This is a genomic window from Streptomyces sp. 2-1, assembly GCF_048564895.1.
Lineage (GTDB): Bacteria > Actinomycetota > Actinomycetes > Streptomycetales > Streptomycetaceae > Streptomyces > Streptomyces phaeochromogenes.
The window spans coordinates 7148523-7206193 of sequence record NZ_CP183383.1; the positions used below are offsets into that span (position 1 = coordinate 7148523).

The 57671-nt window shown below is 69.5% G+C and carries 45 protein-coding genes (1 of these 45 only partly in view); 31 read left to right on the forward strand and 14 right to left on the reverse strand.

What is annotated here, in order from left to right:
- The 6 genes from ACN20J_RS31570 to ACN20J_RS31595 all read left to right on the forward strand — a co-directional run.
- Positions 1-1800 carry the 3' portion of an MMPL family transporter gene (locus tag ACN20J_RS31570; protein WP_419667340.1) on the forward strand. 417 nt of this gene lie to the left of the window's left edge, so only the last 1800 of its 2217 coding nucleotides appear in the window; the start codon falls outside the window, past its left edge; the stop codon is at positions 1798-1800.
- Between the two features lie 264 nt (positions 1801-2064).
- Positions 2065-2250, forward strand: coding sequence for a hypothetical protein (locus ACN20J_RS31575; RefSeq protein ID WP_419667341.1), 186 nt, complete (start codon positions 2065-2067; stop codon positions 2248-2250).
- Between the two features lie 562 nt (positions 2251-2812).
- The gene (locus ACN20J_RS31580; RefSeq protein WP_190229775.1) at positions 2813-3742 is read left to right on the forward strand and encodes an ABC transporter ATP-binding protein; all 930 of its coding nucleotides are present in this window, start codon (positions 2813-2815) and stop codon (positions 3740-3742) included.
- Positions 3742-4578: an ABC transporter permease gene (locus tag ACN20J_RS31585; protein WP_189838427.1), complete on the forward strand. Its 837-nt coding sequence runs from the start codon at positions 3742-3744 to the stop codon at positions 4576-4578. Before ACN20J_RS31580 ends, ACN20J_RS31585 begins: the two co-directional genes overlap by 1 nt.
- 23 nt (positions 4579-4601) lie before the next feature.
- Complete coding sequence (locus tag ACN20J_RS31590; RefSeq protein ID WP_419667342.1) at positions 4602-5951, forward strand: sensor histidine kinase; 1350 nt, start codon at positions 4602-4604, stop codon at positions 5949-5951.
- Positions 5948-6634 carry a response regulator gene (locus ACN20J_RS31595; RefSeq protein ID WP_189837433.1) on the forward strand — a complete coding sequence of 229 codons (687 nt, stop codon included), beginning with the start codon at positions 5948-5950 and terminating at the stop codon, positions 6632-6634. Before ACN20J_RS31590 ends, ACN20J_RS31595 begins: the two co-directional genes overlap by 4 nt.
- On the opposite strand, the gene ACN20J_RS31600 is transcribed toward ACN20J_RS31595, so the two are convergent.
- Positions 6631-7935, reverse strand: a complete 1305-nt coding sequence (locus ACN20J_RS31600) for a serine hydrolase domain-containing protein (protein WP_362309083.1) — start codon at positions 7933-7935, stop codon at positions 6631-6633. The genes ACN20J_RS31595 and ACN20J_RS31600 overlap by 4 nt on opposite strands.
- Before the next feature lie 164 nt (positions 7936-8099).
- Positions 8100-10586: a hypothetical protein gene (locus ACN20J_RS31605; RefSeq protein ID WP_419667343.1), complete on the reverse strand. Its 2487-nt coding sequence runs from the start codon at positions 10584-10586 to the stop codon at positions 8100-8102.
- 158 nt (positions 10587-10744) lie between these two features.
- On the opposite strand from ACN20J_RS31605, the gene ACN20J_RS31610 reads away from it, so the two are divergent.
- Positions 10745-11353 (forward strand): rhomboid family intramembrane serine protease, encoded by a 609-nt coding sequence (locus ACN20J_RS31610; protein WP_419667344.1) that lies wholly within the window; start codon positions 10745-10747, stop codon positions 11351-11353.
- 115 nt (positions 11354-11468) lie between these two features.
- Positions 11469-13721 (forward strand): DEAD/DEAH box helicase, encoded by a 2253-nt coding sequence (locus tag ACN20J_RS31615; protein ID WP_189838428.1) that lies wholly within the window; start codon positions 11469-11471, stop codon positions 13719-13721.
- A 176-nt stretch (positions 13722-13897) separates the two neighbouring features.
- Here the strand turns inward: ACN20J_RS31615 and ACN20J_RS31620 are convergent, their stop codons facing one another.
- On the reverse strand, positions 13898-15004 hold the full coding sequence (locus ACN20J_RS31620) for a threonine synthase (protein WP_419667345.1): 1107 nt from the start codon (positions 15002-15004) through the stop codon (positions 13898-13900).
- Positions 15005-15229: 225 nt separating this feature from the next.
- Here ACN20J_RS31620 and ACN20J_RS31625 point away from each other — a divergent pair, with 225 nt between their 5' ends.
- From ACN20J_RS31625 to ACN20J_RS31655, 7 genes are all read left to right on the forward strand, one after another.
- Positions 15230-16843 (forward strand): S8 family peptidase, encoded by a 1614-nt coding sequence (locus ACN20J_RS31625; RefSeq protein ID WP_419667346.1) that lies wholly within the window; start codon positions 15230-15232, stop codon positions 16841-16843.
- A gap of 591 nt (positions 16844-17434) precedes the next feature.
- A complete protein-coding gene (locus ACN20J_RS31630; RefSeq protein ID WP_419667347.1) occupies positions 17435-18718 on the forward strand; it encodes a DUF4190 domain-containing protein in 1284 nt (427 codons plus the stop codon).
- 147 nt (positions 18719-18865) lie between these two features.
- Positions 18866-19618, forward strand: coding sequence for a GntR family transcriptional regulator (locus tag ACN20J_RS31635; protein WP_055618616.1), 753 nt, complete (start codon positions 18866-18868; stop codon positions 19616-19618).
- 355 nt (positions 19619-19973) lie between these two features.
- Positions 19974-20156 (forward strand): SPOR domain-containing protein, encoded by a 183-nt coding sequence (locus tag ACN20J_RS31640; RefSeq protein ID WP_055618615.1) that lies wholly within the window; start codon positions 19974-19976, stop codon positions 20154-20156.
- Between the two features lie 42 nt (positions 20157-20198).
- Complete coding sequence (locus ACN20J_RS31645) at positions 20199-20618, forward strand: (deoxy)nucleoside triphosphate pyrophosphohydrolase (RefSeq protein WP_419667348.1); 420 nt, start codon at positions 20199-20201, stop codon at positions 20616-20618.
- Between the two features lie 450 nt (positions 20619-21068).
- Complete coding sequence (locus tag ACN20J_RS31650; protein WP_143636644.1) at positions 21069-21476, forward strand: ATP-binding protein; 408 nt, start codon at positions 21069-21071, stop codon at positions 21474-21476.
- A 451-nt stretch (positions 21477-21927) separates the two neighbouring features.
- Positions 21928-24594 carry a SpoIIE family protein phosphatase gene (locus ACN20J_RS31655; protein WP_189837441.1) on the forward strand — a complete coding sequence of 889 codons (2667 nt, stop codon included), beginning with the start codon at positions 21928-21930 and terminating at the stop codon, positions 24592-24594.
- Positions 24595-24634: 40 nt separating this feature from the next.
- Here the strand turns inward: ACN20J_RS31655 and ACN20J_RS31660 are convergent, their stop codons facing one another.
- The 4 genes from ACN20J_RS31660 to ACN20J_RS31675 are packed head-to-tail and all read right to left on the reverse strand — an operon-like array spanning position 24635 to position 28487.
- Positions 24635-25414, reverse strand: a complete 780-nt coding sequence (locus ACN20J_RS31660) for a succinate dehydrogenase/fumarate reductase iron-sulfur subunit (protein WP_189837442.1) — start codon at positions 25412-25414, stop codon at positions 24635-24637.
- The gene (locus tag ACN20J_RS31665) at positions 25411-27354 is read right to left on the reverse strand and encodes a fumarate reductase/succinate dehydrogenase flavoprotein subunit (RefSeq protein ID WP_189837443.1); all 1944 of its coding nucleotides are present in this window, start codon (positions 27352-27354) and stop codon (positions 25411-25413) included. Before ACN20J_RS31665 ends, ACN20J_RS31660 begins: the two co-directional genes overlap by 4 nt.
- On the reverse strand, positions 27354-28175 hold the full coding sequence (locus ACN20J_RS31670) for a hypothetical protein (RefSeq protein ID WP_055615712.1): 822 nt from the start codon (positions 28173-28175) through the stop codon (positions 27354-27356). Before ACN20J_RS31670 ends, ACN20J_RS31665 begins: the two co-directional genes overlap by 1 nt.
- A 21-nt stretch (positions 28176-28196) precedes the next feature.
- Entirely contained in the window at positions 28197-28487 is a 291-nt protein-coding gene (locus tag ACN20J_RS31675) for a hypothetical protein (RefSeq protein WP_055615711.1), read from the reverse strand.
- Between the two features lie 385 nt (positions 28488-28872).
- Between ACN20J_RS31675 and ACN20J_RS31680 the strand changes: the two genes are divergently transcribed.
- The 8 genes from ACN20J_RS31680 (at position 28873) to ACN20J_RS31715 (ending at position 40822) form a co-directional block, all read left to right on the forward strand.
- Positions 28873-31461: an ABC transporter substrate-binding protein gene (locus ACN20J_RS31680; RefSeq protein WP_419667349.1), complete on the forward strand. Its 2589-nt coding sequence runs from the start codon at positions 28873-28875 to the stop codon at positions 31459-31461.
- 200 nt (positions 31462-31661) lie between these two features.
- On the forward strand, positions 31662-33569 hold the full coding sequence (gene typA / locus ACN20J_RS31685; RefSeq protein ID WP_189837446.1) for a translational GTPase TypA: 1908 nt from the start codon (positions 31662-31664) through the stop codon (positions 33567-33569).
- A gap of 391 nt (positions 33570-33960) precedes the next feature.
- Positions 33961-34998, forward strand: a complete 1038-nt coding sequence (locus ACN20J_RS31690) for an ABC transporter permease (RefSeq protein WP_189837447.1) — start codon at positions 33961-33963, stop codon at positions 34996-34998.
- Positions 34999-35098: 100 nt separating this feature from the next.
- A complete protein-coding gene (locus ACN20J_RS31695) occupies positions 35099-36904 on the forward strand; it encodes an ABC transporter substrate-binding protein (protein ID WP_189837448.1) in 1806 nt (601 codons plus the stop codon).
- 105 nt (positions 36905-37009) lie between these two features.
- On the forward strand, positions 37010-37987 hold the full coding sequence (locus ACN20J_RS31700; RefSeq protein WP_189837449.1) for an ABC transporter permease: 978 nt from the start codon (positions 37010-37012) through the stop codon (positions 37985-37987).
- A gap of 10 nt (positions 37988-37997) precedes the next feature.
- Positions 37998-39059 (forward strand): ABC transporter ATP-binding protein, encoded by a 1062-nt coding sequence (locus tag ACN20J_RS31705; RefSeq protein WP_189837450.1) that lies wholly within the window; start codon positions 37998-38000, stop codon positions 39057-39059.
- Between the two features lie 12 nt (positions 39060-39071).
- Complete coding sequence (locus tag ACN20J_RS31710) at positions 39072-40190, forward strand: ABC transporter ATP-binding protein (protein ID WP_189837451.1); 1119 nt, start codon at positions 39072-39074, stop codon at positions 40188-40190.
- Between the two features lie 257 nt (positions 40191-40447).
- Positions 40448-40822, forward strand: coding sequence for a VOC family protein (locus ACN20J_RS31715; RefSeq protein ID WP_419667350.1), 375 nt, complete (start codon positions 40448-40450; stop codon positions 40820-40822).
- A 4-nt stretch (positions 40823-40826) separates the two neighbouring features.
- Here ACN20J_RS31715 and ACN20J_RS31720 read toward each other — a convergent pair whose 3' ends face one another.
- From ACN20J_RS31720 to ACN20J_RS31745, 6 genes are all read right to left on the reverse strand, one after another.
- Positions 40827-41411, reverse strand: a complete 585-nt coding sequence (locus tag ACN20J_RS31720; RefSeq protein ID WP_190229690.1) for a Uma2 family endonuclease — start codon at positions 41409-41411, stop codon at positions 40827-40829.
- A 16-nt stretch (positions 41412-41427) separates the two neighbouring features.
- Positions 41428-42486 (reverse strand): ABC transporter ATP-binding protein, encoded by a 1059-nt coding sequence (locus tag ACN20J_RS31725; protein WP_189837454.1) that lies wholly within the window; start codon positions 42484-42486, stop codon positions 41428-41430.
- Positions 42487-42529: 43 nt separating this feature from the next.
- Positions 42530-43558, reverse strand: coding sequence for an ABC transporter ATP-binding protein (locus ACN20J_RS31730; RefSeq protein WP_189837455.1), 1029 nt, complete (start codon positions 43556-43558; stop codon positions 42530-42532).
- Between the two features lie 18 nt (positions 43559-43576).
- A complete protein-coding gene (locus ACN20J_RS31735; RefSeq protein WP_189837456.1) occupies positions 43577-44560 on the reverse strand; it encodes an ABC transporter permease in 984 nt (327 codons plus the stop codon).
- A gap of 44 nt (positions 44561-44604) precedes the next feature.
- A complete protein-coding gene (locus ACN20J_RS31740; protein ID WP_189837457.1) occupies positions 44605-46389 on the reverse strand; it encodes an ABC transporter substrate-binding protein in 1785 nt (594 codons plus the stop codon).
- A gap of 144 nt (positions 46390-46533) precedes the next feature.
- A complete protein-coding gene (locus tag ACN20J_RS31745; protein ID WP_189837458.1) occupies positions 46534-47565 on the reverse strand; it encodes an ABC transporter permease in 1032 nt (343 codons plus the stop codon).
- 370 nt (positions 47566-47935) lie between these two features.
- Between ACN20J_RS31745 and ACN20J_RS31750 the strand changes: the two genes are divergently transcribed.
- The 5 genes from ACN20J_RS31750 to ACN20J_RS31770 are packed head-to-tail and all read left to right on the forward strand — an operon-like array spanning position 47936 to position 53591.
- Entirely contained in the window at positions 47936-49573 is a 1638-nt protein-coding gene (locus ACN20J_RS31750; RefSeq protein WP_189837459.1) for a peptide ABC transporter substrate-binding protein, read from the forward strand.
- A gap of 54 nt (positions 49574-49627) precedes the next feature.
- The gene (locus ACN20J_RS31755) at positions 49628-50551 is read left to right on the forward strand and encodes an ABC transporter permease (RefSeq protein WP_189837460.1); all 924 of its coding nucleotides are present in this window, start codon (positions 49628-49630) and stop codon (positions 50549-50551) included.
- Positions 50544-51557: an ABC transporter permease gene (locus tag ACN20J_RS31760; protein WP_189837461.1), complete on the forward strand. Its 1014-nt coding sequence runs from the start codon at positions 50544-50546 to the stop codon at positions 51555-51557. Before ACN20J_RS31755 ends, ACN20J_RS31760 begins: the two co-directional genes overlap by 8 nt.
- A 5-nt stretch (positions 51558-51562) precedes the next feature.
- Complete coding sequence (locus ACN20J_RS31765) at positions 51563-52546, forward strand: ABC transporter ATP-binding protein (RefSeq protein ID WP_189837462.1); 984 nt, start codon at positions 51563-51565, stop codon at positions 52544-52546.
- Entirely contained in the window at positions 52539-53591 is a 1053-nt protein-coding gene (locus ACN20J_RS31770; protein WP_189837463.1) for an ABC transporter ATP-binding protein, read from the forward strand. The genes ACN20J_RS31765 and ACN20J_RS31770 overlap by 8 nt, the downstream gene beginning before the upstream one ends.
- A 163-nt stretch (positions 53592-53754) precedes the next feature.
- Here the strand turns inward: ACN20J_RS31770 and ACN20J_RS31775 are convergent, their stop codons facing one another.
- The gene (locus tag ACN20J_RS31775) at positions 53755-55872 is read right to left on the reverse strand and encodes a prolyl oligopeptidase family serine peptidase (RefSeq protein WP_419667351.1); all 2118 of its coding nucleotides are present in this window, start codon (positions 55870-55872) and stop codon (positions 53755-53757) included.
- A 176-nt stretch (positions 55873-56048) separates the two neighbouring features.
- Here ACN20J_RS31775 and ACN20J_RS31780 point away from each other — a divergent pair, with 176 nt between their 5' ends.
- Genes ACN20J_RS31780 through ACN20J_RS31790 form a run of 3 tightly spaced genes read left to right on the forward strand, consistent with a single transcriptional unit; the run spans position 56049 to position 57652 of the window.
- Complete coding sequence (locus ACN20J_RS31780) at positions 56049-56243, forward strand: hypothetical protein (protein WP_055611106.1); 195 nt, start codon at positions 56049-56051, stop codon at positions 56241-56243.
- A 46-nt stretch (positions 56244-56289) separates the two neighbouring features.
- Positions 56290-57186: an N-acetyl-1-D-myo-inositol-2-amino-2-deoxy-alpha-D-glucopyranoside deacetylase gene (gene mshB, locus ACN20J_RS31785; protein ID WP_419667352.1), complete on the forward strand. Its 897-nt coding sequence runs from the start codon at positions 56290-56292 to the stop codon at positions 57184-57186.
- Between the two features lie 40 nt (positions 57187-57226).
- Entirely contained in the window at positions 57227-57652 is a 426-nt protein-coding gene (locus ACN20J_RS31790) for a DUF6113 family protein (protein ID WP_143636598.1), read from the forward strand.
- Positions 57653-57671 lie beyond the last annotated feature (19 nt).

A 57671-nucleotide genomic window follows, 5' to 3' on the forward strand; every position in this document is an offset into this window, starting at 1 on the left:
GACGGCACGATCGGCTACGCCACCGTCACTCTCGACGGCAAGGCCGAGGCCGTGCCCAAAGAGGAGGTCGCCAAGATCATCGATACCGCCAAGGGCGTCGAGTCGGACGATCTCCAGGTCGAACTCGGCGGCGAGGCCGTGCGCGGCGCCGAGGACAAGGGAAGCCCGACCGCGGAACTCGCCGGCATCGTCGCCGCCCTGGTCATCCTCGGACTGCTCTTCGGTTCCCTGGTGGCCGCCGCCGTGCCGCTGATCACCGCTCTCTTCGCGGTCGGCTCCGCCCTCGGCCTCATCGTCCTCGCCTCGCACGTCCTCACCGTCGCCGACTTCACCCCGCCCATCACGATGCTCGTCGGACTCGGCGTCGGTATCGACTACGCCCTGCTGATCTTCTACCGCTACCGGCAGGAACTCACCGACGGCGCCGAGCCGTCCGAGGCCGGCCGTAAGGCCCTGGACGCCGCAGGCCGTACGGTGTTCTTCGCCGGCTGCACGGTGATCATCGCCCTGCTGGGCCTGGTCGTGCTCGGTCTCGGCTCGCTGCAGGGAGTGGCCCTCGCCCTGGCACTGACCGTGCTGACCACCATGGCCGCCTCGCTGATCCTGCTGCCCGCACTCCTTGCGGTCTTCGGCAAGCGCATCCAGCGCCATGTGCTCAAGCACGCGGCCAGGACCGCCGCCAAGGGCAAGGCCGAAGGACGCCGCTGGAGGGCGCTGGCCTCGGCGGTACAGCGCCGGCCGTTGCCGGCCCTGGTGGCCGCAACCATCGCCCTGCTGGCCCTGTCCGCACCGGCGCTCGGCATGCGGCTCGGCTTCGCCGACGCGGGCAACGACCCGAAGGCGACGACCTCGAGGCAGGCGTACGACCTGCTCGCCGAAGGCTTCGGCCCGGGCTTCAACGGCCCGCTGGTCGTCCTGGCCCAGGGAGACGAAGCGGCCGGAAAGGCTGTGTCGTCCGCGCTGGCCGGGACCGAGGGCGTCGAGGCGGCAAGCCCCGCGATGTCTTCCGAGGACGGTGCCCTGTCCACCGTGATCGTCTATCCCGAGACGTCACCGCAGTCCGAGGGCACCGCCGACCTCGTACACCGTCTGCGCGAGGACGTGGCCCCGGAACTGGAGCGGACCACCGGTGCCACGGTCCTGGTCGGCGGCGCCGTCGCGGCCTCCCAGGACTTCTCGGAGATGGTCTCCAAGCGGATGCCGCTCTTCGTGGCGGTGGTCGTCGGACTGTCGTCCCTGCTGCTCATGCTGGTCTTCCGGTCCGTCCTGATCCCGCTCAAGGCGGCCCTGCTGAACCTGATCTCGATCACCGCCGCGCTCGGCGCGATGACTCTGGTGTTCCAGCACGGCCTGTTCGGAGTGGAGCCGGGTCCGGTCGAGGCGTTCCTGCCCGTGCTGATCTTCGCGATCGTGTTCGGGCTCTCCATGGACTACGAGGTGTTCCTCGTCTCGCGGATGCACGAGGAGTGGGAACGTACGAAGGACCACTCGCTCGCGGTACGGGAGGGGCTCGCCTCCACCGGCAAGGTGATCACGGCGGCCGGAGCCATCATGATCTTCGTGTTCGGCGCCTTCATGCTGAGCGCCGACCGGATGCTCCAGGAGTTCGGCCTGGGTCTCGCCGTGGCGATCCTCCTTGACGCGCTGGTCATCCGGTGCCTGATGGTCCCGGCCATCATGCAGTTGTTCGGCAAGTGGGCCTGGTGGTTGCCCGCCTGGCTCGATCGCCTGCTGCCCGAGGTGACGCTCGAAGCGCCGCGGGACGGGGCGCCTGCGGGCGGGGGACAGACCGCGTCCTGACGGGCGGATCCCACTGATCGGCGCCGTACGTCGATCAGGCGCCGCCGACTCCACGCGCCGCGCCCGGGCGGCTCCCTCCGGGCCGGCGTGTGGACCCGGGCGTACGCCCTCGGCGCCCCGGCCGTCCGGCGGGTGTCCCGACATCCCGCCCGTAGGCGACCCCTTGCCCTACGGGGCCACGTCCCGCACAGGAGGGCGGCCGCACATGACCTGGCTCGCGATCATGCCGGCGGTGCGGCCGGGGTGCTGGGGATCGCGGCGAGCGTGCTCCGGAGGCTCGGGCCGCGGAGCGGGCGGCCGGGCCGGCGCACGGTCGGTGCCCTGGCGACGATCGTGGTCGCGGCCGGTGCGTTCGCTGTGATCGCCGCCGCGCACACCGTGCCCACCCCGATCACCACCGCCGCGCGGATCCAGGCCGGGGTGGCGGTCGGGGCCGCTGCCCGGTGTTGAGCGTGGGCGCGGGCGCCGCCCACGGCCGCGCGTCGGTTCCCGGACGGGCCGGGATGGAGCACTGCGGCGAGACCGGTCCGACCCCCGACCCCCGGCCCGCTCGGCACGCTCGCCAGCCTCGCCGCGGCAGTCCTCACCGGGTTCGGGCTGCTGCAGCGCGCCTACGCCGACGGCCCGCCGGAAACCACCACGGCGAACGTCACCATCACCGATCCGATGGCCGCCGTCGTGATCGGTGTCGCACTCCTCGGGGAGGCCCCCGCGCTGACCGGCGTGATCACACTCGCCCCGCGACCTGCACGCCGCTCCCGCGCCCGTCGCGGCCTCCCGGCCCGGCAGTCCCGCGCGCGCCTTTCCCTCCGGCCTCCCGGCCGACGGCGCACCGCCGTCGCCGCGGACACCTCCGTCGGACGTGACGTCGCGGCCCACTGGTACCGCGGTACCACCGGGCCCCCGAAGAGTCGCCCGGGGTCCCAGGGAATCCGTCCTGCCCGCCCCTAGCTTCGAAAGCGGAGGTCACGACCGTCCGTGGCCGGTATCGAAGGAAAGAAGGGTGACCTCGATGATCGAAGCACGGGAGCTGACCAAGCGGTACGGCGACAAGACGGTCGTCGACAATCTGAGCTTCACCGTGAAGCCCGGTGAGGTGACGGGCTTCCTCGGGCCCAACGGCGCCGGCAAGTCCACGACCATGCGCATGGTCGTCGGACTGGACTCGCCCGACGGAGGCTCGGTCACCGTGAACGGCCGCCCCTACGCCCGGCATCCGGCGCCCCTGCACGAGATCGGCAGCCTGCTGGAGGCCAAGTCCGTCCATCCGGGGCGCACCGCGTTCAACCACCTGATGGCGCTCGCGTACACCCACGGCATCGCCCGCGGCCGGGTGGACGAGGTCATCGAGCTGGCGGGGCTGACCAGCGTGGCCGGCAAGCGGGTGGGCGCGTTCTCCCTCGGTATGGGCCAGCGGCTCGGCATCGCCGCGGCCCTGCTCGGCGACCCGGCGATCGTCATGCTCGACGAGCCCGTCAACGGGCTCGACCCCGAGGGCGTGCTGTGGGTCCGCAACCTCCTGCGGCGGCTGGCCGACGAAGGCCGCGCCGTGATGCTCTCCTCGCATCTGATGAGCGAGACCGCGCAGATCGCCGACCATCTGGTGATCATCGGACGCGGCCGGCTGCTCGTCGACACCACGGTCGACGACTTCATCAGGGACGCCGGCAGCGGAGGGGTGAAGGTCGCCACCGCCGACACCGCCGGGCTGCGCTCACTGCTGGTCGGCCCCGATGTCACGATCACGTCCTCCTCCAGGGACGAGCTCATGGTCCACGGACGTGATGCCCGGGAGATCGGCGCCATCGCCGCCGCGCACGGGCTGGCACTCCACGAACTCACCCCGCAGGCCGTCTCCCTGGAGCAGGCGTTCATGGACCTCACCCGGGACGCCGTCGAGTACCAGAGCGCCCCGGCCGACACCGCACGAAAGGCGGCATGATGACTGTCACCGACCTGTCCGCGGCCCCGCCCCGCACGATCGTGCGCAAGGTGACCGGCCCACGCGTCCTGCGCTCGGAGTGGGCCAAGTTCTGGACTCTGCGCTCCAGTTGGATCACCCTCGGCGTCGCCGTGTTCCTGCTCGTGCTCTTCGGGACGATCGCCGCCCACACCTACAGCCCCCAGGAGGCCGCGGACGGCGGCGGACCGCTCGGTCCCGACGCGGGCAGCACCGACGCCGTGAGCCTGGCCCTGACCGGCGTGACCTTCGGGTCGCTGGCCATCGGTGTGCTCGGTGTGCTGCTCTCCGCAGGCGAGTACGGCACCGGCATGATCCGCTCCACGCTCACCGCGGTCCCGCGACGGCTGCCGGTCCTGTGGGCCAAGGCCGCCGTGATCGCGCCCGTCGTCCTGGTCCTTGCCGGCCTGGGCGTCCTGGCCGCGTTCCTGCTCGGAGCACCGGGCCTGGACGGCGAGAGCATCGCTCTGTCCCTGGGCGACGACGGTGTGCTGCGCAGCCTGGCCGGTGCCGGCGTCTACCTCGCCCTGGTAGCCGTGTTCGGAGTGGCCCTGGGCATGCTGATCCGCTCCTCCGCCGGGGCCATCGCGACCCTGGTCGGCATCCTGCTGATCCTGCCCGGCCTGGCCGGGCTGCTGCCGGACTCGCTGTACGACACGCTCAGCCCGTACTTCCCCAGCACCGCGGGCCAGGCCGTCTACGCCGTCCAGCAGTCCTCCGACGCGCTCTCGCCCGGGGCAGGGCTCGCCGTCTTCGCCGGCTGGGTGGCCCTGGCCCTCGCGGGGGCGGCGTACCGGCTCGCCAGTACCGACGCCTGATCGGGTACCGGACAATGGTGGTCATGAGCCCGCACCACGCGGCAGCCGCCACGGCGACCGGCCCGGCGGCGGCGACGCCCTCCGAGCTCGACGCGGCGTGGGCCCACCCGTTCCTGGACCGGCTGCTGGGCGACCGAAGGCGCCGGCCGGGGCTGCTCGGCCGGTACCCGTGGCTGCTCGACACCGCGATCGTGCTGCTCATCCTGGCCATCTCCCTGCCCAGCCTGATCCACAACGACACGGCCCCGACGTCCCCCTTCGGCGACACCGAACCCGGACCCCAGCTGTCGACCGGCGTCCTGTGCCTCCTGGTCGCCGCGCACCTCGTTCCCCTGTTCTGGCGCCGCAGGGCCCCCATGGCCACGTTCCTCGTGATTTCGTTCGTGTCCGTCGCGCAGTGGTCGCTGGGAGTGTGGCTCCCCACCGGGATCGCCGGACTCGTCGCCCTGTACACCCTGGCCCGCTACGGATCCGTACGGGTGCTGGGCTGGGCCGTCGCGCTGGCGGCCGTCGAACTGCTGCTGGCCGCCTTCGTACTGGTCCCCGGCAAGGCCGATCACCCCATGATCGGCGGCTTCTTCCTGCTGGGCACGACGACGGCGGCCGTCGCCATCGGCCTGGCACTCCGTATCCTCCGGATGTACCTGGCGGCTCTGGAGGACCGTGCCAGACGGCTGGAGATCGAGCAGGAGCAGCGCGTCCGGCTCACCGCCGCCGCCGAGCGCTCCCGGGTCGCCCGGGAGATGCACGACATCGTCGGCCACAACCTCTCGGTCATGGTCAGCGTCGCCGACGGCGCCGCGACCCTCGCCGCCAACCGGAGCGAGCGGTCCGCCGAGGCGCTGCGCGTCCTCGGCGACACCGGCCGCCAGGCCATGAGCGAACTGCGCCGGGTGCTGGGAGTGCTGCGGGAGGAGCAGGAGGGCGAACGTCTGCTCGCCCCGCAACCCGGGATCCGTGACCTGGACCCCCTCGTCTCACGGGTGCGCACGGCCGGGCTGTCCGTGACGTACCGGACCGTGGGGGATCTCGACGCCCTGGGCAGCGGCGTACAGCTCACCGTGTACCGCGTCGTCCAGGAGTCCTTGACCAACACCCTCAAACACGCGGGGACCGGCACGTCCGCCGAGGTCACCATCGCGGTCGAGTCGGGACAGGTACGGATCAGGGTCGCCGACACGGGCGTACCGCCGGGGGCACCTGCGCGCGCGAGGCCGGGAGGAGTCGACGACAATCCCGGCCACGGCCTCGTCGGCATCCGCCAGCGGGCCGCCATGTACGGCGGGACCGTCGTCCTGGGGCCGGGCGACACCGGCCACGGCTGGACTGTGGATGTCGTGCTCGACGTACCGCCGGGAGAACAGCTGTCATGACCACCGTGCTCATCGCCGACGACCAGCCCCTCCAGCGCATGGGCGTGCGCATGCTCATCGAGGGGACGCCGGGCCTGCATGGGGTCGGCGAGGCCGAGCACGGCGCCGAGGCCGTCCGCATGGCCGCCGAACTCCGTCCGGACGTCGTCCTCATGGACATCCGCATGCCCGGCATGGACGGCCTGGAGGCCACCCGCCGCATCGTCGCCGCCGGCGGCCGCACCCGCATCCTCATCGTGACCACCTTCGACCTCGACGAGTACGCCTACGAAGGCCTGCGGGCCGGCGCCAGCGGCTTCCTGCTCAAGGACGCCCGCCCCGAGGAACTCGTCGCCGGCATCCGCGCGGTCGCCACCGGCGACGCCGTCGTGGCCCCGCGTCTGACCCGTCGGCTGCTGGATGCCTACGCCCACCAGGTCCTCGCGCCGGCCGACGCGCCGGCCCCGGACGATCCCCGGCTGCGGACCCTCAGCGACCGCGAACGAGAGGTCCTTGTCGCCGTCGCCCAGGGCTGGACGAACACGGAGATCGCCGAGCACCTCGTCCTCACCGAGTCCACGGTCAAGAAGCACGTCGGCCGCGTCCTCGCCAAGATCGGCGCCCGCGACCGCATCCAGGCCGTGATCATGGCGTACGACGCCGGGCTGGTCAGGGCCAAGCCGCAGGGACCGCCGGACCTCTAGCGCGGCGGGACCGGGCGGTCGTAGATGTTCTTCGGGGTGACGATCTCGGTGATCTTCTGGGCGAGGACCGAGGACGGCTCCTTGCCCTCGTAGGAGATGTCGGTGTTGAGGAGGACCACCAGGGTGGCCTTCTTCGACGGCAGGTAGACGGTCACGCTCTCGTAGCCGGGGATGGAGCCGTTGTGGCCGATCCAGCCGTCGGACTCGAAGATGCCGAGGCCGTAGTTCGTGCCGGGGAAGCCGGTCGGCAGGGTCTTGAGCCGCTCCTTCTGGGTCTGCGGGCTGAGCAGTGTCCCGGTGGCGACGATCTTGGCCCAGCGGCGCAGGTCGTGCAGGTTCGAGATCATCGCCCCGGCCGCCCAGGCCCAGCTGGGGTTCCAGTCCGTGGAGTCCTCGACATCGCCGCTCAGCGTCTGGTTGGTGTAGCCGCGCGGGTGCGGCTCGGGGAACTCGGCGTCCAGGGGGAACAGCGTGTGGCGCAGGTGGGCCGGGCGGAGCACCCGCTTGTCGATGAAGTCGACGAGGTTGTGCCCGCTGACCTTCTCGATCACCAGGCCGAGAAGGACGAGGTTGCTGTTGGAGTACTGGAACTGCTTGCCCGGCTTGAAGGTGTTCTTGTGCTTGAAGCCGTACGCGAGCAGTTCCCGCGGGGTGAACGAGCGGCTCGGGTCGCTCAGCAGATCGTGCTCGAAGTCCGCGTCGGCGCTGTACGGGAACAGGCCGCTGCGCATCTCGGCGAGATGGCGCAGCGTGATCCGCTTGCCGCCCGGCACGCCATGGATGTACTTGGAGATCGGGTCGTCCAGGCGGATCCGTCCGTCGTCGACGAGCTGGAGCAGCGCGGTGACCGTGAAGGTCTTGGTCTCGCTGCCGATCCGAATGTACGGGTCGGTGGTCATCGGCCGGCCGGTGGCGGTGTCGGCTACCCCGGTCGCGCGTACGTAGCTTCCCTTGCCCGGCATCCACAGTCCGACGACGACACCGGGGATGTCGGCCTTCCGGCGGACGTCCGCGATGGCCTTGTCCAGCCGGGCGGTCAGCTTGGGATCGAGACCGTTCGACGGGCACTCGTCCTTGTCGTGCCGGTCGCCGCCGCGCCCGTTGACGCCGTGCGGGCCGGCGCCATGCGGGCCGCCGCCGTGCGGGTCGGCGCAGTGCCGGTTGCCGTCGTACGGGCCGCCGCCGTGCCGGTCGACGCCCGCGGCGTTGACCGCCGTGGCCGGAATCGCTGTCATCGGCGCCAGCACCGACGCCACGAGGAGCGCCGCGGTGAACAGCCGGCGGGAGGGGGTACGTCGCATGTGGGGGCGTCTCTTCCAGGTCAGGGGTTCGGACGGCAACGTCACCATCCGGACCCCGGGCGGAGGCCCCCGGTCCGGTAATCGTTCCGGCGAGTCCACTCGTTCGGCGCCAACCGGGATTCCGGGGCGGCGGCCTCCGGCCTCGGCACGGGTCCCCGCGGGCTTCAGACGGGGCCGGTCCGATCCGGGGTCGGCTCCCTTCGTGTCGGCGCGGGTGCCGGTGCCGGATCCGGTGTGGGTGTGGGTGAGGGCGCGGGTGTGGGAGTGGGGGGAGAGGGCGTCGGCCGGCGAGGAGCCGGTGTCGTCGGGGGAGTGGGTGGCGGAGGGGCCGGCTCGGCGAGGGTGTCGAGGATCGCTCTGCGGACCGCCGCGATCCTGGGGTCCCGGCGGTATCCGTTGTGCCGCTCCAGGGGCCAGAAGACGGGCTGGGCGCGGGTGCGCGCATGCGACCGCTCGGCGTCGGGGTCCATCGGCGCCACCCCGTCCTTCCACTCCTGGTCCACACCGCCGACGCCGGTCGGGCCGGCCAGCAGGTCGGTCTCGCGGTGGATGCTGACCCACGTCCTGAGCAGGCGAGTCCTGTCCGGGGTGCCGCCGTCCTCGCCGTCGTCGCCGTCGTCGCCGTCCTCGTTGTGGACCAGGGCGTCGAGGGACTCGGCCGTGACATAGCCGGGGTAGTGGCGGGCGAACACCGCGCCGATCGGGCTTCCCGTGGTCAACAGGCCGATGCGTGGACGCAGTTCGGGCGGAATCTGCCACAGCGCGGCCACGGCGATCACCGACCCCATGGACTGTGCGTGCAGCAGTATCCGCGTACGGCTGTCGGAGTCCAGCAGATGCTCGATGCGGTGGACGAGTTCGGGAACGGTCCGTACGGTCCAGGCCGCCGGGGCGAAAGGGTGCGCGGCGCGCGGCCAGAACACGCCGAAGGCCCAGGCGATGCCCGTGTTCCTGCGCATCTCGGGACGGAGCGCGACGGCCCGTACGGCGAGCACCGCGACCGCCACGAGGGCGATCAGGGCGAGGGCGCCGAGGGTGGTGAGTTGCTTGACCGTGTCGTTCGTGGTCCGGCGGACGCTCGTCGTCAGGGAACCGTCGCCCACCCAGTTCGCCAGATACAGGGTGAGGACCAGGGCCACGATGAGGGAGGCCAGCGCGGCGAGGCCCTGGTCGTACCAGTTCAGGCCGTCCTCTCCCACGTTCCGCGCCCAGTTGATCTCGCTGCGGTGCTTCCTGTCCTCCTTCTCCTCCGCCGGATGTGCCGGGGCCGCAGGCCTGCGCCTCCACAGTTTCCACAGGGCGTTGGCCACGGCCGCGAGCCCGCCCAGCACCACCACCAGCGGGAAGGCCGCGGCGATCACCCGCACCGCCCTGGGGAGTTCGGTGGCGTACGGGTCGCCGTCCGGGGTGAGCCAGCCCTGTACCCACAGGGAGAACGCCGCCGTGTAGAGCCACCCGATGAAGCAGGCCATCACCGCGACCACGGGCCCCAACAGCCCGTAGAGGGACGTCCTTTCCGCACGGTCACGGTCCCTGAGGCACATCACCAGACAGGCGACGATCATCAGCAGCACGCCGACGCCCTGGGCGATCACGACGTCGTTGGCCTCCTCGCCCATTCCCGGCAGCATCCGTGAACTCCCGCGCGCCGCCCGCCAGTCCCGCTCGGGGAGCGCGCAGTAGAGCATGGCGGAGACCGTCACCCCGAGACACACGCCGAGGGTGGTCCGCCGGTGATTGGGCGGCCAAAGCCTCGACCACTGCACGCTTCTGAACCAGGGCCCGTCGGCGACCATCAGCGCCGCCAGCACCAGAATCAGCACGAACAGCACCAGACCGACGACCGTGCCGTCCCGGCGCAGGTCGTACTGGAGCCCCGGCACGATCACCAGCATCGCGACGGTGAGCAGACCCGCACACCGATGCTGTGAAGTGAGGCCCTCGGCGCGCCAGTTGTACTCCCAGAAGCCGCGCACCTCCAGTGGCCGCCGCACCTTGCCGGTCCCCCGCGCCTGCCGTTTGTCCTCCCGGTCCAGGCGCCGGTACTCCTCGCCCTCCACGGTCTTCAGGACCGGCCGGTACTCCTTCTTGGCGTCCCGCGCGCTGAACGCCATCACCGCTCCGACGAGCAGCGGCACCACGGCCGCGAGCGTCAGTCCGATTCCCGTGCCCACGTCCCGTGCCGCCTCGACCAACGGGTTCTCCGCACCGCAGGCGGAGTGCGCGGGCGCCCCGCACTGCCACACGACCTGGTCCATGGCGGCCTGCCCGAACACGCCCACCAGCATCACCGTCAGCGACAGTCCGAGCAGCCGGGCCCCGAAGTCGTACAGCCAGCCCGACACCCTGCTGTGCCGCGGCAGCCGGGGCTGCATCCACGTCACCAGGTTGATCAGCAGAAAGGGCAGCAGGAGCAGCCACATCGCCCGGCCCGCGCCGCCGATCGTGAGCCGGTTCCAGTCGTAGACCTGCCGTTCGACGAGCGGCTCGGTGTCGTCCTCCGCCACCGTTCCGTACCAGCCGGCGGCCTCGTCCCCGCTGATCCGGTGGACGACCGGCGGCTCCAGTGCCTCCGCGCGGTCCACCGGGCCGATACCGGGCACGACCAGCTCGACCAGGCGCGTCTCCCGGGCCTGTGATCCGTTGTCCATGGCAGATCACAGTGAGGTCATGGGCGCACGATCACAATGCGTAAAAAGTACGAGACCGAGAGTGGTCACCGTGATTCCGCTTCGGCCGGCCGCGGGGTGGGAACCGGGCGGAGCCTTCCGTGCGTTGAGGAGTACACGAGGAAAGCCAGGAGGTTCTCATGGCGTACGGGCCGTACGGCGTGGCTGTTCCCGCGCCGGCGTCGCGCGGTGAGCGGGTCAAGAACGCGGCCCTGCTGGTGGGCGGCTGGGTCGCCCTGCTCTGGGTGCTCGAAGCCATCGACGTGGCGAGCGGGCACGCCCTGGACACGTTCGGCATCACGCCGCGCGAGTTCGGCGAGCTGCGGGACATCGTGCCCGCCGCCTTCGTGCACTTCGGCTGGGACCATCTCGCCGCGAACAGCGTGCCGTTGCTCCTCCTCGGCTTCCTGGCCGCGCTGTCCGGGATCCGCCGCTTCCTCGCCGTCGTCACCGTGACGATCCTCGTCAGCGGCCTGGGCGTGTGGCTCACCGCGTCCGAACACTCCATAACCGCGGGCGCGTCCGGCGTCGTCTTCGGTCTCTTCGGCTATCTGCTGGTCCGCGGCTTCGTGGACCGCCGGATCGGTGACGTGGTCATAGGCCTCGTCGTCGGCGCGGTCTACGGCTCGATCCTGTGGGGCGTACTGCCGACGACGGCCGGAGTCAGCTGGCAGGGGCATCTCTTCGGCCTCATCGGCGGGATGGCCTCGGCGTTCGTGTTCCGCCGTCCTCGCGAGGCCCGCGCATAGCCGAGGTGCCTCGGCGGACCGGGCCGGCGCTCGGCCCGCTCCTCGTCCGGCCCGACTGTCGGTCCCCCGTGGAAGGATGTCCGCTCATCGCGGCGTACGGCACACGAGGGGCGTCATGGCGGAGGGTGAGGGGGCGGTCGACAGCCCCGTACCGGTGGGGCGGAAGACCCGTACGGTCGTCGGACGGGGCGAGCGGCTGCGCGGGCTCGCGCGAGGAGTGCTCGACGATCACGCGCGGGCCGTCGACCAGGTGCGTACGGCCCTCGCTCCGGTCCTCGCCGAGCTGGTCGCCCAGGAGCTGGAGGGCATCCCGGTCTCGCGCCTGAAGGACGTCACCGAGGGGCGGCTCAGGCTCGGGGCCCTAGAGGCGGCGGGGCTCGGCTCGGTGCGCGGCGTGTTCGACGCGAGCCGGTACGAGCTGCGGCAGATACCGGGCGTCGGAGCCCAGACCGCCGACCAGGCACTCGCCGCCGCGCGGCAGATCGCCCGCGCGGTCGAGGAGACCGTGTCCGTACGGATCGACGTCGACCACCCCGAACCGCGGACCACTGCCCTCGTCATCGCGCTGCGCCGGCTCGTCGAGGCCGGACCCGAACTGCGGCGGGCCGTGGACGCGGCCACGGAGCTCGACCGCGGCTTCAAGACGCTTCTGGAGGCGGCCCGTCCGGCCACCGGGCGGCTGCGGATGGCCCTCACGGGCAGGGCCAGGCGTGAGCGCGCCCTCGCCGCCGTCGCGGAACTCCGCGCGCTGACGGGCGACGCCGTGGCCAAGGGCGTACCGATGCTGCTCACGCAGGCATCCACCGACCTGCTGCGGGAGTCCGCGTCCGACGCCGAGGCGTGGGTGGACTTCGAGCTGCGGGCCCCGGAGTACTACAGCCAGCTCGCCGAGATCGCCGGGAGCGCGCCCGACGTCGAGGCCGCTGAGGGGTTCCTGCCTGCCGAGGTCGCGGACCGGGTGCACGCGCAGGGGCTCGACGACACCCACCGGCGGGTCTCGCTCCGCGGATACCAGTCGTTCGGTGCGCGGTTCGCGCTCGCCCAGCGCCGGGTGGTCCTCGGTGACGAGATGGGGCTCGGCAAGACCGTCCAGGCCATCGCCGTGCTCGCGCATCTCGCGGCCGACGGTCACAAGCACTTCCTGGTGGTGTGCCCGGCGAGCGTACTGATCAACTGGACGCGCGAGATCCGCTCCCGCAGCACCCTGCGCGCGGTGCCCGTGCACGGCCCCGACCGGCAGGACGCGTACGCCGAGTGGCGCGAGCGCGGCGGCGTCGCGGTTACCACCTTCGACGTGCTGCACAGCCTGCCGGATCCGGCGAAGGGGGAGAAGGGCGGGAAGGGTGCGAGGGGCCCGGCCGGGATGCCCGCCGTCCTCACCGCCCCCGCCGCGCTCGTCGTCGACGAGGCCCACTACGTCAAGAACCCCGACGCCCGTCGCTCACGGGCCGTCGCACGCTGGACCGACCGGTGCGAGCGCGTCCTGTTCCTCACGGGTACGCCGATGGAGAACCGTGTCGAGGAGTTCCGCACCCTCGTCCGCTACCTCCAGCCCGAGCTGGTGCCGAAGATCCAGGGCAGCGACGCCGTCGCGGGCCCGCACACGTTCCGCAGGTCCGTCGCCCCCGCCTATCTGCGGCGCAACCAGCAGGACGTACTCACCGAACTGCCCGCGCTCGTCCAGGTCGACGAGTGGGAGGAGTTCAGCGCCGCCGACCAGGACGCCTATCGCGAGGCGGTCGCCGCCGGGAACTTCATGGCGATGCGCAGAGCCGCGTACGTGCACGCCGAGAAGTCCGCGAAGCTCCAGCGGCTGCGCGAACTCGTCGCGGAAGCCGCCGTGAACGACCTGAAGGTGGTCGTCTTCTCCTACTTCCGGGACGTCCTCGCCACCGTCCAACAGGCCGTCGGGGAAGGGGCGTTGGGGCCACTGGCCGGCGGAGTGCCCGCCACCCGGCGGCAGCAGCTCGTCGACGAGTTCACGGCTGCACCCGGGCATGCCGTGCTGCTCTGCCAGATCGAGGCCGGCGGTGTTGGCCTCAACCTCCAGGCCGCGTCCGTCGTGATCCTCTGCGAGCCGCAGGTCAAGCCGACCCTGGAGCACCAGGCCGTCGCCCGCGCCCACCGCATGGGCCAGGTCCGCTCGGTCCAGGTGCACCGGCTGCTCGCCACGGACAGCGTGGACGACCGGCTGCTGCGGATCCTGGAGAGCAAGTCCCGCCTCTTCGACGCGTACGCCCGTCGCAGTGATGTCGCCGAGGCGACGCCGGATGCGGTCGATGTGTCGGACGGGACGATTGCCCGGCGGATTGTGGAGGAGGAGCAGGAGAGGTTGGCGGGGCGCCCCGCGGAGCGCCCCGCGGGGTGAAGAGGGGGGTCGGTGGAGGGCGTTATTCGAGTGCGGGCCGGTCGTGGTGGGAGTGCGCGGTTCCCCGCGCCCCTAGAAGATGAAAGACAGGGGTGCGGCCCCGTATTTCAGGGGCCGGGGGACTGCCCACTCAGCCACACAACACCACCCCGCACCCGAGTCACCACCCGAGGTCCCTACGAATGCGCGAGCCCCGTTTTCAGGCCCGCCCCGCACAGGGGCACGACAGCTGTGCGCGCGCCAAGCGCCCCCTCCCGTACGGCCGCCCAGCAGGCCACCCCCGTCGACTCCACGTACAGGCCCTGCGAGGCCAGGTCGCTCTGGGCGTGGCGGAGTTGGTCCTCCGTCACGGTGAGGAAGGTGCCGCCGGACTCCCGGACCGCGCGCAGGATCTGCCGGGCCCGCGGCGGCCGGGGGATCGCGATGCCCTCGGCGAACGTGGGGGCCGCCGGGGTGACTCCGGCCAGGTCGTCGGCGCCCTCGTGCCAGGCGTGGGCGAGCGGGGCGACGGCGGCGGACTGGACCGCGTACAGGGCGGGCCTGCGGTCGATCATTCCCGCCGCGTGCAGCTCGGCGATCGCGAGGGACGCGCCGAGGAGGAGCGTGCCGTTGCCGACGGGCACGACGATCACGTCGGGGAGCCGGCCGCCGAGGTCCTCCCACAGCTCGTGGACGTACGTCTTCGTGCCGTGCAGGAAGTACGGGTTGAAGACGTGCGAGGCGTAGAACGTGCCGTCCTCGTCCGCCGCCTCCCGGGCCGCCTGAGCGGCTGCCTCACGGTCGCCCGGGACGACTTCGAGGCGGGCCCCGTGCGCCCCGATCTGCTCCAGCTTCTTCGCGGACGTGCCGTCGGGTACGTAGACCGTGCAGGGCAGTTGGGCCCTGGCGCAGTAGGCGGCGACCGCCGTGCCCGCGTTGCCGCTGCTGTCCGCCACGACCCGGTCCGGTCGCAGCCGCAGGGCCAGCTCGGCGAGCAGGACGGCCCCGCGGTCCTTGAAGGAGAGCGTCGGCATCAGGAAGTCCAGCTTGGCCGAGACGCCGTCCTTGAGCGGGACCAGCGGGGTGCGGCCCTCGCCGAGCGACACCGACGGGGACGACAGGGGCAGGCACTCCGCGTACCGCCAGAGTGAATTCACCCTGCCCGCGAGGGACTTGAGGGAGGCGGGCGTGGGCGCGAAGTCCAGGTCGAGCGGGCCGCGGCAGACCGGACAGCACCACGCGAGCGAACCCGTGGGGACGCGCGTGCCGTCCACCGGGCAGAAACAATCCGGCAATGGAGTCATGTCGGCAGGTTAGATGCACCGGTTGGTGACGGAGTGTCATGACTGGCATATGGCACCTGCGTTACGTCTGTGCAGGGCTCTTGTGCAATTCCTGTGGAAGCCGCAATCTTTCGGCTGAGCGCAGGGCCGAAGTGACCAGTTCTTGACATGGCCCTGTCGTCTTCACGTGCGTACGACCGCACCACCCCCCACCACCAGCGCACCACCGATGAGGAGGATCCTCAGATGGCAGTGATGCGTCATGCCCGGCGAAGACTCGCCGGTATCACCGGATTCACCGGTATCAGCCGATTCACCGGTATCGCGGGCATCGGTACGGCGGCCCTCGTCGCCGGTCTCGTCTCCGCCCTGCCGGCGCAGGCGGCCGCAGGCCCCGAAGGCCGGATCCAGTACGCCGGCGCACCCGGCACGATCGCGAACAGCTACATCGTGACGCTCCACCCGGACGCCGCCACGTCCGGCTCGGCGGAGGGCAGGGCCCTCGCGAAGGAGTACGGCGCCACGATCGAGCGTACGTACAAGAAGGCGCTGAACGGTTACGCCGTCGAGGCCACCGAGGCCGAGGCGAAGCGGTTCGCCGCCGACCCGGCCGTCGCCTCCGTCGTCCAGAACCGCGTCTTCTCCATCGAGACGACCCAGCCCAACCCGCCCTCCTGGGGCCTCGACCGCATCGACCAGGCGGCCCTCCCGCTCAACCAGAGCTACACCTACGACGACACCGCCGGCGAGGGCGTCACCGCCTACGTCATCGACACCGGTGTCCGCATCACACACACCGACTTCGGCGGCCGGGCCTCCTACGGCTACGACGCCGTCGACAACGACAACACCGCCCAGGACGGCCACGGCCACGGCACGCATGTCGCGGGCACGGTCGCCGGCACGTCGTACGGCGTCGCCAAGAAGGCGAAGATCGTCGGCGTCCGTGTCCTCAACAACGCGGGCTCCGGCACCACCGCCCAGGTCGTCGCGGGCATCGACTGGGTGACGACCAACGCCGTCAAGCCAGCCGTCGCCAACATGAGCCTCGGCGGGACCGTCGACACCGCGATCGACACCGCCGTACGCAACTCCATAACCTCCGGCGTCACCTACGCCGTCGCGGCCGGCAACGAGACGACCAACGCCTCGACCCGCTCGCCCGCCCGTGTCACCGAGGCCATCACCGTCGGCGCCACCACCAGCTCCGACGCCAAGGCCAGCTACTCCAACTACGGCACGGTCCTCGACCTCTTCGCCCCCGGCTCCTCCATCACCTCCGCCTGGGGCACGGGCGACACCGCGACCAACACCATCTCCGGTACGTCGATGGCGACCCCGCATGTCGCCGGGGCCGCCGCGCTCTATCTGGCCGACAACCCGACCGCGACGCCCGCCGCCGTGCAGACCGCGCTGGTCAACTCCGCCACCACCGGGGTCGTCACCAGCCCCGGTACGGGTTCGCCCAACCGGCTGCTGAAGGTCGGTGGCGGCGGTACCACTCCGCCTCCGACGGGTGACCTCTTCGAGAACACCGCGGACTACGCGATCGCCGACAACTCCACCGCGAACTCGCCTGTCACGGTGACCGGCGTCACCGGCAACGCGCCCGCCGCGCTGAGCGTGCCCGTGAACATCGTCCACACCTACATCGGTGACCTCCAGGTCCAGCTGATCGCTCCCGACGGGACGGCCTACACGCTGAAGGCGTACGGGACCGGGGGCTCGACGGACAACATCAACACCACGTACACGGTGAACGCCTCGTCCGAGGCAGCCAACGGGACGTGGACCCTCCGCGTCAGCGACAACGCGTCACTGGACACCGGGTACATCAACTCTTGGGGGCTGCAGTTCTGACGGTCGGTTCTGACAATCAGTTCTGACCGTCCGTTCTGATCGTCCGCAGCCAGTCCTTCTCCTCGCCCTCGCGGCATGCCATCGGGTCCTCGACCTGGGCTGCTGCGGGGGCGGGGTGCGTTGGGGCTGGTGGCGCGGGGAGTTTTTTCGCCCCCGCCGCCCCTACCCATTCCCGTCCCTTTTCAGGGGCTCCGCCCCCAAACCCCCGCTCCTCAAACGCCGGAGGGGCTAACAGATTGCGCAGTTCCCCGCGCCCCTATTCAGGGGCGCGGGGAACTGCGCACTCAGACACAACCAACCCGCACGCATTCCACCCCGCAAGCCCCCGCCCCCCGAGCCCGTCCGGCGTTTGAGGACGAGCGCGGCAGCGCGATGCGGGGGCCTGGGGGCGCAGCCCCCAGAAAGGGACGGGAATGGGTAGGGGCGGCGGGGGCGAAGAAAAGCATGGGGATCCGGGGCCGGCCCCGGTGACCGAATCGGCGGGATCGTTCCCCGCGTTCCGTCGTCGGCCGGGGCGTGCTTACGATGCGGCCTGTCGTACGTGAGTCCGCACCACCCGGACCCAGCACTTGGACGAGGAGCACGGTACTAGTGGAGATACCCCCGCCCTCCGGGCCCCAGCCCCCGCAGGGTCAGCCTCAGGGGCAACCCCAGGGGCCGTACCAGCCGCCGGGCCAGCCGCAGGGCCCGTACGGCGCGTACCCGGGCGGGCCGCAAGGCCAGGGACCGGTCCCGGGACCGGGCCCGGGACCGGGTCCGTACGGCTATCAGCCCTGGGGGCAGGGCTACTCCCCGTACAACACCCCGGCCCCGGTCAACGGCCTGGCCATAGCCGCACTCGTGCTCGGCATCCTGTGCTTCCTCCCCCTCGTAGGCCTGATCCTCGGCTTCTTCGCGCTGGCGCAGATCAAGAGGAAGGGAGAGCGCGGCAAGGGCATGGCCATCGCCGGGATGATCCTGTCGGGCATCGGCGCAGCGATCCTCGCCCTCGCGCTCGCCACCGGCGGAGCGGCCGAGTTCTGGGACGGCTTCCAGGAGGGGGCGCGCGAGGCGAGCGAGAACGGCGCGACCTTCTCCGTGGACGAGGGGGAGTGCTTCGATACGCCGGGCGGCTCGCTGGAAGGCATGGCGTACGACGTGGACACGGTGTCCTGCGACGAGGAGCACGACGGCGAGGTCTTCGCGAACTTCAGGATGGCTAGCGGCAGTTACCCCGGTGACAGCGCGATCACCGAGGCAGCCGACGACAAGTGCTACACACTCCAGTACGCCTACGCCATGGACACCTGGGCCATCCCGGAGAACGTCGACATCTACTACTTCACACCGACCCGGGACAGCTGGAGCCTCGGCGACCGCGAGATCAGCTGCCTGTTCGGCAACGTGGACGAGAAGGGCGGCCTGACCGGCTCGCTGCGCCAGGACGAGACGACCCTCGACGCCGACCAGCTCACCTATCTGAAGGCGGCCCAGGTCCTCAACAAGGCCATGGAGTCGGCGCCAGAGGAGGAGTACGTCGAGGACGACCTGCCCGGCCACAAGGAGTGGGCGACCAGGGTCTCGGCCGCGATCACCGAGCAACTCGGAATGCTGCGCGGCCACGACTGGCCCGCCGACGCGAAGGATCCGGTCGCCGCGCTGGTCAAGGACCTGGACAAGGCGCGGGGGGAGTGGTCGGCAGCGGCGAAGGCCACCGACGCGGACGTCTTCTACGGGCACTACGACAAGGCGCTGGAACTCACCGACGCCAAGAAGGCGGTCACCACGCGCAAGGCTCTGGGCCTCGCCTCGGCGCCGCCGGAGTCGTACGAGAGCGGCGGCGGTGAGGACGGCGGTACGGGAGGCAGCTCAGGAGGCAGCGGCGCAGAGGTGTGACGGCGGCCGTAGCGGGGAGAAAGTGCCTGCGTAAAGCCTTGAGCGGCCGCAAGTCATCACATCGAGTGATTCTCTGGCCTTCGCTTGCCTGACACAACCCACGGTTGCCACCCTGTAGCTGTCTGTACAACCTGACGGGAGTGGCCAGTGACATTCGGTGAGCAGCCGGCGTATCTGCGCGTCGCAGGTGATCTTCGCAAGAAGATCGTCGACGGATCGCTGCCACCGCACACACGGCTCCCGTCACAGGCCAGAATCCGCGAGGAGTACGGCGTCTCGGACACGGTCGCGCTCGAGGCCCGCAAGGTGCTGATGGCCGAGGGTCTGGTCGAGGGGCGCTCCGGGTCCGGTACGTATGTGCGCGAGCGTCCGGTGCCGCGCCGCGTCGCCCGCTCCGGGTACCGGCCGGACAGTGGGGCGACACCGTTCCGCCAGGAGCAGGCGGACGTCTCCGCTCGCGGTACGTGGGAGTCGCACAGCGCGCAGGCCGAGGCGAGCGGCGCCATCGCCGAGCGACTCGGTCTCCAGGCCGGCGACCGGGTGATGTGCACGAAGTACGTCTTCCGGGACGCGGGCGAGGCGATGATGCTCTCCACCTCCTGGGAGCCCCTCGCCGTCACGGGCCGCACGCCCGTGATGCTCCCCGAGGAGGGCCCCTTGGGCGGCATGGGCGTCGTCGAGCGCATGGCCGCCATCGACGTGATCGTGGACAACGTCACGGAGGAGGTGGGCGCCCGTCCCGGCCTCGCCGAGGAACTGTCGGCACTGGGGGGTGTGCCCGGGCACGTGGTGGTCGTCATCCAGCGGACGTACTACGCCTCGGGGCGGCCGGTGGAGACGGCGGACGTGGTGGTGCCGGCGGACCGGTATCGCATCGCCTACCACTTGCCGGTGAAGTAGGGCGTAGCCGCCGTCCATGACTTGGGTCGGTTGCTGGTGGTCGGATGCCGGCGACCGGTGACCGGCTGCTGGTTGGCGGGCGGTGCGGTGGAATCCGGTCGTTCTCTTGAGGGGTGTTCGGCGCGGTCTCCGTGCTGTCGGCGGGAGCCCGAGGGGGATGAGGGGGCGTGTCCGTGAGGATGCGCCCCCTCAGTGCTGGCCGATTGCGTACCTCTCGGGCATCTCGCGCATACCTCTTTGTGAAAAGCCGTATTCGCTGCGTGAAGGTTAGGCGTAGGCTCGGGCATATGCGGATTGCGGTTTCCTTATGTGGCGGGGCAGGACGCGAGCCGGGGGCGGGGAGCGGAGGGGCGCGATGAACGACGGCACCATCACACTTCCCTGGCTCGTCATACGACAGGACGACAACGGCAATCGCTACCGCGTCGGCAGGTACGCGACGAGGGCCGAGGCCCAGAAGATCGCGGACAGCCTCGACGACCGTGGGCACAAGCAGCTCTACTGGGTCGAGCGGATCGGGCAGAACGGCTCGAAGTGACGCGTGTGGGTGTGTTCGTGGGGCTCCCGTAGGCTCCGGCGCATGACCGAACGGATCGTGGTGGTCGGAGCCGCCGTGCTGAGCGACGGGTGTCTCCTTGCCGCGCGTCGCAGTGCGCCCGCGGAGTTGGCCGGGCGGTGGGAGTTGCCCGGGGGGAAGGTGGAGGCCGGGGAGACTTCCGAGGGGGCGCTCGTGCGGGAGCTTCGGGAGGAGCTCGGGGTTGAGTCCGAGGTGCTTGACCGTGTTCCGGGTGAGTGGCCTTTGCGGTCGCCTTACGTTCTCCAGGTCTGGACTGTGCGGCTCCTGGCGGACTCGCCTGCGCCCAAGCCGCTCCAGGACCACGATGAGCTCCGCTGGTTGAGCCCGGATGAGCTGTGGGATGTGGAGTGGCTGGAGCAGGATGTGGCCGCCGTGATGGAGGTTGCGCGGGGGGTTTGGGGGAGTGGGGCGGCTGGGGGGTAGTGGCCTTTGTTTCGCCCCCGCCGCCCCTGCCCATTCCCGTCCCTTTTCGGGGGCCAGCCCCCGAACCCCCGCTCCTCAAACGCCGGAGGGGCTGGATTGTTCGCGGCCCGGGCCGACAACTTCAGCCCGTCCGGCGTTTGAGGACGAGGCCGTTCAGGCCGATAGCGGGGGTCTGGGGGCGCAGCCCCCAGGGGACGGGAACGGGTAGGGGCGGCGGGGGCGAAGGAAAAGGTGTGACCATCACAACTTCGCGCACTCGAGTCTGCGGGGTGCGGGACGCACACCGTACGTGGGACGCTCGGGCTCGCGAGGCGCATGTGGCGGCTGAGACGAGCGCCGAGTACGCCGTTCGCGCCACAGTGCGCCCTCGCGCACGGTACTCCGCCCGGGATATCGGGTATGTGCCCATTAACCCCATGAAACCGGACATGGTCCGCTTCTGGCCTGGGAGTGATCTGCGTGATCCACACCGAGGGCGATATCGCCGAGTGGACCTTTCCCGCGGATCCAGGCGCCGTCAGGACCGCCCGAACCGTCGTCCGGGGCCAGCTCCATGCCTGGGACCTCGACTCCCTCGGAGACGTGACCGCGCTGTTGGTCAGCGAACTGGTCACCAACTCCCTGCGGCACGCCACGGGTCCCATCGGGGTTCGCCTCGTACGCCCCTCGGAGCCGATGGACGTTCTGCTCGTCGAGGTCTCCGACCCCCTCCCGGACCCACCGCAGGAACGCGACGCGGAGCCCGAGGACGAAAGCGGCCGAGGGCTTCAGCTCGTGGCGAACTCCTCCCGCCGCTGGGGCACCAGACCAGGCGGTAAGGGCAAGACGGTGTGGTTCGAACTGGCACTCCCGAGCTGACCGGTAGCCATTCCAGCCGACCGCTGGCCGATCCGCAGCCGCTCGACAGCCAATCGCGACTCCCCGTGCAGCCGCCCCGCGCACCCGCCCAGGGGCCACCCCGCCCCCACTCCACAACCAATCCCAAGCCATTCCGCAGCCGTTCCGCAGGGCATGCGCAGCCATCGCGCAGCCGATCGGCGGCCGTTCCCCAGCCCTCCCCCGGCCGGCCCCAAGCACCCCCCGAACAACCCCCGACCCCTCGGACACACGAGCCACCCCCAAGTCCGTGGTTCGACGGGGTCCCACATGGTTAGAAGACTGGGAGTGTTTGTCGCGGCCGGTCCTAAAAGCATCGGGACCGTGCTGTGATCGTGAACACCGTGTTGTGCGGCACCGTAGTGCTGGATACTGCGGGCAGCCGCCTCCGGTGACCGGTGCCGGACGCGGTGAGCTGGAGGGGACGGTTCGCGTGAGCGAGATACCAGCGAAGGCCACGGAGTCCGAGGACCCGTCGGGCGGCGCGATGGCTGATGCGACGACAGGCGATGGCGCGTTGCCGGTGCCGGACGAGGCGCGGCGCGCGGGGCACGGCGGAATATCCGGTGTGCCCGTCGAGGCGCCGGGCGAGGTGCCCGGCGAGGTCGTGTGGCAGAGCAGTCCGCCCGGATCGATCTACGACTACATCAAGGTCGCCTCGTTCTCCATCGGCCCCGACGGCCTCGTCGACCAGTGGAGTCTGCGCGCCGAGCAGCTCTTCGGCATCCCGACCGAGCGCGCGGTCGGCATGGACCCCATCGAGGCCTTCGTCGCCGAGGACAAGCGCGAGCTGGGCCAGCGGAAGATGGCCGAAGTCCTCGACGGCAGGGAGTGGACCGGTGTGGTCCCCTTCCGGCTGCCCGACCCCGAGGGCACCGGTCTGGCCGCCGAAGGACTCGCCGAGGTCTACGTCATGCCGACGCGGACCGAGGAGGGCGAGCGGGCCGCCGTCTGCATCGTCGTGGACGTACGCATTCTGCGCCGGATCGAGACCGATCTTGCCGCCTCGCAGGCCATTTTCGGCCAATCTCCTTTCGGTTTCCTGCTGATCGACCCGGACCTGCGCATCCGCCGTGCCAACGAGCGGTTCGCCTCGGTCTTCGGCGGCACCGTCGAGGACCATCGCGGACGCACCGTCAAGGACTATCTGGCCCCGGGCGAGGCCGAGCGGGTCTCCGCGATCCTGCGGCGGGTCCTGGAGACCGGCGACATGGTCAACGAGCTGCTGGTCAGCGGCACCGTGCCCGGTTCCAGCGAGCGCCGCCACTGGTCCATCAACCTCTATCGCGTGCACAGCGGTTCGGGCCGTCCGATAGGCATCGCCTGGCTGGGCACCGACATCACCGCACGCCGCGCCGCGGCCCGCGAGGCCGCGCAGGCACGGCGCAATCTCGCCCTTCTGAACGAGGCGGGCGCACGCATAGGCAACTCGCTCGACCTGGAGACCACGGCCCGCGAACTCCTCGACGTGGCCGTCCCCGGCTTCTGCGACCTCGCCTCCGTCGACCTCTACCAGGGCCTCCTGGCCGGCGACGAGACCCCGCCAGGACTTGCCGACGGCAGCGCCGAGCTGCGCCGCGTCGCCTACGCCAGCGCCGTCTCGGACGCGCCCTACATCAGCGGTCCGGAGCCCGTGAACGTCGGCGCGGTCCACCACTACGCCTTCAACTCGCCCTTCGCGGACGCCCTGCGCACCGCCCGCCTGCAGAGCGTCGCCGCCGAGGAGGGCGGCCTGATCCAGTCCACGCTCGCGGTGCCGATGGTCGCCCACGACACGGTCGTAGGACTGGTCCAGTTCTCGCGTACGAAGGGGAGCGAGCCGTTCGGCGAACGCGACAGCTCCCTCGCGGTCGAACTGGCCTCGCGCGCCGCGGTCTGTATCGACAACGCCCGCCTCTACCGACGGGAGCACGAGCGCGCCCTGATCCTGCAGCGCTCCCTGCTCCCCCCGGGCGACCCGGAGGCATCCGGCCTGGACATCGCCTGCCGCTACCTTCCCGGGAACGCGGCCACGGAGGTCGGCGGCGACTGGTTCGACGTCATCGAACTCCCCGGCCACCGCACGGCGTTGGTCATCGGCGACGTGATGGGCCGCGGTCTGCGCGCGGCCGTCGCGATGGGTGAACTCCGCACGGCCGTACGCACCTTGGCGCTGCTCGACCTCGAACCGGCCGAGGTCCTCTCGGCGTTGGACGAGATCGCCCGCGGTCTGGGAACGCCCGGCGGAGTCCAGCAGTCTACGCGCGGTGCGCGCCAGTCCCGGGACGCCGACCTCTCCGAGGTCTACCTCGCCACCTGTGTGTACGCGGTCTACGACTCCGTCACCCGCCGCTGCACCTTCGCCAACGCGGGCCATCTCCCGCCGGTCATCGTGGAACCGGGCGAGAGCGCGCTCATGCTCGACGTACCGCCGGGGATGCCGCTCGGTGTCGGCGGCGAGCCGTTCGAGGAGGTGGAGGTGGAGCTGCCGGAGGGCGCCCTTCTGGCGCTCTACACCGACGGACTGGTCGAATCCCGCGACCACCCCCTGGACGAGGGCCTACAGGCCTTCGTGGGCGCCCTCACGGACCCCTCCAGCCCCCTGGAGGACGTCTGCGACCACATTCTCAACACGCTCGACACGCATCACGGCGAGGACGACATCGCCCTGCTCATGGCTCGTGTCCAGGGGCTGCCGTCCGAGTCCGTCGGCGACTGGACGCTGCCGCGCGAGCCGCGCAGCGTGGGCCGCGCGCGGGAGTACGCCCGGGGCCAGCTCCTCAGCTGGGACCTCGAACCCCTCGTCGACACGGCCGAGTTGCTCGTCAGCGAACTCGTCACCAACGCCCTGCGCTACGGCGAGGGCGAGATCCGCCTGCGTCTCCTCCTCGACCGCACCCTGGTCTGCGAGGTCTGGGACGCCGGCCTGGTGCAGCCCCGCCGCCGCCGCGCCCGCGACACGGACGAGGGCGGCCGGGGCCTCCAGCTCGTCGGACTCCTCAGCGACGCCTGGGGCTCCCGCCGCACACCCCGCGGCAAGACGGTCTGGTTCGAACTCCCCCTGCCCAACGGCACGACAGGCCTCACGGACCCGGCAGAGGCTCTGCTGAGCCTGTTCTGACCCCGACCGGGTCCTGCCCCGGGGCCCCCGGGTTCCGTCCCTACACCGTCCCGGACGGCCGCCTGCGGATCTTGTCGCCCAGCCACACCAGCGGATCGTACTTACGGTCAACGGCCCTTTCCTTCAAGGGAATCAGCGCGTTGTCCGTGATTTTGATGCCCTCGGGGCAGACCTCCGTGCAGCACTTGGTGATGTTGCAGTAGCCGAGGCCGTGCTCGTCCTGGGCGGTCTTCTTGCGGTCAAGGCCGTTCTCGTCGGCCGCGTCCAGGGGGTGCATGTCCAGCTCCGCCACCCGCATCAGGAAGCGTGGGCCCGCGAACGCCGTCTTGTTCTCCTCGTGGTCGCGGACGACATGGCAGGTGTCCTGGCACAGGAAGCACTCGATGCACTTGCGGAACTCCTGCGAGCGGTCCACGTCCTCCTGCATCATCCGGTACTCACCGGGACCGAGGTCCTCCGGCGGCACGAACGCGGGCACCTCCCGCGCCTTCATGTAGTTGAAGCCGACGTCCGTCACCAGGTCCCGTACGACCGGGAACGCCCGCAGCGGGGTCACGGTGATCGTCTCCTCGCGGGTGAACACCGACATCCGCGTCATGCACAACAGCCGTGGGCGTCCGTTGATCTCCGCCGAGCACGAACCGCACTTGCCCGCCTTGCAGTTCCAGCGGACGGCCAGATCGGGCGCCTGCGTCGCCTGGATGCGGTGGATGATGTCGAGCACCACCTCGCCGTCGTTGACCTCGATCCCGAAGTCCTCCAGGCCGCCGCCCTCGGCATCCCCGCGCCACACCTTGAAGCGGGCCTCATAGCTGCTCACTCGTAGAGCTCCTCTTCGGCGAGGTACTTGACCAGCTCCTCCTTGTCGAAGAGGGCCAGCAGGTCGGGGCGGATGGGTTCGGTGGTCTCGCGGACCAGGTCGATCTGCCCGCGCACGGGGTCGGTCGCCGCCAACCCGCCCGTGGGATCGACCAGTTGGCAGAGCAGGTTCACGCGCCGCCACGCCCGGTCCATCGTCGGATGGTCCTCCCGCGTGTGGCCGCCCCGCGACTCCGTCCGCTCCAGCGCGGCCCGTGCCACGCACTCGCTGACGAGCAGCATGTTCCGCAGGTCCAGCGCGAGGTGCCAGCCGGGGTTGAACTGCCGGTGCCCCTCGACCCCGGCCCGCCGGGCCCGTACACGCAGGTCGGCGAGTTTCTCCAGGGCCGCCTCCATCTCCGCCTCACGACGGATGATGCCGACGAGGTCGTTCATCGTCTGCTGGAGTTCCTGATGGAGCGTGTACGGGTTCTCCGGCGGCCGGCCGTTCTCGGCGCCGGGTTCGGGGCCCTCGGCGGAGAAGGGCCGCAGGGCCTCCGCGGCGGCGGTGTCCACCTGGACGTCGTCCACCAGGGGGCGTGCCCCGGTGAGCCCCGTGGCGTACTGGGCCGCATGCAGACCGGCCCGCCGCCCGAACACCAGCAGGTCGGAAAGCGAGTTGCCGCCGAGCCGGTTGGAGCCGTGCATGCCGCCGGCGACCTCCCCGGCCGCGAAGAGCCCGGGCACGCCACGCGCCGACGCGCTGTCCGACTCGACCGCGATCCCGCCCATCACGTAGTGACAGGTGGGCCCGACCTCCATCGCCTCGGCGGTGATGTCGACGTCCGCGAGTTCCTTGAACTGGTGGTACATGGAGGGCAGTCGGCGCCTGATGACCTCGGCGGGCATACGCGTCGACACGTCCAGGAAGACGCCTCCGTGCGGGGAGCCGCGGCCGGCCTTCACCTCGGAGTTGATGGCCCGCGCCACCTCGTCCCGGGGGAGCAGCTCAGGGGGCCGGCGGTTGTGGTCCGGGTCCTCGTACCACCGGTCGCCCTCCTCCTCCGACTGCGCGTACTTCTCCTTGAAGACGTCGGGGATGTAGTCGAACATGAACCGCTTGCCCTCGGAGTTCCTCAGAACCCCGCCGTCCCCGCGCACGGACTCCGTGACGAGGATGCCCTTCACGGACGGCGGCCAGACCATGCCCGTCGGGTGGAACTGCACGAACTCCATGTTCAGCAGCGGCGCACCCGCGAGCAGCGCCAGCGCGTGCCCGTCACCCGTGTACTCCCACGAGTTCGACGTCACCTTGAAGGACTTGCCGATGCCGCCGGTGGAGACGACCACCGAAGGGGCCTCAAGGACGAAGAAACGGCCGGACTCGCGCTCGTAGCAGAAGGCGCCGGAGACCCGGCTGCCGTCCTTGAGGATCCGGGTGACCGTGCACTCCTGGTAGACCTTCAGACGGGACTCGTAGTCACCGGTCTCCTTGAAGTCCTCCTGCTGGAGGGACACGATCTTCTGCTGGAGGGTCCGGATCAGTTCCAGGCCCGTACGGTCGCCGACGTGCGCGAGCCGTGGGTACTCGTGGCCGCCGAAGTTGCGCTGCGAGATGCGCCCGTCCTTCGTGCGGTCGAAGAGGGCGCCCCAGGTCTCCAGCTCCCAGACCCGGTCCGGGGCCTCCTGCGCGTGCAGCTCTGCCATCCGCCACTGGTTGAGGAACTTGCCGCCGCGCATGGTGTCGCGGAAGTGGACCTGCCAGTTGTCGCCGGAGTTCACGTTGCCCATGGCCGCCGCGATGCCGCCCTCGGCCATCACCGTGTGCGCCTTGCCGAACAGCGACTTGCAGATCACGGCCGTACGCGCCCCGCGCTCGCGCGCCTCGATGGCGGCCCTGAGGCCGGCGCCCCCGGCACCGACCACGACGACGTCCCACTCCTGCCGGTCGACCACGGACATCAGAAGAACCTCGGATCATCGAAAGCGCCGGAGGCGACCAGGTACACGTAGAAGTCCGCGAGCGCCACGCTGATCAACGACGCCCAGGCGAGCTGCATATGACGGTTGTTCAGCTTCCCCACGAACTTCCACGCCTTGTAGCGCACCGGGTGCTTGGAGAAGTGCTTGAGCTTGCCGCCGACGATGTGCCGGCAGGAGTGGCAGGAGAGGGTGTACGCCCAGATCAGCGTGATGTTGACCAGGAACACGAGCGTGCCGAGCCCCATGTGGCCCCACTCGTAGTGCTCGTCACGGAAGGAGAGCACGGTGTCGTACGTGAGGATCCCGGCGACCGGCACCGCCGCGTAGAAGAAGTAGCGGTGGATGTTCTGGAAGATCAGCGGGAAACGGGTCTCGCCGGTGTACTTCTTGTGCGGCTCGGCGACCGCGCAGGCCGGCGGCGAGGCCCAGAAGCCGCGGTAGTAGGCCTTGCGGTAGTAGTAGCAGGTCAGCCGGAAGCCGAGCGGGAAGATCAGGATGAGCAGCGCGGGGGACAGGCCCCACCAGCTGCCGAAGATCTCCCAGTTCGGGCCGCTCCGCATCGGCTCGCAGTTCTCCGCCAGACAGGGCGAGTAGAACGGCGAGACGTACGGGGCCGCGTAGTAGTCGCTGTTCGCGAATGCCCGCCAGGTCGAGTAGACGACGAAGGCCAGCAGCCCGGCCGCGGTGACGGCGGGCGCCAGCCACCAGCGGTCGGTCCGCAGATGCGGGGCGTCGATCGCGGCGCGCGTACGGGTCCGTACGCCGCCGCTGTTCATTTGGGGTTCCGTACCAGTGGCCAACTTCAGACTCCGGTCGGGGGATCAGGGTGCGTGGCGGTCGCGGGCGCCGAGACCCTCGTCGTCGGAGTCCGTCCACAGGGTGTTGTCGTACGGGGTGTCGGGGATGGACACGAGGTCGGGGCGCCGCGGTTTGCCGAGGCCGGGTGCGGCCTCGCGGAGCAGCGCGACGCTCTCTCGGAGGTGGTCGGCGTCGGTGCGCACTCTGCGCATCTCCAGGCCGCCGCCACCCATCTGCTGTTCCAGACGCTTCACGGACCTCACCAGGTCGTCGAGACAGCGCTGGACTGACGTCAGGTCATCGTGCACGGACATGACTTGCCCTCACTTCCGCGGACCTCCGGCCCAAGGCGGCAACGTTCATGCGCCTGCGAGTGTCGCGCGTCACATCGGCCCCTGTGAAGGGATCTGCATGGATTACCGGATCGTGTCGCTCTCCGCACGCCCTGCGTGCGCCCCCGGCCGGGAGGGGCGCGCCCGGTGTCGCGGGAGCCGTTGGGCCGCACGGGTGGGCTTCCGTGGGCCGGTCGCCGTGTCGCCGCCCGGAGGCGGCGACTCTCCCCTTCAGTGGGGCGATAGATCAGATCAACTCCATTATACCGCCAATAGTGATCTAGATCACAGCGCCTGATCTGCCCTGTCCTGCCTTGCCCTGTCCGCACTGCTCATCGTGATCAGCACCGCCCCGGAGGTACCAGTCATGTCCCACGACGGCGTCGGACCCCGCGCGGTGATGCGCTCGGTCGCGTTCCTCACGGCGGGCGTGCTCGCGGTGCCCGCCCTGGCCGGATGCAGCGAGAAGGACCCGGCGGGCAAGCCCACCGCGGGTCAGGAGATCGCCCCCGCGGAGCGCGGCCAGATCGCGGACGGCGGCACCCTGCGCTGGGCCGTGGACGCACTCCCGGAGACCCTCAACGCCTTCCAGGCCGACGCGGACGCCGCCACCTCCAAGGTCGCCGGCGCCGTGCTGCCCTCCATGTACCGGCTCGACGCGAACGGCCGGCCGCAGCGCAACCCCGACTACCTGGAGTCCGCGAAGGTCGTCGACCGCGAGCCCAGACAGGTCGTGCTCTACAAGCTCAACCAGCAGGCCGTCTGGAGCGACGGCCGGGAGATCGGCGCCGCCGACTTCGCCGCCCAGTGGCGCGCCCTGTCCGGCAAGGACACCGCGTTCTGGACGGCCCGCAACGCCGGCTACGACCGCATCGAGAAGATCGAACGCGGTGCCAACGACCTGGAGGTGCGGGTCACCTTCAGCAAGCCGTACGCCGACTGGCAGTCGCTCTTCTCGCCGCTGTACCCGAAGGACGTCATGGGCACCCCGGACGCCTTCAACGACGGCGCCCGCCGCAAGCTGAAGGTCACCGCGGGTCCCTTCGCCCTCGACACCGTCGACAAGGACTCCGGTGAGGTCAGGCTGAAGCGCAACCCGCGCTGGTGGGGCCGCCCCGCCAAGCTCTCCGAGCTGGTCCTGCGCGCCGTACCGCGGGACAAGCGCACCGCCGCGCTCGCCGAGGGCAAGGTCGACCTGGCCGAGATCGGCTCCTCCGAGGCCCACCGCATCACGCTCGCCGCCCGCGACAAGGGCAAGGGCAACGGGGCGCCGCTCGCCCACGGCCCCGGCGCCGCCCTCACGCCCGGCAAGTCGCTGCGCTCCTGGGCCATCGCGCACGGCTCCGACGAGGAGGCGGCCGACGAGGAGATCCTGGCCCGCAAGAAGCGGGGCAAGGCCGTCGCGGAGTACGCGGACGAGCAGTCGTCCCTGCGCGGCTTCGAGGTCCGCAAGTCCCTCGAACCCGCCTTCACCCAGCTCGCGTTGAACGGCGAGGAGGGGCCGCTCGCCGACGAGCGGGTCCGCCGGGCCGTGGCCCGCGCCCTCGACCGGGAGGAGCTCGCCCGGGTCGTCCTGAAGCCGCTCGGCCTGCCCGCCGAACCCGTCGGCAGCCATCTCGCGCTCTCCGGACAGCAGGCGTACGCCGACAACAGCGGAGCGCTCGGCGGCCAGGACACCAAGGAGGCGCGGGCCCTGCTGGCCGACGCCGGATGGGTGTCCGGCGGTCCCGTCAGGGAGGAGCAGAAGGAGAAGAAGGCGGCCGGCGCCGGGGCCTCCAAGGAACCGGCCGGCTCGGAGGCGTCCGAGGCGTCGCAGACCCCCGCGGGCTCGGACTCGGATGCGGACTCGGACACCGACGAAGGCTCGGGCAGCTCCGAGGACTCCGGCAGCTCGGGCAGCTCCAGCACTTCCGACGGCTCGGACGGCTCCACGACTTCTGGCAGCTCCGACAGCTCCGACAGTTCCAGCAGCTCGGACAGTTCCGACAGTTCCGACAGCTCCGGGGACGACGGTACGTACATCGTCGGTGAGGACGGGAAGCCGGGTGACGACAAGCCCGGCGAGAACCGCGCCCCTGCCCTGCTCGTGCCCGCGCCCCTGGCCGAACTGCAGCGGGTCGCGCTCCTCGACCAGGCGTACGTCCTGGGCGTGCACAGCCAGGCCGAGAAGGCGCAGAAGGCCAAGAAGCAGAAGGCCGGGAAGAAGCAGCGGATCGGCAAGAAGCAGCAGGCCGAGACGGAGAACCAGCGGAAGAAGGACGGGCCGGGCACGTCCGGCAAGGTGGAGAAGAACCTCGCCCACGAGGGCAGGACGCAGTTCCAGCACGGCGGCGCCCCCGGGGCGTACGCGCCGAAGGGCACGGCGGCCCCTGGGCGTGTCGCTGCCGGACCGCTGGCCAAGAACGGCAAGCCGCTGACGCTGCGCTTCGTGCTCCCGTCCGGCCCCGGCTCCCAGTCGCTGCGGGCGGTCGGCGAGCGGATCGCGCGGATGCTGGAAGGCATCGGCATCCGTACGGAGATCTCCAAGGTCGCCGACGAGAGCTACTTCAAGGACCACATCGCCTCGGGCCAGTACGACCTGGCGCTGTACTCCTGGCCCGCGTCCGCGTTCCCCGCGACCGACGCCCGCCCGATCTACTCCAAGCCGGTTCCGGCCGCGGACGGCTCCCTGAACGTCGAGCAGAACTACACCCGGGTCGGCACCGACCAGGTCGACCAGCTCTTCGACCAGGCCATCGCCGAACTCGACCCCGGCGAGTCCCGCTCCCTGGTCCGCAAGGCGGACGCCCGCATCTGGGCCGCCGCCGGCTCGATCCCCCTCTACCAGCGCCCCCAGCTCACCGCGGCCCGGACCAACCTCGCCAACGCGGGCGCCTTCGGCTTCCAGACCCCTCTCTACGAGGACATGGGCTTCCTGAAGAAGGGCGCAAAGCCGCAGGTGAGCCCGTCGTCCTGAGTGAGGTCGCGCCCCGGAAGGGGCGCGGGGAACCGCGCACCGGGCCCTGACGGCCCGCACTGTGAGAACCGGCCTGCCCGGCCCGCGGAGGCCCCAGCGGCAGCGTGCACGTACGATGGGGTAAGGCCGTGGCACGTTTCAGCCCGGCAGGGCCCCGCGCAGCGGAGGCCGTTCACTCACTCCGGGAGAAGCGCCTCAATATGGCCACGCGCCACGACATCCGCAACGTCGCCATCGTCGCCCACGTCGACCATGGCAAGACCACCCTGGTCGACGCCATGCTCAAGCAGGCCGGTGCCTTCGCCGCGCACGCCGCCGAGTCGCTCGACGACCGCATGATGGACAGCAACGACCTGGAGCGTGAGAAGGGCATCACGATCCTGGCCAAGAACACGGCCGTCAAGTACCACCCGAAGGATGGCAGCGATGTCATCACCATCAACATCATCGACACCCCGGGCCACGCCGACTTCGGTGGCGAGGTCGAGCGCGGTCTGTCGATGGTGGACGCGGTGGTGCTGCTCGTCGACGCGTCCGAGGGCCCGCTGCCCCAGACCCGCTTCGTGCTGCGCAAGGCGCTCCAGCAGCGTCTGCCGGTCATCCTGTGCATCAACAAGACCGACCGCCCGGACTCCCGGATCGACGAGGTCGTCAACGAGACGTACGACCTCTTCCTGGACCTGGAGGCGGACGAGGAGCAGATCGAGTTCCCCATCGTCTACGCGTGTGCGCGTGACGGTGTGGCCTCGCTGACCAAGCCCGAGGACGGCACCGTCCCGGCCGACAGCGACAGCCTGGAGCCGTTCTTCTCCACGATCCTCTCGCACGTGCCGGCTCCGCAGTACGACACGGAGGCCCCTCTCCAGGCGCACGTCACCAACCTGGACGCGGACAACTTCCTCGGCCGTATCGCGCTGCTCCGCGTCGAGCAGGGCGAGCTGCGCAAGGGCCAGACCGTCACGTGGATCAAGCGTGACGGCACGATGTCCAGCGTGCGCATCACCGAGCTGCTGATGACCGAGGCGCTCACCCGCAAGCCCGCCGAGATGGCGGGCCCCGGTGACATCTGTGCCGTCGCCGGTATCCCGGACATCATGATCGGTGAGACCCTCGCCGACCCCGAGAACCCGATCGCGCTGCCGCTCATCACGGTCGACGAGCCGGCGATCTCCATGACCATCGGCACCAACACCTCGCCGCTGGTCGGCCGTGGCGGCACCGGCAAGGGCGCCTCCGCGAAGGCCGCCGTCAAGGACCGCAAGGTCACCGCCCGCCAGGTCAAGGACCGTCTGGACCGCGAGCTGATCGGTAACGTCTCGCTGCGGGTCCTGGACACCGAGCGCCCCGACGCCTGGGAGGTCCAGGGCCGCGGTGAGCTGGCGCTGGCCATCCTGGTCGAGCAGATGCGCCGCGAGGGCTTCGAGCTGACCATCGGCAAGCCGCAGGTCGTCACGCAGGTCATCGACGGCAAGGTGCACGAGCCGGTCGAGCGCATGACGATCGACGTCCCCGAGGAGCACATGGGCGCGGTCACGCAGCTCATGGGCGTCCGCAAGGGCCGGATGGACAACATGTCCAACCACGGCTCGGGCTGGGTCCGTCTGGAGTTCGTCGTACCGTCCCGCGGCCTCATCGGCTTCCGTACGGAGTTCCTGACCGGCACGCGCGGCACCGGCATCGCGCACTCCATCCACGAGGGTCACGAGCCCTGGTTCGGCGTGCTGACGACCCGTAACAACGGCTCCCTGGTCGCCGACCGCGCCGGCGCCGTCACCGCCTTCGCGATGACGAACCTCCAGGAGCGCGGCGTACTGTTCACCGACCCCGGCACCGAGGTGTACGAGGGCATGATCGTCGGCGAGAACTCGCGCTCCGACGACATGGACGTGAACATCACCAAGGAGAAGAAGCTCACCAACATGCGGTCGGCCGCGGCCGACTCGTTCGAGGCGATCGTCCCGCCGCGCAAGCTCTCCCTGGAGCAGTCCCTGGAGTTCTGCCGCGACGACGAGTGCGTCGAGGTCACCCCGGAGTCGGTCCGCATCCGCAAGGTGAACCTGGACGCCCGCACGCGCGCCCGCTCCGCGAGCCGCGCCAAGCACGGCTGACGCCCTCTCAGGGCTTCTGAACGCCCGGTTCTCCGTACACAGTCGGGGAGCCGGGCCTTCGGCGTACCCGGGCGCCGAAACCGTGTCAGTTCGGGCAACGGTGCAGTGGAAGCGGCGGCGTTCGCATATCGGGCATTGCCCAATCAAGTTTCGGACACGTAAACGAAATTTTCGTCAATCATGTCTGATTTGCCGGACTCTCATCTCACCTGTCAAGCGCGACCAGGTGTCAATCTTTGCAATTTTTGCTCAAAATTTCGACGGTAGGGAGATCCCTATGTCTTCCGCCCTTGACGCGCGTTGACCCACTTGGTGAAAGTTCCCTGAAACCACAGAACCTGCCGGTATCTGTGCTGCGCTCAACTCTCCATCCCCCGGGGGAAGAACAAAGATGACCAGTCCAACCAAGGCCGAGGGCTCCGGGCCGTCGGCGGCCTTGGACCCCGAGCTCGCGTCGAAACCCGAGCCGGTCGAGGCGGAGAAGCTCGAGGGCCGCTCCCCCGGGCAGTTGATGTGGCATCGCTTCAAGCGAGACCGTACCGGAGTCATCTCCGCGTGCGTGGTGATTTTTTTCTTCGCGATAGCCGCACTGGCTCCGGTCATCTCGGCGCTGTACGGGAAGGATCCGTACACGCTCTACGCGCAGGAGCCCGACTACCCCTTCCTGCTCGACGACTTCGCCATGCCCACCGGCTCCTTCGGGGGAATGTCCGGTGACTTCTGGTTCGGAGTCGAGCCCAAGCTCGGGCGCGACGTGTTCACGATGCTGCTGTACGGCATGCGGACGTCGCTCTACATGGCCGTGCTGGTCACGGTGTTCAGCGTTCTGACGGGCGTTGTCATCGGCATGGTCAGCGGCTACTTCGGCGGCAAGGTCGACTACTGGCTGGGCCGGATCACCGACTTCTTCCTGGCGTTCCCGCAGCAGCTGTTCTTCATCGCCTTCATGCCCGTGGTCACGGCGCTGTTCGTCTCACCGACGGACGAGACCCCGGTCTATCTGCGGGCCGTCGCGATCATCCTGGTGATGTGGTTCCTCGGCTGGATGGGCATGGCCCGTCTGGTGCGCAGCTCCGTACTCTCCCTGCGGGAGCGGGAGTTCGTCGAGGCGGCCAAGGTCTCGGGAGCCTCTCCGGCGCGCATCGTGCGCAAGGAGATCCTGCCGAACATCGTCACGCCGATCCTCGTGCAGGGCACCTACATGCTGCCCAGCTCGATCCTCTCCATCGCCTTCCTCTCGTACGTCGGTGTGGGCTTCGTCGAGCCGACGCCGGACTGGGGCCGGATGTTCGCCATCGGCTCCGAGATCTATGAGCAGGACCCGATGTTCATGTTCTTCCCGGGCGTGGCGATGGTGGTCTTCGTGCTCGCCTTCAACCTTCTCGGCGACTCCGTCCGGGACGCTTTCGACCCCAAGACCGGACGCTAACCGTCCATTGGTGGTGGGGGGACTGCCACCCCCGTTCCGGGTGACCGGACCGTCAGGCAGTACTCGTGGACAACTATCGACAGGTAGGTGCATCGGCATCATGAAGCCCATCAGAACGCGCACCGTGCGCGCTATAGCCGTCGCCATCACAGCGGGGTCGCTGGCGCTGACCGGCTGCTCCAGTGACAGCGGCAAGGACAACTCCAAGGACAACTCCAAGTCCAAGGACGACGCCGCCGCGCAGTCGACACCTGTCGCATACGGTGACGCCCAGGCGTCGAACGGTCCGGCCGAAGCGGTGGCGGGGGCCAAGACCGGCGGCACCATCAACGTCTACCAGCAGTCCGACCTGACCCACATGGACCCGGGCCAGATCTACGTCAGCGACGCCGGCCAGTTCGCCAACCTGGTGCACCGCGGTCTGACGAACTTCCAGGAGGACGACAAGGGCAACCTGACGGTCGTCGGTGACGTCGCCACCGACTCCGGCAAGTCGTCCGAGGGCGGCAAGACCTGGACGTACACGCTCAAGGACGGCATCAAGGACGAGGACGGCAACGTCATCACGTCCGCCGACGTCCGCCACACCATCGAGCGGCAGTACGCCAAGTTCATCTTCGACGGCCCGACCTACGTCCAGAACTGGCTCTCGGGTGCCGAGTACCGCAAGGCGCTGCCGGACGGCCCGTACAAGGGCAAGCACCTGCCGGACTCCGTCCTGGAGACCCCGGACGCCAAGACCGTCGTCTTCCACTTCAAGACGGCCCAGCCCGACCTCCCGCAGGCCCTCGCCATGGCCGGCTACGCCATCGTGCCCGAGAAGCAGGACACGAAGGAGAAGTACGACAAGGCCCCGGCCTCCCTCGGCCCGTACAAGGTCGCCGAGTACAAGGCCGGCAAGTCGGTGACGCTGGTCAAGAACACCCAGTGGGACCCGAAGACGGACTCGGTGCGCCACCAGTACGTCGACGGCTACAACTTCAGCAACACCATCGACCAGGCCAGCCAGACCAAGCGTCTGATCGCCGACCAGGGCGAGGCCAAGAACGCCATCCAGTTCACGGACTCGGTGGACCCGGCCCAGCTGTCCACGGTCATCGGCAACGCGGCGGCGAAGAAGCGCACCATCCAGGGCTACCAGCCCTACGTGTGGCAGCTCTCCTTCAACCTCGACAGCGCCAAGATGAAGGACAAGAAGGTCCGCGACGCGATCACCTACGCGATCCCGAACCAGTCCATGGTCCAGGCGGACGGCGGCCGTTACGGCGGCGAGGTGGCCGGCGGTCTGATGGCGCCGACCCTGCCGGGCTTCGACCCGACGTACGACCCGTTCGGCAAGCTGAAGAAGCCCAACGGTGACCCGGCGAAGGCCAAGGCGCTGCTGAAGGAGGCGGGCTTCAAGGAGGGCACCAAGCTCAGCTACGCCTACTCCAACACCCCGCGTGGCCAGGCCCAGATGGTCATCATCAAGGACGCGCTGAACAAGCTCGGCTTCGACGTCCAGGCCAAGGAGATCGACCGCGCGACCTTCTACGAGCAGGTCGGCAAGCTCAAGAACCCGTACGACCTCTACATGACCGGCTGGGGCCAGGACTGGCCGTCGCCGGGCACGGTCATCACCCCGGTCTACGACGGCACGCAGGTCGCCGACGGTTCGCCGAACTACTCGCACATCAACGACAAGCAGGTCAACGCCCTCATCCAGAAGGCCGTGACGCAGGAGCCCGAGGAAGCCGCCAAGACCTGGGAAGAGGCTCACCACCGCATCGTGGAGGAGATCAACCCCGGTGCCCCGGTGTACTACTCGAAGCAGATCCAGCTCTACGGTTCGAACATCGGCGGTGCCCGGTACAGCACGGAGTCGAGCTACATCGACATCAACGACCTGTACCTGAAGAAGCCGTAATCCCTCAGCTCGGCTGATCCGTGGGGGTGTGCGCCAGGCGGAGCGCACCCCCACGGACGGTATCCCCCTCCTGCCGCCGCGTTTCGAAGAGAGCACCCACCCGCCATGCTTCAGTTCCTCATCCGCAGGCTGAGCGGCGCCGTCGTGATCATGTTCCTGATCGGCGCCTTCACGTTCTTCCTGTTCTATACGATCCCCCAGGACTTCGCGCAGCTGTCCTGCGGCAAGAACTGTTCCCCCGAGAACATCGCGGTCATCCGCGAGAACCTCGGCCTCGACAAGCCCATCACCACCCAGTTCTGGGAATTCATGATGGGCATCGTGTCCGGCCGGGACTTCCCGCAGGGACACTGTGCCGCCCCGTGCCTGGGTGTCTCCTTCGACAGCGGCGACTTCGTCTGGGACTCGATCATGGACCGCTTCCCGCTGACGCTCTCGCTGACCCTCGGCGGCCTGGTGATCTTCCTGCTCTTCGGCCTCGGTACGGGTCTGCTCGCAGCCTGGAAGCGCGGTACCGCCGTCGACAAGGCCGTCAGCGGCTCCTCGATGGTCCTCAGCTCGTTCCAGATCTACTTCCTGGGTCCCATCGTCCTCAGCCTCCTCGTCTACAACACCGGCTGGCTGGAGAACCCCAAGTACGTGTCGTTCACGGACGACCCGGGCGGCTGGTTCATGGGCATGCTGATCCCCTGGGCCGTGATGGCCACGATCTTCACCGCCCAGTACACGCGTATGGCGCGCTCGACCATGATCGAGCAGCTGCAGGAGGAGCACGTCCGCACCGCCCGCGCCAAGGGCATGCGGCAGCGGTACGTCTTCTTCCGCTACGCCTGGCGTGGTTCACTCATCCCGATCGTCACGATCATCGGCATGGACCTCAGCGCGCTGCTCTCGGGCGCGGTGGTCACGGAGTTCACCTTCGACCTGGCCGGGATCGGGCGTCTCGCGGTCGAGGGCTCGCTGACCAAGGACCTTCCGCTGACGATGGGCGTCATGCTGTTCGGGGCCTTCTTCATCCTGATCCTGAACATCGTCGTGGACCTCGCCTACGCCTACATCGACCCGCGCGTGCGCCTCGCCTAGGAGAAATACCGTGACCACACTGACCAAGACCGAAGGCGCGAAGGCCCCGAGCGGGCCGGAGTCCTTCCTCTCGGTCCGCGACCTGCGGGTGCGGTTCTCCACCGAGGACGGCATTGTGAAGGCGGTCGACGGGCTCTCCTTCGACGTCGAACGAGGCAAGACGCTCGGCATCGTGGGCGAGTCGGGCTCCGGCAAGTCCGTCACCAACCTGACCGTCCTCGGCCTGCACAACCCGAAGACCTCCACCGTCGAGGGCGAGATCGTCCTGGACGGCAAGGAACTGGTCACCGCGACCGAGAAGGAGATGGAGAAGCTCCGCGGCAACAAGGTCGCGATGATCTTCCAGGACCCGCTGACCGCGCTCTCGCCGTACTACACGGTGGGCCGGCAGATCGCGGAACCGTTCATGAAGCACACCGGCGCCTCCAAGAAGGAGGCGAAGGTGCGGGCCATCGAGATGCTCGACAAGGTCGGCATTCCGCAGCCCGCCACGCGCTTCAACGACTATCCGCACCAGTTCTCCGGCGGTATGCGCCAGCGCGCGATGATCGCCATGGCGCTGATCTGCGACCCCGACCTGCTGATCGCGGACGAGCCGACCACGGCCCTGGACGTGACCGTCCAGGCGCAGATCCTCGACCTGCTCAAGGACCTCCAGCAGGAGTTCGGCTCGGCGATCATCTTCATCACCCACGACCTCGGCGTCATCTCCAAGATGGCCGACGACCTGCTGGTGATGTACTCGGGGCGGGCCGTGGAACGCGGCACCGTCCGCGAGGTGCTGCGCAACCCCCAGCACCCCTACACCTGGGGCCTGCTGAGCTCCATGCCGCGACTCGGCGGCGACACCGCGCAGGCGCTCACGCCGATCCCCGGCTCCCCGCCCAGCCTGCTGAACCCGCCGTCGGGCTGCCCCTTCCACCCGCGCTGCGGCTTCACCGCCGAGGTCGGCGGGACCCGCTGCACCGACGAGCGGCCGCAGCTGCCCGAGGGCCGGGGCTCCGCCTGTCATCTCGACGCGGCGCAGAAGTCGACCTTTTTCATCGAGCAGATCAAACCCCGGCTGGGCTAGGGAGAACGAGACATGAGCGACAAACTCACCCTGCCGAAGCCGCAGGGCCCCGTCGACGGAGTCGGCGAACCGCTGCTCTCCGTCGAGGGCCTGACCAAGCACTTCCCGATCTACGGCGGATTCCCGATCAAGCGCAAGGTCGGAGCCGTGCAGGCGGTCGACGGGGTCGACCTCACCGTCGGCGTCGGCGAGAGCGTCGGCCTGGTCGGCGAGTCCGGCTGCGGCAAGTCGACGACGGGCCGGCTCATCACCCGCCTCCTGGAGCCGACCGCCGGAAAGATCACGTACGCGGGGCAGGACATCACGCACGCCTCGCGCAAGGAGATCGCGCCCGTACGGTCCGAGATCCAGATGATCTTCCAGGACCCGTACTCCTCGCTGAACCCGCGGCAGACCGTCGGCACGATCATCAAGTCGCCGATGGAGGTCAACGGGATCAACCCGAAGGGCGGCCGGGAGACGCGCGTACGGGAACTTCTGGAACTGGTCGGTCTCAACCCGGAGCACTACAACCGCTTCCCGCACGAGTTCTCCGGCGGCCAGCGTCAGCGCATCGGTGTGGCCCGTGCCCTGGCCCTGAACCCGAAGCTGATCGTCGCGGACGAGCCGGTCTCCGCGCTGGACGTGTCGATCCAGGCGCAGGTGGTGAACCTCCTCCAGAAGGTCCAGGAGGAGATGGGCATCGCCTTCCTCTTCATCGCCCACGACCTGGCGATCGTGCGGCACTTCTCGCAGCGGCTCGCGGTGATGTACCTCGGCAAGGTGGTGGAGGTCGGGGACCGGGACTCCATCTACAACCGGCCGCGGCATCCCTACACGCATGCTCTGCTGTCGGCTGTTCCGGAGGTCACGCTCGACGACGAGGTCGAGGACCGGGAGCGGATCCGGCTCTCCGGTGACGTGCCCTCGCCGATTCATCCGCCGAGTGGTTGCCGGTTCCGTACGCGTTGCTGGAAGGCGCAGGACAAGTGCGCGAGCGAGGAGCCGCCGCTGGTCCAGATCTCCGGCAACCGTGAGGGCCACCTGACGGCCTGCCACTTCCCGGAGGACCCGTCGACGGAGGCCCGCGACGAGGACATCGTCCTGGACCCGGCGTTGGCGGCGCTTGAGCAGGACGTCACGAAGGACTGAGGTTCCTCGCCCCCGCCGCCCCTACCCATTCCCGTCCCCTGGGGCTCCGCCCCAGACCCCGTGGGGTTGTGATTTCGGGTGCGGGCCGGCTGTGGCTGGACTGCGCAGTTCCCCGCGCCCCTAAAAACCTAGGGGCGCGGGGAACTGCGCAATCTTTTCGGGAGTTCGGCGGCTGGCCCTCGAAAGGGACGGGAATGGGTAGGGGCGGCGGGGGCGAAAATCAGGTCGGGAGGAGACAGTTGAGTCGGGAGAAGCAATTGGGGCCGGGGATTCACAGCATCACCTTCGACTGCACGGGAGACCCGTACGACCTCGGGCTGTTCTGGAGCGCGCTGCTCGGCCGGCCACTGGCCGACGACGACAAGCCCGGTGACCCGGAGGCCTTGATCGAGGACCCCGCCGGCGGCCCGAGGCTGCTCTTCGTCCGCGTCCCGGAAGGCAAGAAGGCCAAGAACCGCATCCACTTCGACCTCAAGCCGAAGGGCCGCACCCGCGAGGAGGAGGTCGAGCGCGCGATCGCCCTGGGCGCCCGCGTGACGAACGACCTCCGCCGCCCGGACGGCGGCGGCTGGGTCACCATGGAGGACCCGGAGGGGAACGAATTCTGCGTGGAGCGCGGGGAGTTGGGCTGACTCGTCAGCCTTCGTCGTTGCCGGCCTTGCCGTAGCGCCGGAAGGCCCCGGTCTCCACGGTCCACGGGCCGAACGGCACCGAGTCCCCGAAAATGTACGGATCCTTCTGCTGGTAGCGGTTCTTGCAGGGCTCCGAGTGCACCTCGATGGTGCCGGTGCGGGGGTCGACGATCATGTAGTGGCCAATGCCCATGGCCGGGTACTCGGTGAGCTTCACGGCGTAGTCGTTGTCCGGGTTTGAGGGGGAGACCACCTCGACAACCGCCAGCACCTGTGTGGCGTCGACAGCGAGTCCCTCTTCGTCGAATACGGCCTCAGGGATGACGAGGGCATCGGGACGCCGCATGCGACCGATTGCCGGGTGCTCGATTTCTGGGCCGGTGGCGCAGACATACCCGGGATGAGTGGCGGGGAGCTGCGCGTCGAGCTGCCTGCGGATGCGGTGGATTGCTCCCTCACGCCGCTTCGAGGGGCTCATCATCGCGAGAAACGGACCAGAAGGCCCGATCTCCACACTCCATGAGCCTTCAAGGTGCTCGGCGTACTCCGTGAGCTCCTCGGCGATCACGCGCATCTTCGCGTAGTCCATGAACCCAGGGTAGGCGTCAGGCCGCGATCCCTGGGCCCTCGGAGGGCTGGGGCCCAGGAACCGTGTCCCCGCCCTCCGGGTAATGGCAAGCAGTCAGATGCCCCACCCCGTTCCCCTCGACCCGCACCAGCGCCGGCACCTCCGCCGCGCACCTCTCCGTCGCCTTCCAGCAGCGTGTGCGGAAGCGGCAGCCCGACGGCGGGTTGAGCGGGGAGGGCACGTCCCCGGTCAGGCGGATGCGTGTCCGGGACGGGGCGTCCGATGACGTCGCCTCCGGGACCGCGGAGAGGAGCGCCCGCGTGTACGGGTGCCGCGGATTCTCGTACAGGTCGTCGCGGTCGGCCGTCTCGACGATGCGGCCGAGGTACATCACGGCGACGCGCTGCGAGAAGTGGCGGACGATCGCCAGGTCGTGGGCGATGAAGACGAACGCGATGCCCAGGTCCTTCTGCAGGGTCTGGAGGAGGTTCACCACCTGGGCCTGGATCGACACGTCCAGCGCCGACACCGGCTCGTCCGCGACGATCAGCTTCGGGTTGAGAGCCAACGCCCTCGCCACACCGATGCGCTGACGCTGGCCGCCGGAGAACTCGTGCGGGAAGCGGTTGTAGTGCTCCGGGTTGAGGCCGACGATCTCCAGGAGTTCACGGGCACGCGCCTCTCGGCCCCCCTTCGGGTCGATGCCGTTGATCTCCATGGGGCCGGAGACGATCTTCCCGACCGTGTGCCGCGGGTTCAGCGAGGCGTACGGGTCCTGGAAGATCATCTGGATCTCGGAGCGGATCGGCGCAAGTTCCCTGCGGCGGGCATGGGTTATGTCCTGGCCCGCGTACGTGATCCTTCCGGCGGTCGGCTCCAGGAGGCGGGTGATGAGCCGGCCCGTGGTCGACTTGCCGCAGCCGGACTCGCCGACCAGGCCCAGGCTCTCGCCCTCGGCCACCCGGAGGTCGAGCCCGTCCACCGCCTGCACCGCGCCCACCGTACGGCGGACGGGGAAGCCGCCCCGTACCGGGAAGTGCTTGGTGAGCCCGGTGACGTCCAGGAGGGGGGCCGGGGCCGGGTCCGTGCCGCTCATGATCGTGAAATCCCTTCTCTCGTAAGCCGGTTGGAGGTGTGCGTCAGTTGGGCTGGGGCGTCGCGTAGTCGACGAAGAACTCCCTGCGCTGATCGGCAGTCAGGTGGCAGGCCGTGCCGCGGCCGCCGCCGTTGATCTCCAGCGGTGGGCTGTCCGTGGCGCACAGCCCGCCGTGGACCTTCTCGGCGAACGCGCACCGCGGGTGGAAGCGGCAGCCGGTCGGCGGGTTGAGGAGGGACGGCGGCAGGCCGGGGATCGGCGACAGCGGCACGTCGACCGGGCCGTCGAGGCTCGGCATCGAACCCAGCAGGCCCCAGGTGTACGGGTGTTGGGGTGTCCGCAGCACCTGGTTCCGCGTGCCCCGCTCCACACAGCGTCCGCCGTACATCACCAGCACGTCGTCGGCGATGTTGGCGATGACGCCCAGGTCGTGGGTGATGAAGACGATCGCCGTGCCGAACTCCTGCTGGAGGTCCTTGAGGAGGTCCATGATCTGGGCCTGGACCGTCACGTCCAGGGCCGTGGTCGGTTCGTCCGCGATCAGCAGCTCAGGGTCGCAGACCAACGCCATGGCGATCATCGCGCGCTGGCGCATACCGCCCGAGAACTGGTGCGGATAGTCGTCCACGCGGAGGTCGGGCTGCGGGATGCCGACCCGTCGGAGCATCTCGACCGACCGGGCCCGGGCCTCGTGCCGGGACGCCCCGGTGTGTTTTCGGTACGTCTCGCCGATCTGTTTGCCGACCGTGTGGAAGGGCGAGAGCGAGGCCAGCGCGTCCTGGAAGATCATGGACATGGTGTTGCCGCGCAGCCGCTCCAGCTCCCGCTCGCTCGCGGTCAGCAGGTCCTTGCCGTCGAGCAGGATCTCGCCGTCCACGTCGGTGTGTTCGCGGTCGTGCAGGCCGAGGATCGCCAGGTTGGTGACGGACTTGCCCGAGCCGGACTCGCCCACGATGCCGAGCGTGCTGCCCTGGGCCAGGTCGAAGGAGAGCCCGTCGACGGCCCTGACGACGCCGTCCTCGGTGGAGAAGGCGACGCGCAGGTCGCGTACGGAGAGGAAGGGCGTGTTCATGAGGGGGGTCGTCCTCTCCTAGGCGAGCCGGATCCGCGGGTCGATGAGGGCGTAGACGGCGTCGACGACGATGTTGGCGACGACGATCGCGGCGGCCGCGGTGAGGACGACACCGAGCAGCAGCGGAAGGTCGTTGTCCCGTACGGCCTTGATGGACAGCGCGCCTATGCCGTGCAGTCCGAACGTCTCCTCGGTGATGATCGCGCCGCCGAGGAGATAGCCGATGTCGAGGCCGAGGATCGTGACGATCGGCCCCATCGCACCCCGCCAGGCGAACCGGAAGAAGACCGTCCGGCGGGACAGGCCCTTGGCACGGGCCGTGCGTACGTAGTCCTCGCTGAGGGTCTCCACCAGCTGGGAGCGGGTCATCCGCGTGTAGTTGGCCGTGAAGATCAGCGCGAGGACCAGCCACGGCAGCAGCAGCCCCTTGAACCACCCGCCCGGATCCTGGGTGAACCCCGCGCTGTCCTGCGGCCGGGGGAGGAGATGCCACTCGTCGGAGAGGTAGTACATCGCGACCACACCGACGATGTAGATCTGCAGCGACGAGCCGATCAGGGAGGCGGAGGACGCGATCTTGTCCAGCGCCTTGCCCTGCTTGACGGCCGCGATCATGCCCGTACCGACGCCGAAGACCACGAACACCACCGCGCTGCCGATGGAGAGCGAGAGCGTCGTCGGGAAGCGGTCGGTGATCAGGCCGAGCACCGGCTCGTGGTTGGTGAACGAGTAGCCGAGACACGGCGCGGGACAGTGCCCGAGCCCCGTGTAGTCCCGGCCGGCGAACACGCCCACGAGCCAGTGCCAGTACTGGACCGGCAGCGGATCGGAGATCCCGAGGTTGTGCCGGACCAGCGCGAGCGTCTGGGGCGTGCACAGCTTGCCGCAGGCGGCCCGGGCGGGGTCCCGCGGGGCGACGTAGAAGAGCACGAAGGTCAGGGCGCTGATGATCAACAGGATCAGCAGCGCGCCGAGCGTCCGACGGACGAGGAAGCGGAACATGGCGATGCGATTCCCTGGTGGCCGATTGCCGGTTGCCGGTGGTCTCAGGCCTTGGCGTACAGCTTGTAGAGGATGAACGCCGAGAACAGCGGGTCGAACTCGCCCCCGCCCACCTTGTCCCCGTACAGGTAGTAGCGGCGCTGGTAGGTCTCGGGGATGATCGGCGCCTCCTTCTCCATGATCTGCCGGTCCAGTGCGGCCCAGGCGGCGTTGGCCTTCGTCGGGTCGGCGATGACCGCGTCCTTCTTGATGGCCGCGTTCACCCAGGGCACGTTCAGCTGGGAGACGTTGTTGGCGCCGTTGGCGATCGTGGTGCCGTCGAAGAGGGGCTGGAGGAGGGTGTAGCCGGTGGGCCAGTCGGGGGCCCAGCCGAACCACATCACGTCGAACTGGTTGTCTATCTGCTGGACCTGGTCGTAGTAGCTGGTCGACTCGACGGGCTTCACGACCGGGTCGAAGCCCGCCTGCTTCAGCGCGTCCGCGATGACGACCTTGGTCTTGTCGTACGCGTCGCTCGCGCCCTGCGGGTAGGTGTAGACGATCTTCTGGCCGAGCTTTCCGGCCTCCTTGAGCAGGGCCTTCGCCTTCGCCGTGTCGCCCTGCGGCTTGGCCAGCTTGCCGTAGATGTCGAACTTCACGCGGCCCGCGATGTCGGGGGAGAGGACGGTGGTCGCGTACTCGCCCGCGGACGGGCCGCCGTAGATCCGGCGGATCTGCTCCAGCGGCCAGGCGTAGTTGAGCGCCTGACGCACCTTCACGTCGGTGATCCGCTTGCAGTTGATGGCGTAGTAGTAGAGGCCGGTCAGCAGGCCGTCGACGGTACGGGCCTTCAGGTCGGCCGTGCCGAGCACCTTCTGGATTCGCTCGGCCGGCACCCCGCTGTACGCCATGACCGCGAACTGGTCGTTCCCGGAGTCGGCGATCAGCCGGTCCGTGGCCTGGAGCCCCTCCGGTCCGAACTCGAAGACGAAGGAGTCCGGGTAGGCGTTGCGGATCGGGTCCGTCGCCGGGTCCCAGTGCGTGTTGCGCACCAGCGTCAGGGACTTGTCGACCGAGTGCTGCTTGATCCGGTACGGGCCGCAGGAGACCGGGTCCTTGTCGTACTTCTCCTTGGTGTCGTGCTTGACGGGCACGGCGCCGTAGGAGTGCATCGCCAGCGTCCAGTTGAGGTCCGGGCGGGCCGTCTTCAGATGGAAGGTGATGGTCTTCTTCGCGGTGTCCGTGACGACCGAGCTGAGGTGCTTGCCGCCGTACGGGCCCTTGTAGACCGAGCGGAAGTCGTTCGTGCCGGTCAGCGCGGACTGGAGGTAGGTGGCCCCCTCGGTGGTGAAGCTCGCGAAGCCGCGCTCGATGCCGTGGCGCACGTCCTCCACGGTGAGCTCGCTGCCGTCCTCCCACTTCAGCCCGTCCTTCAGGGTGAAGGTCCAGGTCTTGCCGTCGTCGGACATGGTGCCGGTGTCGGTGGCGAGGTCGCCTACCAGCTTCATGGCGCCGCCGGAGGCGATCTTGTAGCCGGTCAGACAGCGGATGTAGAGGTTGCCGACCGTGGAGTTCCACGAGTAGTAGATCCGCTGCGGGTCGAGGTGGGAGAAGTCGTCCGGCCCGATCGGGTGGATCGTCCCGCCCTTGCGTGCCCCGGTGACCTCGGGGGCGGGGCCCTTGGAGTCGTCCGCCGTGCCGATGCTGACCGCGGAGTACTTGGCGGTGCTCGTGGAGCCGCCGCCGCCCGTGCCGCCACCGCCTCCGCCGCTGCTGCAGGCCGAGAGAACCATGGAGCCGCCTGCCGCGACCGAGGTGGCGATGACGAAGTTTCTGCGCGAGATAGACATGCGTGTCCTGCCTGAATGAGGGAGAGGGGGCGCCCCTGTCGTTTGGGGGCGCGGGGCTGTGTCGATGTGCGGCTCCGCCGCGTGGGCGCGACGAGCCGCGACGAACCCGCAGGTCGAAGCCGGCCTGTCCGGCGGAGCCGTCGGCTATCGGCGGCGGGTCTTCGGATCCAGCGCGTCCCGGACGGAGTCGCCGAGCAGGTTGAAGGCGATCACGAAGATCACCATCGTCAGGCCGGGGAAGAGCATGTACGTGATGTCGTTCTGATAGACCTGCGCCCCGCGCTGGATCATCACGCCCCAGTCGGGAGTCGGGTCGCTGAGCCCCACGCCGAGGAAGGCGAGCGCCGCCTCCGTGGTGACGTACATCGGCAGCGCGAGGGTCGCCTGGATGAGGATCGGCGTCCACAGGTTCGGCAGCAGCTCCTTGAAGATGATCCGGGCCGGCGACGCACCGGTCACCTTGGACGCCTCCACGAACTCCCGCTCGCGCAGGGCCAGTACCTCGCCGCGCAGCAGCCGGGCGATCGGCGCCCAGCCGAACGCGGTCATCACCGAGATCAGGCTGACCACCGTGAGCCAGGTCGGGGTGGCGTCCTCCGGCGAGACGAGGATCGAGATCATCACGGGCCAGAAGGCGATGAAGAAGAGCGTGGAGGGGAAGGCCAGCAGGATGTCGATGACCCGGCCGACCAGGTAGTCGGTGCGGCCGCCGAGATAGCCGGCCGTGAGCCCGACGACGATGCCCAGGAAGGTGACCAGCAGGGTCGTCACCGTGGCGATCAGCAGCGAGTTGCGGATGCCGTAGAGCAGCAGCGTGAAGACGTCCCGCCCGAGCTGCGGTTCGACGCCGAACCAGAAGTCGCCGCTGATGCCGCCGTTGGGCCGGACGGGGAAACCGAAGTCGTTGAGCAGACCCGCCGTGTTCTGGCCGTAGGTCGTGTACGGATCCTTGCCGTACAGCTTGGCGATCAGCGGGGCGCCGACTCCGGCGACGAAGAAGACCAGCACCACGTAGGCCGAGACCACACCCGTACGGTCGCGCTTGAAGCGCAGCCAGGCGAGCCGGCCGGGGGAGCGGCTGTCACCGCCTCGGGGCGGGGTCTTCGGCGCCATGGGTACGGCGTCTTCGGCCACCACCATGGGTGCGGTCGTGGCAGAGGGTGTAGGCGAGGTCATCGTGCTCCTGGCCCGAACTGTCATGCGGGTCTGCAGGATGCGACCCACGGGCTAGCGCGACCATTTCAACGCCATTCAGGCAGCGTCAATGAAACGTTGACGGCTTTGATCTGGTCTTTTGCCGCTTGACCCGAGGCTGGCCGCCCGCTTGGCGTGGCTTGGTACTGCCATGACCAAAGCGAGGTCCGATATGCGGTTCGCCATGTTTCGGCATACGTGCATTCGGAGGGTGTTCCCACTCGTAAGAGTGGGATGAATGGGCGTCACGTCCTTTATGCCCCGATATTGGGCGCTGAAGGCACAGCGCTCCCGCGCCGGAGCCGCAGCGCACGGAAAGTGCACTGGAAGCGCACTGAAGAGGAGGCACTCCATGCGTGGAGCCACGCACGCCAGATGGGCCGCATGCGCGGTGGCGGTAGCTCTCGCCGCGACGGCCTGCGGGGACGACGGGGGCGGCGACAGCGGCGGCGGCGACGGCTCCGGGATCGTGAGCTCCTCGTGGGGAGACCCGCAGAACCCCCTGGAGCCGGCCAACACCAACGAGGTGCAGGGCGGCAAGGTCCTCGACATGCTCTTCCGCGGTCTCAAGCGCTACGACGCCAAGACCGGCAAGGCCAACGACATGCTCGCCGAGAAGATCGAGACCTCGGACTCGCAGAACTTCACCGTCACCGTCAAGACCGGCTGGAAGTTCAGCAACGGCGAGGCCGTCGACGCCAAGTCGTTCGTGGACGCCTGGAACTACGGCGCCAGCCTCAAGAACAACCAGAAGAACGCGTACTTCTTCGGGTACATCGACGGCTACGACAAGACGCACCCGGAGGACGGCAGCAAGCAGACGGCCGACACCCTCTCCGGCCTCAAGGTCACCGGGCCCAACACCTTCACGGTCAAGCTCAACCAGAAGTTCTCGACCTTCCCCGACACCCTTGGCTACGCGGCCTTCTCCCCGCTGCCGCAGGCGTTCTTCGACGACCACGCGGGCTGGCTGAGCAAGCCGGTCGGCAACGGCCCGTACACCATCGACTCGTACGCCAAGGGCTCGGTGATGAAGATGCGCGAGTGGGTGGACTACCCGGGCGACGACAAGGCGCAGAACGGCGGGGTGGACCTCAAGGTCTACACCGACAACAACACCGCCTACACGGACCTGATGGCCGGCAACCTCGACCTCGTCGACGACGTGCCCGCCTCCCAGCTCAAGAACGCCAAGAGCGACCTCGGCGACCGGTACATCAACACACCCGCCGGCATCATCCAGACCCTCGCCTTCCCGTTCTACGACAAGGCCTGGGACAAGGCCGGCATGGAGAAGGTCCGCACGGGCCTGTCCCGGGCCATCGACCGCGACCAGATCACCGAGACCATCTTCCAGAAGACGCGCACGCCCGCCAGTGACTGGACCTCGCCCGTCCTCGGCGAGGCCGGCGGCTTCAAGGAGGGGCTGTGCGGTGACGCCTGCGAGTACGACCCCGAAGAGGCCAAGAAGCTGATCGAGGAGGGCGGCGGGCTGCCCGGCGGCCAGGTCAAGATCTCGTACAACGCGGACACGGGCTCCCACAAGGAGTGGGTGGACGCCGTCTGCAACTCCGTCAACAACGCGCTGGACAACGACAAGGCCTGCGTCGGCAACCCGATCGGCACCTTCGCCGACTTCCGCAACCAGATCACCCAGTCCAAGATGTCGGGCCCCTTCCGGGCCGGCTGGCAGATGGACTACCCGCTGATCCAGAACTTCCTGCAGCCGCTGTACTACACCAACGCCTCGTCCAACGACGGCAAGTGGACCAACGCCGACTTCGACAAGCTCGTCAACGAGGCCAACGCGGAGACCGACCAGGCCAAGGCCGTCAGCCTCTTCCAGCAGGCCGAGGAGGTCCTGCGGGACGACATGGGCGCCATCCCGCTCTGGTACCAGAACGGCAGCGCCGGCTACTCGGAGCGGCTCTCCAACGTGGCGCTCAACCAGTTCAGCGTCCCCGTCTACAACGAGATCAAGGTCAGCTGAGCCGCGGGGGCACCCGTCGACACACGGGTGCCCCCGCCTACCTCCGGAGCCCTCATGGGACGGTATGTGATCCGGCGCCTGCTGCAGATGATCCCGGTCTTCTTCGGCGCCACCCTGTTGATCTTCCTGATGGTGAACGTGATGGGCGACCCCATCGCGGGCCTGTGCGGCGACCGGCAGTGCGACCCCGCCACGGCCACCCAGCTGCGCAAGGAGTTCGGCCTCGACAAGCCCCTGTGGCAGCAATACGTGACCTACATGGGCAACGTCTTCACCGGCGACTTCGGCACCGCGTTCAACGGTCAGGAGGTCACCGAACTGATGGCGAGCGCCTTCCCGGTCACCATCCGGCTCACGATCGTGGCGATCCTCTTCGAGATCGTCATCGGCATCGCACTCGGCGTCGTCACCGGACTGCGCCGCGGCCGTCCCGTCGACACCGGCGTCCTGCTGGCCACCCTCGTCGTCATCTCCGTGCCGACCTTCGTCACCGGTCTGCTGCTCCAGCTGCTGCTGGGCGTCGAATGGGGCTGGATCAGTCCGTCCGTCTCCCCGGAGGCCCCCTTCGACGAGCTGATCGTGCCGGGCCTGGTGCTCGCGTCCGTCTCCCTCGCGTACGTGACCCGGCTGACCCGCACCTCCATCGCGGAGAACCGGCGCGCCGACTACGTCCGTACGGCCGTCGCCAAGGGGCTGCCCCGGCGGCGGGTCATCACCCGGCATCTGCTGCGCAACTCGCTGATCCCGGTGGTCACCTTCATCGGCACCGACATCGGCGCGCTGATGGGCGGCGCGATCGTCACCGAGCGCATCTTCAACATCCACGGCGTCGGCTTCCAGCTCTACCAGGGCATCCTGCGCCAGAACACCCAGACCGTCGTCGGCTTCGTGACCGTCCTGGTCCTCGTCTTCCTGGTGGCCAACCTGCTGGTCGACCTCCTGTACGCCGTACTCGACCCGAGGATCCGCTATGCCTGAACCGATGCCGCGGGAACCTCACCTGTCGGGCGGCGGGCGTGCCCCGGAGGACGGTGCCATCGCCGCCACGGGCATGGGCGGCACCATGGACCTGGCCACGGCGGAAGGCGAGACCCTGGAGAAGACTCCGGGCGGGCCGGACGGCACGGGCCCCTCCGAGAAGCCGCGCTCCCTCTGGTCCGACGCCTGGCGCGACCTGCGCCGCAACCCCGTCTTCATCATCTCGGCGCTCATCATCCTGTTCCTGGTCTTCATCTCCCTGTGGCCGGGGGTGATCGCCACCCAGAACCCGCTCAAGTGCGACCTCGCCAAGGCCCAGGAGGGCTCCCAGCCGGGACACCCCTTCGGCTTCAACGGCCAGGGCTGCGACGTCTACACCCGCACGGTGTACGGGGCCCGGGTCTCCGTCACCGTCGGTGTGTGCGCCTCGCTCGGGGTCGCGATCCTCGGCTCGGTGCTCGGCGGGCTCGCCGGGTTCTTCGGCGGGTCGGGGGACGCGGTCCTGTCCCGGATCACCGACATCTTCTTCGCGATCCCCGTCGTCCTCGGCGGTCTGGTCCTGCTGTCCGTCGTCACCAGCTCCACGGTCTGGCCGGTGATCGGGTTCATGGTGCTGCTGGGCTGGCCGCAGATCTCCCGTATCGCCCGCGGCTCCGTCATCACCACCAAGCAGAACGACTACGTCCAGGCGGCCCGGGCGCTCGGCGCCTCCAACTCCCGGATGATGCTGCGGCACATCACGCCCAACGCCATCGCCCCGGTCATCGTCGTGGCGACCATCGCGCTCGGTACGTACATCTCGCTGGAGGCGACCCTCTCGTACCTCGGCGTCGGGCTGAAGCCGCCCACCGTGAGCTGGGGCATCGACATCTCCTCGGCGTCCCAGTACATCCGCACGGCCCCGCACGCGCTCCTGTGGCCGGCCGGGGCCCTCGCCGTCACCGTCCTCGCGTTCATCATGCTCGGCGACGCGGTGCGCGACGCCCTCGACCCGAAGCTGAGGTGACCGCCGTGCTGCTCGAAGTGCGCGATCTGCACGTGGAGTTCAGAACCAGGGACGGCGTGGCCAAGGCCGTCAACGGCGTCTCCTACAGCGTGGACGAGGGCGAGACGCTCGCCGTGCTCGGCGAGTCCGGCTCCGGCAAGTCCGTGACCGCCCAGGCGATCATGGGCATCCTCGACACCCCGCCCGGGAAGATCACCGCGGGCGAGATCCTCTTCCAGGGCGAGGACCTCCTGAAGTTCAAGGAGGAGGAGCGGCGCAAGGTCCGCGGCGCCCGGATGGCGATGATCTTCCAGGACGCGCTGTCGTCCCTGAACCCGGTGCTGAGCGTCGGCGCCCAGCTCGGCGAGATGTTCACCGTCCACCAGGGCATGTCCAGGAAGGCCGCCAAGGCCAAGGCGATCGAGCTGATGGAGCGGGTGCGCATCCCGGCCGCGGCGGCCCGCGTCGGCGACTACCCGCACCAGTTCTCCGGCGGCATGCGCCAGCGCATCATGATCGCCATGGCCCTGGCCCTCGAACCGGACCTGATCATCGCCGACGAACCCACCACCGCCCTCGACGTCACCGTCCAGGCCCAGGTCATGGACCTCCTCGCCGAGCTCCAGCGCGAACTCAACATGGGGCTCATCCTCATCACCCACGACCTCGGCGTGGTCGCGGACGTCGCCGACCGGATCGCCGTGATGTACGCGGGCCGGATCGTCGAGTCCGCCCCGGTCCACGACATCTACAAGGCCCCCGCGCACCCCTACACGAAGGGCCTCCTGGAGTCGATCCCGCGGCTCGACCAGAAGGGCAAGGAGCTGTACGCCATCAAGGGCCTGCCACCGAACCTCATGCACATCCCGCCCGGCTGCGCCTTCAACCCGCGCTGCCCGCTGGCCCAGGACGTCTGCCGGACCGACGTACCGCCGCTGTACGACGTGACCGAGGCGGGCACCGACCGCGTGAGCGCCTGCCACTTCTGGAGGGAGTGCCTCCATGGCTGAGCCGATCCTCCAGGTGCGGGGCCTGGTCAAGCACTACCCGCTCACCCAGGGCATCGTCTTCAGGAAGCAGATCGGCGCGGTGAAGGCCGTCGACGGCGTCGACTTCGAACTCGCCGCGGGCGAGACCCTCGGCATCGTCGGCGAGTCCGGCTGCGGCAAGTCCACGGTTGCCAAGATGCTGGTCAACCTGGAGAAGCCGACGGCCGGCGAGATCGCGTACAAGGGCGAGGACGTCACCAGGCTCTCCGGCCGCGCGCTGAAGGCCGTCCGCCGCAACATCCAGATGGTCTTCCAGGACCCGTACACCTCGCTCAACCCGCGCATGACCGTCGGCGACATCATCGGGGAGCCCTACGAGATCCACCCCGAGGTCGCGCCGAAGGGCGACCGGCGCCGGAAGGTCCAGGACCTGCTGGACGTGGTCGGGCTCAACCCGGAGTACATCAACCGCTATCCGCACCAGTTCTCCGGCGGCCAGCGCCAGCGCATCGGCATCGCGCGCGGTCTGGCCCTGCGCCCCGAGATCATCGTCGCGGACGAGCCGGTGTCCGCCCTGGACGTGTCGGTGCAGGCCCAGGTCATCAACCTGATGGACCGGCTCCAGACCGAGTTCGACCTGTCGTACGTGTTCATCGCGCACGACCTCTCGATCGTGCGGCACATCTCCGACCGGGTCGGGGTGATGTACCTCGGGCGGATCGTGGAGATCGGCAAGGACGCCGAGATCTACGACCACCCGACGCATCCCTATACACAGGCCCTGCTGTCCGCCGTGCCCGTCCCGGACCCCGAGGCCCGCGAGCACCGGGAGCGGATCATCCTCTTCGGCGACGTCCCCTCGCCGGCGAACATCCCCTCCGGCTGCCGCTTCCGCACCCGCTGCTGGAAGGCCAAGGAGCGCTGCGCCCTGGAGGTCCCGCTGCTCGCGGTCCCCGCGGAGTTCCGGCACGAGGCGGCCGGTCCGGCGGCCCACGACTCGGCGTGCCACTTCGCGGAGGAGAAGCAGGTGGTCCCACCGGAGGAGCCGTCGGACGACGTGAAATAGCATGACAAATGCGCATCAACTTCGTTAACACGCAGGCAACTTCGCCGACCCGATACCGATATACGGACGCGTCAGTCTGAACAGCGTACGGCCGTGCGGGTGCCGTAGACCGGCCGGGGCGCGCCATGTCTCCCCGGCCGGTCGCATGTCCGCGGCGGGGTCGCTACGGCAGGTTCAGGGACCGCTTCAGGAAGTCCACCTGGAGCAGCAGCAGATTCTCCGCGACCTGCTCCTGCGGGGTCATGTGCGTGACCCCCGACAGCGGCAGCACCTCGTGCGGACGGCCCGCGGCCAGCAGCGCGGAGGACAGCCGCAGGGAGTGCGCGACCACCACGTTGTCGTCGGCGAGACCGTGCACGATCATCATCGGCCGGGCCGGCTCGGCGGCCTCCACCAGACCGTCGTCGTCGATCAGCGAGTTCGCCGCGTACACCTCCGGCTGGGTGTTCGGGTCGCCCAGATACCGCTCGGTGTAGTGGGTGTCGTACAGCCGCTGGTCCGTCACTGGTGCGCCCACCACACCCGCGTGGAAGACGTCCGGGCGGCGCAGCACCGCGAGCCCCGCGAGATAACCGCCGAACGACCAGCCGCGGATCGCCACCCGGTCCAGGTCCAGCGGGAAGCGTTCGGCGAGCGCCCGGAGCGCGTGGATCTGGTCGTCGAGGACGACCGCCGCGAGATCGTCCTTGATCGACTTCTCCCAGGCCGGCGAACGGCCCGGCATGCCCCGCCCGTCCGCGACGATCACGGCGAACCCCTGGTCGGCGAACCACTGAGGGGCCAGATACGCGTTGTGCGCGGCCAGCACCCGCTGCCCGTGCGGTCCGCCGTACGGGTCCATCAGCACCGGCAGCGGGCCGTCGGTGTAGTCCGTGGGGAGCAGAACGGCGCACGGCACACGGCGCTCGCCCGCCTCCGTGAGCGTCACGCGCGGGCTCAGCCCGGGGTGTTCGGCGTACGAGGTCACGGTCGCCGCGGACTTGCCGTCGCGCAGCACCTGCACCTGGGCGCCCGGCCGGTTGGGCACGGCCGACACGAGCACGGTCACACCGCCCGCGCGGACCGCCGAGTGGACACCTGGTTCCTGCGAAATCCGTTCCACACCAAGGTCGTTGACGCGGTAGACGTGCACCTCGCCGATCTCGGGGGAGGCCGCCGCCGCACCGGCCGACGCGGCGACCAGTACGTCGTCGTCCGACACGTCCAGCACCGCTCGCACATGCAACTGCGGTCCCGTCAGCGGGCGTTCACCGACCGCGAGCACGCGTGCCCCGCCCTCGTCGGCGATCCGCACGAGCTGTCCGCTCGGGCTCCAGCTCGGCACCCCGGGGAAAAGATCAAGCCATTGTGGATCTTCGTCCGCGTGCACCATCCGGGTCGCCCCGGTGTCCGGGTCGACGGCCAGATAGAGCTGGCTCGCCTGGTCGCGCGCCTGGACCAGCAGCAGCGGTGCTCCGGCCGCCGACCAGTGCACCCGCGCGAGGTAGGGGTAGCGCGCCCGGTCCCATGCGACCTCCGTGCGCGCCCCCTGGAGGCCGACCACGAAGAGCCGCACCTCGGCGTTGTCCGTCCCGGCCGCCGGATACGCGACCTGCTGCGGATCCCGCTCGGGATGCGCCGGATCGGAGATCCACCAGCGGCGTACGGGGGCGTCGTCGGCCCGGGCGACCAGCAGCCGGTCCGACTCCGGCGACCACCAGAAACCACGCGAACGGCCCATCTCCTCGGCCGCGATGAACTCGGCGAGACCGTAGGTGACCGTGTCGGACTCCGGCTCCACGAGCGCCCTGTCGTCCTCCCCCTCGGCGCCGACGACCCTCAGGGCGCCCCCGGAGACGTACGCGACGAGTCGTCCGTCGGGGGAGGGGCGGGGGTCCAACACCGGCCCCGGAACCCGCAGTTCACGTGCCGTGCCCGCCCGCAGCTCCGCGGTGAACAGCCGCCCCGACAGGGCGAAGGACGCCAGCTCCACGGCCGCGTCGGTGGCATAGCCGACGATGCCCGCCCCGCCCTCGCGGCTGCGCTCGCGCCGGGCCCGCTCGGCCGCCGACAACCGCTCCGAGGAGCCTCCGAGCAGCGCCCCCGGATCCGCGGCGGGGCGTTCCTCGCCGCCCGCCAGGTCGAGGACCCACAGCTGGTTCGCCCGGTCCGTACCGGACGAGGACCGCAGGTACACGACACGGGAACCGTCGGGCGCCACGGTGAAAGCACGGGGCGCGCCGAGCGTGAAGCGCAGGGTGCGCGCCTGCCGGCGCGGGAAGGAGAGAGGCTCGGTCGTCATGCTCCGACCATATTGGCCATGCGCCCCCTTGTGCGGCCGTGCGCCGATCAATGCGCACGTACGAATAGTTATGATCACTACTGCTGCGTGGGTATCAACCTGCTGGCCGTTGTACGGATTTACTGCCCCCATCATCCGACCCCCCGCGTCCCTGGGATCCTTGGAGGTGAGCCGCCGTGGCACTCTCGATTTCGGCGGTGGTGCTGCTGGCGATCATCGTCTTCATCCTGATCAAGAAATCAGGGCTGAAGGCGCCTCACGCCATCGTGTGTGTCCTGTTCGGCTTCTACCTGGCCAGCTCGACGATCGCACCGACGATCAACGATCTGACCACGAACATCGCGGGCATGATCGGAGACATCAAGTTCTGACCCACGCCTCGTAGGGTTCTGCCCCACGCCTCGTAGGGTGGGGTCCATGACGGAACTGCCCTCCCGGCGTCTTCTCCTGGTGCACGCGCACCCGGACGACGAGGCGATCAACAACGGCGCGACCATGGCCAGGTACGCGGCCGAGGGCGCCCACGTCACGCTCGTGACCTGCACCCTCGGTCAGCGGGGCGAGGTCATCCCGCCCGGCCTCGCCCCTCTGTCGGGCGAGGCCCTCGGAGAGCACCGCCGGGCCGAGCTCGCCGCGGCGATGCGCGAACTCGGGGTGAGCGACTTCCGCTCCCTCGGCGGCCCGGGCCGCTACCACGACTCCGGGATGATGGGCCTGCCCGACAACGACGACCCGCGCTGCTTCTGGCAGGCGGACGTCGACGAGGCGGCCACGGACCTCGTCCGCGTGATCCGCGAGGTGCGCCCCCAGGTGCTCGTGACCTACGACACGAACGGCGGCTACGGCCACCCGGACCACATCCAGGCCCACCGCGTCGCCATGCGCGCCGCCGACCTGGCCGCGGAGCCCGGCTTCGGTCCGGAGCTCGGCGAACCGTGGACGATCGCAAAGATCTACTGGAACCGCGTACCGCGCCCGGTCGCCGAGGAGGGCTTCGCCCGCCTGAAGGACGTCCTCGACGAACTGCCGTTCCCCGCCTCCGCCGCCGTCGACGACGTGCCGGGCGTGGTGGACGACTCCCTGATCACCACGGAGATCGACGGCACCCCCTTCGCCGCGGCCAAGGCCGCCGCGATGCGGGCGCACGCCACCCAGATCGAGGTCGTCGAGCCCTGGTTCGCGCTCTCCAACCAGCTCGCGCAGCCGCTGTTCGTCGTGGAGTACTACGAGTTGGTGCGTGGCGAGCGCGAAGGACCGGCGCGGGAGACGGACCTGTTCGCCGGGACGGCCGAAAAGGATGAGGGTGTCCGATGAGTCGTCGTGGATGTCCGACACGTAATGAAGTGAGTGGCTGATGAGTACGGCGAACAGGCCGGGTGCGGGCAGCATGCTCGCCGAGCCCCCGCGAGCGCCCTCGGCCGGACGGATCCTCGTCCACCTGGGGCTCTTCGTGCTGGGTGCCGTGGTCGGGGCGGCCGGCGGACTGGTCCAGTCGGGCCTGTTCCCCGGCGGGCTGCTGCTCGCGCTGGCCGGCGCGGCGGGGCTCTTCGTCGGCGGGGGACGGGCGACCGGTGGCCGGGGCGGGGCCGTCGCACCCGCGGCCGGCTGGATGATCGCGGTCGTCCTGCTCACCGCGAGCAGGCCGGAGGGAGACTTCCTCTTCGCCGCGGGAGCGGGCTCCTACCTCTTCCTGCTCGGCGGAATGGCCGTGGCTGTGATGTGTGCCACCCTTGGCCCGGGGCGGCAACCAGGTGGGCCCGCCGCCCGACTTGGCAAGTGACGTACCACTTCGCCACAGT

Bases quoted from the DNA above. Each gene is read 5' to 3' on its own strand.
- ACN20J_RS31580 (WP_190229775.1), top strand. From the start codon at position 2,813: ATGATCGAAGCACGGGAGCTGACCAAGCGGTACGGCGACAAGACGGTC.
- ACN20J_RS31585 (WP_189838427.1), top strand. From the start codon at position 3,742: ATGACTGTCACCGACCTGTCCGCGGCCCCGCCCCGCACGATCGTGCGC.
- ACN20J_RS31590 (WP_419667342.1), top strand. From the start codon at position 4,602: ATGAGCCCGCACCACGCGGCAGCCGCCACGGCGACCGGCCCGGCGGCG.
- ACN20J_RS31595 (WP_189837433.1), top strand. From the start codon at position 5,948: ATGACCACCGTGCTCATCGCCGACGACCAGCCCCTCCAGCGCATGGGC.
- ACN20J_RS31600 (WP_362309083.1), bottom strand. From the start codon at position 7,935: ATGCGACGTACCCCCTCCCGCCGGCTGTTCACCGCGGCGCTCCTCGTG.
- ACN20J_RS31605 (WP_419667343.1), bottom strand. From the start codon at position 10,586: ATGGACAACGGATCACAGGCCCGGGAGACGCGCCTGGTCGAGCTGGTC.
- ACN20J_RS31610 (WP_419667344.1), top strand. From the start codon at position 10,745: ATGGCGTACGGGCCGTACGGCGTGGCTGTTCCCGCGCCGGCGTCGCGC.
- ACN20J_RS31615 (WP_189838428.1), top strand. From the start codon at position 11,469: ATGGCGGAGGGTGAGGGGGCGGTCGACAGCCCCGTACCGGTGGGGCGG.
- ACN20J_RS31620 (WP_419667345.1), bottom strand. From the start codon at position 15,004: ATGACTCCATTGCCGGATTGTTTCTGCCCGGTGGACGGCACGCGCGTC.
- ACN20J_RS31625 (WP_419667346.1), top strand. From the start codon at position 15,230: ATGGCAGTGATGCGTCATGCCCGGCGAAGACTCGCCGGTATCACCGGA.
- ACN20J_RS31640 (WP_055618615.1), top strand. From the start codon at position 19,974: ATGAACGACGGCACCATCACACTTCCCTGGCTCGTCATACGACAGGAC.
- ACN20J_RS31645 (WP_419667348.1), top strand. From the start codon at position 20,199: ATGACCGAACGGATCGTGGTGGTCGGAGCCGCCGTGCTGAGCGACGGG.
- ACN20J_RS31665 (WP_189837443.1), bottom strand. From the start codon at position 27,354: ATGTCCGTGGTCGACCGGCAGGAGTGGGACGTCGTCGTGGTCGGTGCC.
- ACN20J_RS31675 (WP_055615711.1), bottom strand. From the start codon at position 28,487: ATGTCCGTGCACGATGACCTGACGTCAGTCCAGCGCTGTCTCGACGAC.
- ACN20J_RS31680 (WP_419667349.1), top strand. From the start codon at position 28,873: ATGTCCCACGACGGCGTCGGACCCCGCGCGGTGATGCGCTCGGTCGCG.
- typA (WP_189837446.1), top strand. From the start codon at position 31,662: ATGGCCACGCGCCACGACATCCGCAACGTCGCCATCGTCGCCCACGTC.
- ACN20J_RS31690 (WP_189837447.1), top strand. From the start codon at position 33,961: ATGACCAGTCCAACCAAGGCCGAGGGCTCCGGGCCGTCGGCGGCCTTG.
- ACN20J_RS31695 (WP_189837448.1), top strand. From the start codon at position 35,099: ATGAAGCCCATCAGAACGCGCACCGTGCGCGCTATAGCCGTCGCCATC.
- ACN20J_RS31700 (WP_189837449.1), top strand. From the start codon at position 37,010: ATGCTTCAGTTCCTCATCCGCAGGCTGAGCGGCGCCGTCGTGATCATG.
- ACN20J_RS31710 (WP_189837451.1), top strand. From the start codon at position 39,072: ATGAGCGACAAACTCACCCTGCCGAAGCCGCAGGGCCCCGTCGACGGA.
- ACN20J_RS31720 (WP_190229690.1), bottom strand. From the start codon at position 41,411: ATGGACTACGCGAAGATGCGCGTGATCGCCGAGGAGCTCACGGAGTAC.
- ACN20J_RS31725 (WP_189837454.1), bottom strand. From the start codon at position 42,486: ATGAGCGGCACGGACCCGGCCCCGGCCCCCCTCCTGGACGTCACCGGG.
- ACN20J_RS31730 (WP_189837455.1), bottom strand. From the start codon at position 43,558: ATGAACACGCCCTTCCTCTCCGTACGCGACCTGCGCGTCGCCTTCTCC.
- ACN20J_RS31735 (WP_189837456.1), bottom strand. From the start codon at position 44,560: ATGTTCCGCTTCCTCGTCCGTCGGACGCTCGGCGCGCTGCTGATCCTG.
- ACN20J_RS31740 (WP_189837457.1), bottom strand. From the start codon at position 46,389: ATGTCTATCTCGCGCAGAAACTTCGTCATCGCCACCTCGGTCGCGGCA.
- ACN20J_RS31745 (WP_189837458.1), bottom strand. From the start codon at position 47,565: ATGACCTCGCCTACACCCTCTGCCACGACCGCACCCATGGTGGTGGCC.
- ACN20J_RS31750 (WP_189837459.1), top strand. From the start codon at position 47,936: ATGCGTGGAGCCACGCACGCCAGATGGGCCGCATGCGCGGTGGCGGTA.
- ACN20J_RS31755 (WP_189837460.1), top strand. From the start codon at position 49,628: ATGGGACGGTATGTGATCCGGCGCCTGCTGCAGATGATCCCGGTCTTC.
- ACN20J_RS31760 (WP_189837461.1), top strand. From the start codon at position 50,544: ATGCCTGAACCGATGCCGCGGGAACCTCACCTGTCGGGCGGCGGGCGT.
- ACN20J_RS31770 (WP_189837463.1), top strand. From the start codon at position 52,539: ATGGCTGAGCCGATCCTCCAGGTGCGGGGCCTGGTCAAGCACTACCCG.
- ACN20J_RS31775 (WP_419667351.1), bottom strand. From the start codon at position 55,872: ATGACGACCGAGCCTCTCTCCTTCCCGCGCCGGCAGGCGCGCACCCTG.
- mshB (WP_419667352.1), top strand. From the start codon at position 56,290: ATGACGGAACTGCCCTCCCGGCGTCTTCTCCTGGTGCACGCGCACCCG.
- ACN20J_RS31790 (WP_143636598.1), top strand. From the start codon at position 57,227: ATGAGTACGGCGAACAGGCCGGGTGCGGGCAGCATGCTCGCCGAGCCC.